Source organism: Aneurinibacillus aneurinilyticus ATCC 12856 (genome assembly GCF_000466385.1).
Taxonomy (GTDB): domain Bacteria; phylum Bacillota; class Bacilli; order Aneurinibacillales; family Aneurinibacillaceae; genus Aneurinibacillus; species Aneurinibacillus aneurinilyticus.
On the sequence record NZ_KE952749.1, the window covers coordinates 1 to 41,337 of the forward strand.

Annotated in this window: 43 protein-coding genes, 1 tRNA gene and 1 riboswitch; of the genes, 27 read left to right on the plus strand and 17 right to left on the minus strand. The window is 43.0% G+C overall.

Going from position 1 to position 41,337, the window contains the following annotated elements; translation table 11 throughout:
* Nucleotides 1-88: 88 nt before the first annotated feature.
* The 4 genes from HMPREF0083_RS08235 to HMPREF0083_RS08245 are packed head-to-tail and all read right to left on the minus strand — an operon-like array spanning nucleotide 89 to nucleotide 1,011.
* Nucleotides 89-403, minus strand: a complete 315-nt coding sequence (locus tag HMPREF0083_RS08235; RefSeq protein WP_040302051.1) for a hypothetical protein — start codon at nucleotides 401-403, stop codon at nucleotides 89-91.
* Complete coding sequence (locus HMPREF0083_RS08240; RefSeq protein ID WP_021620751.1) at nucleotides 363-587, minus strand: hypothetical protein; 225 nt, start codon at nucleotides 585-587, stop codon at nucleotides 363-365. The genes HMPREF0083_RS08235 and HMPREF0083_RS08240 overlap by 41 nt, the downstream gene beginning before the upstream one ends.
* A complete protein-coding gene (locus HMPREF0083_RS27945) occupies nucleotides 584-736 on the minus strand; it encodes a hypothetical protein (protein WP_155847228.1) in 153 nt (50 codons plus the stop codon). Before HMPREF0083_RS27945 ends, HMPREF0083_RS08240 begins: the two co-directional genes overlap by 4 nt.
* 56 nt (nucleotides 737-792) lie before the next feature.
* Nucleotides 793-1,011, minus strand: coding sequence for a helix-turn-helix transcriptional regulator (locus tag HMPREF0083_RS08245; RefSeq protein ID WP_040302053.1), 219 nt, complete (start codon nucleotides 1,009-1,011; stop codon nucleotides 793-795).
* 163 nt (nucleotides 1,012-1,174) lie between these two features.
* Here HMPREF0083_RS08245 and HMPREF0083_RS08250 point away from each other — a divergent pair, with 163 nt between their 5' ends.
* From HMPREF0083_RS08250 to HMPREF0083_RS08280, 8 genes are all read left to right on the plus strand, one after another.
* Nucleotides 1,175-1,591 carry a helix-turn-helix domain-containing protein gene (locus tag HMPREF0083_RS08250; protein ID WP_021620754.1) on the plus strand — a complete coding sequence of 139 codons (417 nt, stop codon included), beginning with the start codon at nucleotides 1,175-1,177 and terminating at the stop codon, nucleotides 1,589-1,591.
* Nucleotides 1,581-1,832 (plus strand): hypothetical protein, encoded by a 252-nt coding sequence (locus tag HMPREF0083_RS08255; protein WP_021620755.1) that lies wholly within the window; start codon nucleotides 1,581-1,583, stop codon nucleotides 1,830-1,832. Before HMPREF0083_RS08250 ends, HMPREF0083_RS08255 begins: the two co-directional genes overlap by 11 nt.
* Nucleotides 1,833-1,929: 97 nt before the next feature.
* Nucleotides 1,930-2,505, plus strand: a complete 576-nt coding sequence (locus tag HMPREF0083_RS08260) for a DUF4352 domain-containing protein (protein WP_051354585.1) — start codon at nucleotides 1,930-1,932, stop codon at nucleotides 2,503-2,505.
* Between the two features lie 70 nt (nucleotides 2,506-2,575).
* Nucleotides 2,576-3,079, plus strand: a complete 504-nt coding sequence (locus HMPREF0083_RS08265; protein WP_040302054.1) for an ImmA/IrrE family metallo-endopeptidase — start codon at nucleotides 2,576-2,578, stop codon at nucleotides 3,077-3,079.
* An 87-nt stretch (nucleotides 3,080-3,166) separates the two neighbouring features.
* Nucleotides 3,167-4,600, plus strand: a complete 1,434-nt coding sequence (locus HMPREF0083_RS08270) for a recombinase family protein (RefSeq protein WP_021620758.1) — start codon at nucleotides 3,167-3,169, stop codon at nucleotides 4,598-4,600.
* Between the two features lie 331 nt (nucleotides 4,601-4,931).
* Nucleotides 4,932-5,004: transfer RNA gene (locus tag HMPREF0083_RS08275), tRNA-Lys, on the plus strand.
* A 139-nt stretch (nucleotides 5,005-5,143) separates the two neighbouring features.
* Nucleotides 5,144-5,305 carry a Fur-regulated basic protein FbpA gene (fbpA, locus tag HMPREF0083_RS27075; RefSeq protein ID WP_021620760.1) on the plus strand — a complete coding sequence of 54 codons (162 nt, stop codon included), beginning with the start codon at nucleotides 5,144-5,146 and terminating at the stop codon, nucleotides 5,303-5,305.
* A gap of 271 nt (nucleotides 5,306-5,576) precedes the next feature.
* The gene (locus tag HMPREF0083_RS08280) at nucleotides 5,577-5,822 is read left to right on the plus strand and encodes a DUF2164 domain-containing protein (protein WP_021620761.1); all 246 of its coding nucleotides are present in this window, start codon (nucleotides 5,577-5,579) and stop codon (nucleotides 5,820-5,822) included.
* A 294-nt stretch (nucleotides 5,823-6,116) separates the two neighbouring features.
* Here HMPREF0083_RS08280 and HMPREF0083_RS08285 read toward each other — a convergent pair whose 3' ends face one another.
* Nucleotides 6,117-6,383, minus strand: coding sequence for a WGxxGxxG family protein (locus HMPREF0083_RS08285; protein WP_021620762.1), 267 nt, complete (start codon nucleotides 6,381-6,383; stop codon nucleotides 6,117-6,119).
* Nucleotides 6,384-6,688: 305 nt separating this feature from the next.
* On the opposite strand from HMPREF0083_RS08285, the gene HMPREF0083_RS08290 reads away from it, so the two are divergent.
* Together HMPREF0083_RS08290 and HMPREF0083_RS08295 are read left to right on the plus strand one after the other, a co-directional pair.
* Nucleotides 6,689-7,189, plus strand: a complete 501-nt coding sequence (locus HMPREF0083_RS08290; RefSeq protein WP_021620764.1) for a GNAT family N-acetyltransferase — start codon at nucleotides 6,689-6,691, stop codon at nucleotides 7,187-7,189.
* Nucleotides 7,183-8,391, plus strand: coding sequence for a DUF418 domain-containing protein (locus tag HMPREF0083_RS08295; protein ID WP_021620765.1), 1,209 nt, complete (start codon nucleotides 7,183-7,185; stop codon nucleotides 8,389-8,391). The genes HMPREF0083_RS08290 and HMPREF0083_RS08295 overlap by 7 nt, the downstream gene beginning before the upstream one ends.
* 64 nt (nucleotides 8,392-8,455) lie before the next feature.
* Here the strand turns inward: HMPREF0083_RS08295 and HMPREF0083_RS08300 are convergent, their stop codons facing one another.
* The 5 genes from HMPREF0083_RS08300 to HMPREF0083_RS08320 form a co-directional block, all read right to left on the minus strand.
* A complete protein-coding gene (locus HMPREF0083_RS08300; protein WP_021620766.1) occupies nucleotides 8,456-9,061 on the minus strand; it encodes an SAM-dependent methyltransferase in 606 nt (201 codons plus the stop codon).
* 70 nt (nucleotides 9,062-9,131) lie between these two features.
* Nucleotides 9,132-10,196, minus strand: coding sequence for a MerR family transcriptional regulator (locus HMPREF0083_RS08305; RefSeq protein WP_021620767.1), 1,065 nt, complete (start codon nucleotides 10,194-10,196; stop codon nucleotides 9,132-9,134).
* Between the two features lie 117 nt (nucleotides 10,197-10,313).
* The gene (locus HMPREF0083_RS08310) at nucleotides 10,314-13,001 is read right to left on the minus strand and encodes a YhgE/Pip domain-containing protein (RefSeq protein WP_021620768.1); all 2,688 of its coding nucleotides are present in this window, start codon (nucleotides 12,999-13,001) and stop codon (nucleotides 10,314-10,316) included.
* 515 nt (nucleotides 13,002-13,516) lie between these two features.
* Nucleotides 13,517-14,158 (minus strand): TVP38/TMEM64 family protein, encoded by a 642-nt coding sequence (locus HMPREF0083_RS08315; protein WP_021620769.1) that lies wholly within the window; start codon nucleotides 14,156-14,158, stop codon nucleotides 13,517-13,519.
* Nucleotides 14,159-14,379: 221 nt separating this feature from the next.
* Nucleotides 14,380-15,270: a hypothetical protein gene (locus HMPREF0083_RS08320; protein ID WP_040302056.1), complete on the minus strand. Its 891-nt coding sequence runs from the start codon at nucleotides 15,268-15,270 to the stop codon at nucleotides 14,380-14,382.
* Nucleotides 15,271-15,468: 198 nt separating this feature from the next.
* On the opposite strand from HMPREF0083_RS08320, the gene HMPREF0083_RS08325 reads away from it, so the two are divergent.
* Entirely contained in the window at nucleotides 15,469-16,749 is a 1,281-nt protein-coding gene (locus HMPREF0083_RS08325; protein ID WP_021620772.1) for an ArsB/NhaD family transporter, read from the plus strand.
* A 15-nt stretch (nucleotides 16,750-16,764) separates the two neighbouring features.
* On the plus strand, nucleotides 16,765-17,046 hold the full coding sequence (locus HMPREF0083_RS08330) for a hypothetical protein (protein ID WP_021620773.1): 282 nt from the start codon (nucleotides 16,765-16,767) through the stop codon (nucleotides 17,044-17,046).
* 56 nt (nucleotides 17,047-17,102) lie between these two features.
* Here the strand turns inward: HMPREF0083_RS08330 and HMPREF0083_RS08335 are convergent, their stop codons facing one another.
* Nucleotides 17,103-17,411, minus strand: a complete 309-nt coding sequence (locus HMPREF0083_RS08335) for a hypothetical protein (protein WP_021620774.1) — start codon at nucleotides 17,409-17,411, stop codon at nucleotides 17,103-17,105.
* Nucleotides 17,412-17,597: 186 nt separating this feature from the next.
* Between HMPREF0083_RS08335 and HMPREF0083_RS08340 the strand changes: the two genes are divergently transcribed.
* The 9 genes from HMPREF0083_RS08340 to HMPREF0083_RS08380 all read left to right on the plus strand — a co-directional run bounded on the left by HMPREF0083_RS08340 (nucleotide 17,598) and on the right by HMPREF0083_RS08380 (nucleotide 30,090).
* Entirely contained in the window at nucleotides 17,598-17,813 is a 216-nt protein-coding gene (locus tag HMPREF0083_RS08340; protein WP_021620775.1) for a hypothetical protein, read from the plus strand.
* Between the two features lie 65 nt (nucleotides 17,814-17,878).
* Complete coding sequence (pssA, locus tag HMPREF0083_RS08345) at nucleotides 17,879-18,367, plus strand: CDP-diacylglycerol--serine O-phosphatidyltransferase (protein WP_040302058.1); 489 nt, start codon at nucleotides 17,879-17,881, stop codon at nucleotides 18,365-18,367.
* Between the two features lie 213 nt (nucleotides 18,368-18,580).
* Entirely contained in the window at nucleotides 18,581-19,957 is a 1,377-nt protein-coding gene (locus tag HMPREF0083_RS08350) for an amino acid permease (protein WP_021620778.1), read from the plus strand.
* 264 nt (nucleotides 19,958-20,221) lie between these two features.
* The gene (locus HMPREF0083_RS08355; RefSeq protein WP_021620779.1) at nucleotides 20,222-21,793 is read left to right on the plus strand and encodes a purine-cytosine permease family protein; all 1,572 of its coding nucleotides are present in this window, start codon (nucleotides 20,222-20,224) and stop codon (nucleotides 21,791-21,793) included.
* 246 nt (nucleotides 21,794-22,039) lie between these two features.
* Nucleotides 22,040-24,085, plus strand: a complete 2,046-nt coding sequence (locus HMPREF0083_RS08360) for a hydantoinase/oxoprolinase family protein (RefSeq protein WP_021620780.1) — start codon at nucleotides 22,040-22,042, stop codon at nucleotides 24,083-24,085.
* Nucleotides 24,085-26,061, plus strand: coding sequence for a hydantoinase B/oxoprolinase family protein (locus tag HMPREF0083_RS08365; RefSeq protein ID WP_021620781.1), 1,977 nt, complete (start codon nucleotides 24,085-24,087; stop codon nucleotides 26,059-26,061). The genes HMPREF0083_RS08360 and HMPREF0083_RS08365 overlap by 1 nt, the downstream gene beginning before the upstream one ends.
* Before the next feature lie 123 nt (nucleotides 26,062-26,184).
* Nucleotides 26,185-28,209, plus strand: a complete 2,025-nt coding sequence (locus HMPREF0083_RS08370; RefSeq protein WP_021620782.1) for a sigma 54-interacting transcriptional regulator — start codon at nucleotides 26,185-26,187, stop codon at nucleotides 28,207-28,209.
* A gap of 18 nt (nucleotides 28,210-28,227) precedes the next feature.
* The gene (locus tag HMPREF0083_RS08375; protein WP_021620783.1) at nucleotides 28,228-29,112 is read left to right on the plus strand and encodes a 5-oxoprolinase subunit B family protein; all 885 of its coding nucleotides are present in this window, start codon (nucleotides 28,228-28,230) and stop codon (nucleotides 29,110-29,112) included.
* A gap of 3 nt (nucleotides 29,113-29,115) precedes the next feature.
* Nucleotides 29,116-30,090, plus strand: coding sequence for a 5-oxoprolinase subunit C family protein (locus HMPREF0083_RS08380; protein WP_021620784.1), 975 nt, complete (start codon nucleotides 29,116-29,118; stop codon nucleotides 30,088-30,090).
* Nucleotides 30,091-30,144: 54 nt separating this feature from the next.
* Here the strand turns inward: HMPREF0083_RS08380 and HMPREF0083_RS08385 are convergent, their stop codons facing one another.
* Together HMPREF0083_RS08385 and HMPREF0083_RS08390 are read right to left on the minus strand one after the other, a co-directional pair.
* Nucleotides 30,145-31,353, minus strand: a complete 1,209-nt coding sequence (locus tag HMPREF0083_RS08385; RefSeq protein WP_040302083.1) for an acyl-CoA dehydrogenase family protein — start codon at nucleotides 31,351-31,353, stop codon at nucleotides 30,145-30,147.
* 21 nt (nucleotides 31,354-31,374) lie between these two features.
* Nucleotides 31,375-32,616: a CaiB/BaiF CoA transferase family protein gene (locus tag HMPREF0083_RS08390; protein ID WP_051354586.1), complete on the minus strand. Its 1,242-nt coding sequence runs from the start codon at nucleotides 32,614-32,616 to the stop codon at nucleotides 31,375-31,377.
* Between the two features lie 541 nt (nucleotides 32,617-33,157).
* Here HMPREF0083_RS08390 and HMPREF0083_RS26290 point away from each other — a divergent pair.
* From HMPREF0083_RS26290 to HMPREF0083_RS08410, 4 genes are read left to right on the plus strand one after another with little or no spacing between them, the layout of a single operon-like run.
* On the plus strand, nucleotides 33,158-33,709 hold the full coding sequence (locus tag HMPREF0083_RS26290) for a helix-turn-helix transcriptional regulator (RefSeq protein WP_021620788.1): 552 nt from the start codon (nucleotides 33,158-33,160) through the stop codon (nucleotides 33,707-33,709).
* A gap of 10 nt (nucleotides 33,710-33,719) precedes the next feature.
* Complete coding sequence (locus tag HMPREF0083_RS08400; RefSeq protein ID WP_021620789.1) at nucleotides 33,720-35,423, plus strand: COG1361 family protein; 1,704 nt, start codon at nucleotides 33,720-33,722, stop codon at nucleotides 35,421-35,423.
* Nucleotides 35,416-36,342, plus strand: a complete 927-nt coding sequence (locus tag HMPREF0083_RS08405) for an ABC transporter ATP-binding protein (RefSeq protein ID WP_021620790.1) — start codon at nucleotides 35,416-35,418, stop codon at nucleotides 36,340-36,342. Before HMPREF0083_RS08400 ends, HMPREF0083_RS08405 begins: the two co-directional genes overlap by 8 nt.
* Nucleotides 36,339-37,220 (plus strand): ABC transporter permease, encoded by an 882-nt coding sequence (locus HMPREF0083_RS08410; RefSeq protein ID WP_021620791.1) that lies wholly within the window; start codon nucleotides 36,339-36,341, stop codon nucleotides 37,218-37,220. The genes HMPREF0083_RS08405 and HMPREF0083_RS08410 overlap by 4 nt, the downstream gene beginning before the upstream one ends.
* Nucleotides 37,221-37,323: 103 nt before the next feature.
* Here HMPREF0083_RS08410 and HMPREF0083_RS08415 read toward each other — a convergent pair whose 3' ends face one another.
* Complete coding sequence (locus tag HMPREF0083_RS08415) at nucleotides 37,324-37,560, minus strand: hypothetical protein (protein ID WP_021620792.1); 237 nt, start codon at nucleotides 37,558-37,560, stop codon at nucleotides 37,324-37,326.
* Nucleotides 37,561-37,751: 191 nt separating this feature from the next.
* On the opposite strand from HMPREF0083_RS08415, the gene HMPREF0083_RS08420 reads away from it, so the two are divergent.
* Both HMPREF0083_RS08420 and HMPREF0083_RS08425 read left to right on the plus strand, forming a co-directional pair.
* Nucleotides 37,752-37,937 carry a hypothetical protein gene (locus tag HMPREF0083_RS08420; RefSeq protein ID WP_021620794.1) on the plus strand — a complete coding sequence of 62 codons (186 nt, stop codon included), beginning with the start codon at nucleotides 37,752-37,754 and terminating at the stop codon, nucleotides 37,935-37,937.
* Nucleotides 37,938-38,120: 183 nt separating this feature from the next.
* A complete protein-coding gene (locus HMPREF0083_RS08425; RefSeq protein ID WP_021620795.1) occupies nucleotides 38,121-38,363 on the plus strand; it encodes a hypothetical protein in 243 nt (80 codons plus the stop codon).
* A gap of 497 nt (nucleotides 38,364-38,860) precedes the next feature.
* Here the strand turns inward: HMPREF0083_RS08425 and HMPREF0083_RS08430 are convergent, their stop codons facing one another.
* The 3 genes from HMPREF0083_RS08430 to HMPREF0083_RS08440 all read right to left on the minus strand — a co-directional run bounded on the left by HMPREF0083_RS08430 (nucleotide 38,861) and on the right by HMPREF0083_RS08440 (nucleotide 41,236).
* On the minus strand, nucleotides 38,861-39,046 hold the full coding sequence (locus HMPREF0083_RS08430; protein WP_021620797.1) for a transposase: 186 nt from the start codon (nucleotides 39,044-39,046) through the stop codon (nucleotides 38,861-38,863).
* Between the two features lie 11 nt (nucleotides 39,047-39,057).
* A riboswitch (cyclic di-GMP riboswitch) is annotated at nucleotides 39,058-39,144 on the minus strand.
* Nucleotides 39,145-39,504: 360 nt separating this feature from the next.
* Nucleotides 39,505-39,990: an Lrp/AsnC family transcriptional regulator gene (locus HMPREF0083_RS08435; RefSeq protein ID WP_040302095.1), complete on the minus strand. Its 486-nt coding sequence runs from the start codon at nucleotides 39,988-39,990 to the stop codon at nucleotides 39,505-39,507.
* 349 nt (nucleotides 39,991-40,339) lie between these two features.
* On the minus strand, nucleotides 40,340-41,236 hold the full coding sequence (locus tag HMPREF0083_RS08440; protein WP_021620800.1) for a DNA adenine methylase: 897 nt from the start codon (nucleotides 41,234-41,236) through the stop codon (nucleotides 40,340-40,342).
* Between the last annotated feature and the right edge of the window lie 101 nt (nucleotides 41,237-41,337).

Here is a 41,337-nt window from a genome sequence, read left to right on the forward strand (position 1 = left end):
AAATCCTCCTTTTTGTTCCTACTCAGAACAGACAACATTTTTAAAACGATATATGATGAATATAGGAAGTACTGAAAGCGAACCTTATTCAGTTTTCATAACGCATCGCAATCGCTTCAATCGCAAGTCGTGTGTTGTGGTCGTCCAGATAGTCCATTCCGCTCAAATCAACTTTATTAGAAGAGTTGAACAAGTGTAGAGCCAGCTTTAACATGAACTTTTCACTTTCCGACCACGTTGATGATTGGCGCTTCAACGCAGAAATTTTTATTGTTTCTGTTCTAAAGTCGAAGTATTTTGTTGTGAAGCATTGATTCAGCTTGTAATGTTTGCTGAACAGATGCAGCACCGGACGCCAGTACTTATCGCGGTACAAGTGTGCAGGGACAGTTTTCTCGGGCATTCTCTCTTCCTCCCTTCTCACGTTCTATTCGGGCTACAATACTAAGAGCGAACGTTTCGAGGTTATCCAGTTCTTGCAACTTCTCAGGCAATGGTAATTGGGCTACCCGGTCGATTTCAGTACTGTGGAAACGCATCGCATCAATGACAGTCGGGAAGTCGTCGGCTGTGGTGATGTGGTTCATGCTGTCTCCTCCTTTTCGCTTTGTTCTTTGCGCCGTTTTAACTCGGCAGGGTCAAGCTTGAGTACTTCTGGGATAATCCATTTGTTCATAGCATCGATAAATCTTTCTTTGTTTGTATCAAGCCAAATCGGCTCGTCGTTTTTACTCAAGGTGGTCATCTCCTTTCCAACTGAGGTTGGTTTTGGTAATCAAGGTGTGTAAAAAATTAGGCTGTGTTTTGTTTCTTTAAGGAACTTTCTTCTTTAAAAAAACGCGTCCATTTGAATTTGAGAGCTTTAGCAATCTTTTTTGCAACATTTACACTCGGAGTTTTAGTTCCATTTTCAATATGAGTGTAGTAGCTACGAGAAATACCTGACAACTCTGCAACTTCATCATGGCTCAACTCTTTAAAATCACGGATTTCCTTGAGCCATACTCGCATGTTCATCCCTCCTATATGTTCCTTTGGGTAACTTTTGTTGTTTTTAGTATATGTTACCCATAGGAACAAGTCAACAACTTTTATTTCTTTTAGGAACTTTCATTTTAAGTTTCTAAAAGTAACATTATACTTATATTAAATTGTTAGTAGAAAAGGGCGATACATGGTGAAAGAATTCTCGAAACGTTTGAAGTATTTACGTGAAAAGAAAAAAGACAAGGAACCAAAATGGACTCAGGGATACGTAGCTGATTTAATTGGGGTTGCTCGACCTACTTACACAGCATATGAGAACGAGAACAATCCAAAACAACCGCCCTTGGAAACAGTAGATAAGCTTGCCGATTTATTCGATGTATCAGCAGATTGGCTAATGGGTCGTACAAACGATCCATCACCAAAAAAATCAGAGAAAGAAATGAGCCTCTTCTTCTATGATGGTCTGGAAGGATATGACGATCTTTCTCCTGAGGAAAAAGAAGCTTTTCGGGAGCATATGTATGACGAGGCAAGGCAAGCCATCGAACTTGTTAAGAAACTAAAGAAACAAGGCAAGCGAGGTGGTATGTATGAACGATAAGTTAGATTTAATCTTGGAAGGTATTAAGGAGTTGCAGCAAATCACACGTGCTATACATGATCGGCAAGAGGAGACAGATGCAAAACTTGAAGCACTGGCTATGGAAGTCCATAAACTACATGGTGAAGTGGCATCTGTAAAAGAAGACACCAAACGTATTCACAAACGCTTGGATTATCAAATTTTACGTATTGCTCGCACTGAAGAAGAAATACATCTATTGAAACCCGAAAAACAATAACCCTGCCTGACCTGAATGGACAAGCAGGGCATTATTTTACGATTTGGAGAAAATATTTCTATAAATGTAAGAGTGTATGAAAAGGGGAAATAACTTTATGAAAGAAAGCCTAAAGATATGGGGGATATTATTTGCTGTTCTATTAGTGATAGGTATATTTTTTAACTTTAGAGGAGAGTCAGAACCAACAGAAGCAGAAACCGCAACACAACTAGATCCGCAATCTACACCAGCAGATATACCTTCCCAACCAAGTACACAGACCATATTCAAGATGAACGAGCCAGTTCAAGTTGGGAAATTAACTTATATAATCCACTCTATCGATGATAAAAAAGAAATCGGCAATGCGTATCTGAAAAAAACAACGGATAATATGTTTCTTATAGTAAACGCATCTATAAAGAACAATGATAAAGAAAGTCGCATCATTGACAGAAACCTATTTTCGATTATTGATTCAGAAGGAAGAAAGTATGATGCAATGCCTAGTGTTGATTCATATGTAAATGATAATGTTTCCTTCTTTTTGGAAAGTGTAAATCCAGGGCTTACACGTAAAGGAAATATCGTATTTGAAGTTCCACCAGACATTAAAGGTTTAAAATTAGAGGTTACATCTGGTTATGCACTAGCTGGGGATGAAACAAAATTAGTCGATTTACAAAGATAATTTGGCCCTTCTTGGGCTCTTCTTTTTACACAAAAATACAAACATACGTTTCCAACAGGGAGAGGACACCATGTTAGAATACTACAATCAAGGACTAACTGAAACATGGATTGAACAACTATATAAGCAAAATGGTATTTTAACACCTCATGATTTAAACATCCAGAATCTAACCAAAGTCTTTTCTATTTTCTTATTCCCTACATATGGGCCAACACACGGTTCTGAACAGGATGGGATTCGCATTATTCTCATGACAAAAAGGCTTGATAAATCTCAGTTCAAGCACCGGTTCTTTCATGAGCTTTGCCACATTTTACGACATGAAGGTAATGAATTTATGATGCCGAAAACATGGCGTGAGTTTCTTGAAATGGACGCCAAACGATTTACTAACCTTGCTATGATGCCGTTTTTTATGCTTAGAGAATTGGAGGTTCATGAATGGCATCCTGTTCGCTTAGCCACCATATTTGATGTGTCTTACGAATATGCTTGCGACCGACTCAATTACATTCAAAATCGAATCCAAGCAAACTATCTTGAGGAATTAGAGAGGGTAAAATTTTTTTAGTATTAAATCGGAACAAACATTCTCACTTTATAGTTATCCACGTTTTTATACATAAAATATCCACAACATTAGCAGGAGGAAGAAATTATGAGAGCCGCTATCTATGCCCGTGTGTCCACTACTGAGCAAGCAAAAGAAGGTTACAGTATTGATGCACAAAGAAGCAGACTTATTGACTTTGTGAACTCGCAAGGATGGGAGATTGCAGACATTTATATCGATGATGGTTTTTCAGCAAAAGATTTAAACCGCCCTAAAATGCAACGCATGATGCATGACATGACTAAGAAGCACTTCGATGTTGTACTTGTCTATAAGCTTGATCGTTTGGTACGTTCAGTCACTGACTTGCATAATCTGCTACAGCTTTTCGATAAGTACGACGTAAAATTCAAATCAGCTACTGAATCCTTTGAAACTACGTCAGCAATGGGACGTTTCTTTATTACCTTGGTTGGTGCTATGGCTCAATGGGAACGAGAAAACCTTGCTGAACGTGTAAAGATGGGTATGGAACAAAAGGTGTTGAAGGGCGAGCGTAATGGCTCCTATGCCCCATTCGGCTATCAGCTCACTGACGGTCAATTGTTCATCGATCCGAAAGAAGCACCGATTGTCCGCCGGATATTCGAACTATACAAAACAAAAGGATTAAATCATACTGCTCGTATCTTGAACAAAGAAGGCTTATTAGGAAGACGACGCAAGCAATGGGCGACCTTTACCATACAATATGTGATCGATAACCCGGTCTACTGTGGAAAGCTTCGCTGGAACAAGGATTCACGTAGCGAAGAAATCATTACGGAAGGATCACATGAAAAAATTATTAGCGAGAAGGAATTTGAAGAGATACAACGGATCCGTAAAAGCCGAAGTTCATACGGTAAACGAGTAACTTCTGCTTATCCTTTTAGCACTGTACTTCGTTGTGCTCGCTGTGGCTCAACATTCCTCGGCACACATCGTCGAAGAAAGTCTGGGGCATTATATAAGTATTATCGTTGTAGTGGTCGTTTTTATCACCGTAACTGTGATATGCCAATTGTTGCAGAATGGAAAGTAACTGAAGCATTTTTAGAACGAGCAAAATGGAAAATTGATGAACAGACTAAAAAAGAGCTTCAAGTTGAAAAGGAAGAACCGGTATATAGTGACCGTGATGCATTGGAAGAAGAGTTAAAAGTTATCGCAAAGCGAAAAAGGAAATGGCAGGAAGCCTTTGCAAACGACGCTATCGATGTAGAGCAGCTACGTGCAAATATGGCACAAGAAAAAGAAAAGGAACAACGTATCATGGAGCTGCTTACCGAGCAACCACAAGAAACAGTTGAATGGAATGAAGATGAACTTTTACAACACCTACAGGACATAAAATCTGTTTGGTCAGACATTGATGATTATTCCAGAAAACAATTTGTTAATGAGATATTCGAAAGCATCTCCATTGACACAAAATCAAAAGGCTTGCTTGGTCCTCGTGACATTGGTGTAGATATCGTTAATTTTACCTTGCGATAAATAATACCGACAAAAAAAAGCCCGAGACGGTTGTCCGGGCATATGCTATATAAAAAACGTTACTTTTGGTTATGTGAGGACTTGAAAACATAACGCCCATCCATAATGGCTCCTTTCCCTCTCGTTATCCATCTATTTGTCCTTTCTTATTATACCCGATTTTTCTTATCACTCAGAGTGTTTTTCATTGCCAACCCAAAATCGGCTATTCAACGTTTAAATGGATAATTTCTATTTGGGTAATTTGGTGCCAATTTCTATAGATTTATCAATATTAATATGATATTATTTAACAAGATACTTTTATAAAGTAAGTATATTGTTAACGAAAGGGGTATTAGCTTAGCTGGTAGAGCAGCCGACTCTTAATCGGCAGGTCGCAGGTTCGATCCCTGCATACCCCACTATATTTTACACGGTTATTAAATATATTTAATTTATCTGTCATAATGCTGTAATATATATGCTGTATAATCAAAATTGTGGTTGGGTTGGTATAGGCGTGTAAAGTAAACTGCTCTACTTTCTAAAGAGGTGTTTATTATGAAAGAAGAAAAAATTCAAACCTATATTGACAGGCTATTAGAAATGGGAATTTTCAAGATAGGCGATCGCCAGCTGTATGAGTGCTCAGAAAAGGAAATCAAACGAGAGCTATTCCATGCCCTATTACAGAAGAAAAAAGAAAAAGTATATTGCACATAAAAGAATCATCATGAATAAAGAAGACCCGGATACTCGCCGGGTCTTCTTTACTTTATGCTTTTTTATTTTTAAGCTATTTCTCCTCAAATACAGTGATTCCAAGCATTGTTCCATCACCCTTATAGATGTTTTATGCACAATACGATATACTTTCATTCAAGTTCCCATTTCGCTTTACTTTACTGATTGAATGTTTTAGAATTCATTGTTATGCTAATTCGCCGGGATATTACTGAATAATGAATATCCTTAATACAAAAGGAGGCTTATTATGTTATATACAAAGCTGCCAAGAGAACAAAAACTGCAAATCGCAAGCAATGTCCAACAATACTTCAAAACTGAACTTTCTGAAGAAATCGGTCAGTTAGCCGCAGAACATCTAATTGACTTCATGCTAAAAGAACTATCTCCCTATATATATAATAAAGCAATACAAGACGCCCGCAGTATTGTCGAGCAGCAGATGGTTTCCATTGAAGAAGAATTGTACGCGCTTGAAAAGCCGATAAAGTAAAAGCGCCACCCGATCCGTCTTTCTATTCAGGAACACTACTATATAATGCAAAAATAACTTCTTTATGCTGTTTTACATACAAATATATGCGGGGATGCCTATTCTTCTGCCTATTTTATTTGGCACGCTATTTGCTTATATTTTAAAGTACTGACAAGTACTCTCTTCATTTGTCACCTTCTAACCACGGAAGCGAGATATCCACCTCTTCTCTCGCTTCCACTTTTTTGTGATTATCCATTCATTTTCTCCTTCTACACAATAAAAAAGCCACTCCGAAGAGCGGCATCATCGTTATTTACGGTCAGGTTCCGGATCCTTATTTCTTCCCCGCAGCCCTGCCAAGCCTGCTAATCCCAATAACCCGATCCAACCCCAGTTATTCCCTCGATATGCACCATCTGTTGCAGTAGTCCGATAAGTGTTCGTATGGGTCCCCTGATAAGTATTTGTATTCGTGCGGGGATGCCCGTCAACGCCTGCAGTCTCAGCGAAAGCCTGTGTTCCTAATACGGTTGTCAGCATAAAAGCCATAAGTACAATTCGTAATTTTTTCAGCATAATTGGTAAGCTTCTTTGTTGGATTCTGCTTTCAAGTTCTATCCTCTGCACTTTGCTGTCCTTTTATACATTTTTCCGGGAAATTGTTTATTTAACAAGTGAAGAGGAAATACTTGTAACAAGTAGAGTTTTCTACTCCCTTTCTCTCTCCTTATCCCTCCTGCTTTATCGCAGGAGGGCTTTTTATTTTCAATTCAAATTTTTATCCCGCTCCAATAGGCAGAAAGCTGATGGAAGCTTTGCTTTATCGTATAATGAAATAGCAGAAGGAAAGGAAAACAAATACATTTCAGGAGTGTGAAATAGTGACTGTTCCACCTATTATCCAATTATCCGCAGCAAAACATGAAGAACGCCACACATATTTGGACTTGCTCTTAATAGCAGATGAATGCGCAGAAATCGTGAGCAAATACCTATATGATGGGGAACTGTACTCCGTCTATAACGAAGAACATGAAACAATCGGGGTCATCCTGATGATAAAAAAGGCAAGGGATATCGCAGAAATTAAAAACATAGCCGTCAAGCCGATACATCAGGGAAAGGGATACGGTAAGGCAATTCTTCAAATAATATGTAACATGTACAAAGAAAAAGGATACCGAAGCATACAAGTAGGCACTGCAAATTCAAGTATTGAAAATCTAATTTTTTATCAAAAAGCCGGATTTCGAATCATTAATGTAAAGCGGGATTTTTTCGCAGCATATCCTGAGCCCATTTTCGAAAATGGCATTCGTGCTCTTGATATGGTTATGCTGGAAAAAACGTTGCACACCGAAGCAGGGATGGGTTCATGTTAACACCAATTACAGGGCAGGAGCGTATTGCTTCGCTCGATATTATTCGCGGTTTTGCGTTGTTTGGCATCTTTCTTGTTAATTTCCCTTCCTTCCACCCTGCTGACTACCCTGCCCTAATGTTCTCGCTCGATCCAGGATATACCGGCCTGGATCGAGGCATTCGTTTATTTTATGATATGTTCGTTCAGACAAAATTTTATACTATTTTCTCATTTCTGTTTGGCTTAGGCTTCTACATCTTCATGGAACGAGCTGAGAAAAGAGGGCTGTCGGTATACAGTTTATTCACACGCCGATTGTTGGCATTGCTTGTGTTCGGCTTGCTGCACCTTATTTTTTTCTGGTACGGTGACATCCTGCATACGTATGCGCTAGCCGGTTTTATGCTGCTCCTCTTCTATCGAAGAAGAAACGGGATTATTCTTGCATGGGCGTTCGGTCTCCTCATCTTCATACTTAGTCTTACAACATTACCGCTGTTTTTTTCCGATGAGCTATATGGAAGCTTACAGCAGGAACAACAGGCCCTTGGACAACAGGAAATAAAGAAAACAATGGAGATATATGAACATGCCAGCTATCTTGAATGGGTAGCCTACCGTTTCTCTGCCGAAGTAAGCGACATACTTTCCAATGCACCATTGACTGTCGCTTCCATTCTTCCTTTGTTCCTGTTTGGCCTATATGCAGGACGAAAGGAAGTTTTCCATGAGCCAGCTCATCACACACGTTTTATTTGGGTCACATGGCTAGGCACGCTCATGATAAGCATTCCATTGGTCAGCATGGTATTCGCTGTTGAATATGATATTGTATCCTTCGGGATAGCAAAACTGGATGCTAAACGTCTTTTTATCCAGTTAAGCGGCCTAACATTATGTTTCTTCTATATGAGTTCACTTCTTCTGCTGATGCGAAATAAGCTAGCCCGTACATTTCTCGCTCCCCTTGGCTATACAGGACGTATGGCGCTAACGAATTATCTAGGGCAGACGATAATTGCACTCATATTAATGAGAGGCTTCGGATTATTCGAGACCTTCACACTGAGCATAGGTCTTATCATCTGCATTGCTGTGTATGCACTGCAAATTTTATTTAGCTTTTACTGGCTTCGTTTTTTCCGCTTTGGGCCGCTGGAATGGATATGGCGCTCAATTACTTATGGTGCTCTGCAACCAATAAAAATTGTAGATAAATAAGGATACATACTTTCCTATCCATTGAACAAACGAGATGCATCTTCTGCATCCCGTTTGCTGTATCTCAGACTTTCTTCACAATCAAGATTCTTGCAGCATGATGATGGGGAATGTTGCTTGAATTACAGCAAAAGATAATTTCTTCGGTATACAATTGCTTCCAATCTACATAATAAGCTTGCAGCTCTTCTCTGGTATAAAGATACTCGTTCCTTCCCCAATCAGGTGCCATTTCAATATCAGGATGGTCGATAAAAGCAAACAAAGCATGAATCCCGCCCTCTTGTGTATTCTCCTTAAAATGCCTGAATTGTCGTTGTCTATTTTCCGGTTTGATGTACTGAAGTGCGCCAATTGAATACAGTACATCAACTTTGCAAGGGAAGATAAAATCATTTACATCTGCCTGAATAGTTTGAAGTGATGTCCCCATTTCTTCAGCAAGCTTGCTTGCTTTTCCTAAGCCCGCTGATGTGATGTCCATACTTATAACGTCATAACCTTGTTTAGCTAGAAAAACACTGTCTCTGCCTTCCCCTGCTCCTAAATCAATGATTGTTTTGGTGGGGCCATTCATATAAGCCAGCAATTTTCTCGCTAGCTCACTCGGTTCCTTTCCCCAATAATATTCCTGCTCTTCGTACAATCGCTCCAGTTGTTCCTTATCCATCTTGCATCCTCCTTCGTTCAAGATAAGGCAAGCATAAAGTATGACGCAAGGGAAAGCTCAACCGTTTTTCTTACCGAATGGGAACTGCGTATACGATATACAAAAGATTATCTATTCTTTTATGTTTTGTAATATAATCATTTTCTTCAAACCAATAAAGTACATCAGGAAGAAAGGCATAATGCTTATTTTCCATTAGGTGAATTGCTTCCTCCTGCCCTTGCTGTTTTAGCCGTTTGATATATCTTTCCTTGTCTTCTATACTCTCGTACATCAGGTCTGTGATGCAAATACGTCCAGAAGGCTTCAAAACCCGCTTCATCTCCTCTAAAGCCAATGGCTGCTGCTCATTCGTTATGTGGTGAAAAGCAAGGCTTGTTACAACAAAATCAAATTGACTATCTACATAAGGAAGCGCAAGAAAGTTGCCCAGCTTTGTCTCCATTTTTGGGTACTTACTACGACACTGCGCAAGCATTTCCCTTGATTGATCCACACCTGCGATGCTTATTCCTTTATCTGAAAATCTGCCTGCCAGATTTCCAGTCCCTGTACCGATATCCAGTCCCTTTTCCCCTATTCGGGGATTTACCCATTTTACCGTCAGATCAAGTACCTGTTTGTAATGATTGCGAACGTCAAATCCAGCATGATGATGGTGCAGCTCACTATCATATGACATAGCACGGCGGTCGAAGTTCCAACGATCATACCAGCTTTCTCTGCACTCACGCAGTCTTTTCGAACCTTCCGATAGGCGATACATTTCTTCGATGTCCGGAGCACTTTTTTCTTTACATATAGCAATCATTTGATCAATGGTTGTGATCATTTGCTTTAATTCGACCCATTTAGCAAATATAGCTGCCCTTTGCAATTCAAGATAATACGATATGTTTTTTCTTTCTCCTTCATTCATCTCGTCCAGAATTTTTTTTATCTCTTTTACGGACATTCCTACTTCTCGTAATGCAATAATAGTCTGCAATCTCCAGGCATCTTCCTCAGTAAATAGCCGATACCGGTTTTCTTCCTGTTTTCTTGGGGAAATCAGCCCTTTTTGTTCATAGAACCGAATAGCACGTGCCGAAATATTAAGTTTCCCCGCGATATCTTTAATTCTCATCTCTTCCATATACTGATTCCCCCTCTGTTACATCAGAACATTAGCGTAACGTTAATGTAAAAGCAGTTACCATCTAGCAAGACAGCAACTGCTTTTACATATTTATATTCCTATATCATGTTCTCTCTAATGAATGATCTTGCTTTCTTTTGCTTTTTCAGTAACCCGTTGTGTCGACTTACTTAATGGTTCCTTTAATACAACTCCCAGAAGGAGTGCCGCCCCCAGGAATAACAATAGAAACACAATATCTTTAATCACAATATCGTACAGCATTCCGCCCACCGCTTCACGCATTAAGCCAATGGCGTACGTAAAAGGCAAAAACGGATGGATAGCCTGGAAGAATGGCGGCGTGACCTGGATCGGGAACGTTCCGCCAGACCCTGACAGCTGCAGAACAAGCATAATAATCGCAAGTGCTTTCCCCATGTTTCCAAACACCGATACAAAGGTGTACACAATCGTCATAAACACAATGCTGGTGAATACACCGAATGCTACAAACCAAAGCTTATCCGCAACATACGCGCCTAATACCACCATGTCTCCTATTGTGACAATAAGCGCCTGAAATACGCCGATTGTTAAAAAAGTTAACAGCCTTCCAAAGTAGATGTCATTGCTTTTATATATCCCTTTCGGATCTTCTACATCAAGACGGAGCAAGGAAACGAGCAGGATCGCTCCAACCCATAAACAAAGCGTCGTATAAAATGGCGACATAGCTGATCCGTAATTCGGAATCGGAAACTTCTTGTTCTCCTTCAACAACACTGGATGTGCCAAAAAGTCACTTTCTTTGCGAATATCATTTTTCAATAGTTCAATAATGTCACCAAGATTTTTCGTCTTTTCAAACTCGCGAATTTTATCCGCTGCATTTCTTACCGAATCCTCTAATGCCGGCAAATCCTGACGAACAAGATTGGCTACTTTATGCACGGCTGCTTCAACTTCCGGCAGCTTTGTTTGGATGAGGTTAGACACTTTATGAACTTCTTGTTCGGCCCGCGGCAAATCCTGACGAACAAAGTTAGCTGCCTGATGAATTTTCGGTTCCAGTTTAGGCAGGTCATTTTGGACAAAGCTGGCCGCCGCATTAATACCTTCTGTCAAGCGTCCCATCTTCTCTTGAATGCTTTGTGCCACTTCATGCACGTGCGCCCTTATTTCCGGCAGATTTCCCTGCAAGCGTATCAGCTCTTGCTGTCCGAAATCAATTCCAAACGCTGCATCATTCAGAATGGCTTTAATATCCGGTAATTGGTTCTGTGCTGTTTGCAAAACATCGCTTGCATTTTGCGCCGATCTCTTAAGCTGATCAAGAGCTTTGTTTATATTCGGCACAATCTCCGAGTCATAGCGCGACAGGATGCCTCCAAGTGCATCACTTGCATCTTTTGATAATGCGTTTAAGTTATCGACAATTGTTTTTGCCGGTTGTTCTCCACGCTCAATCGTGTTTTTAATGGCTTGAATTGTACTGATTTGCTTCTCAAAATTTGTTTTTACAGCGTGTAAACGTGTAATCGTATGATCAAGCGGATGATTAGGTATATACTTGTTCAGCTTTGTCAACAAATTAGTCGTTCTATCGATGACCTTCACGCCCGTTGATAACCGATCTTGCAGGAAGGATAATGCCTCCAATGTCGGCTTCGGATCGATGTTCGCTTGTTTGAGCGTTTCCGTTATTTGTGTAACAGCATCCGCCGTCTGCTGAAGCAGAAGTAAATTTTGTTTAATAATAGGAGCAAGCGATTCAAAAGCTCCATCGTTTTTCTGCAAAAATTCATTTAGACCGTTTGCAAAATCGCTCCCGTCCTTTGCGATTTGTTCAAGTTTCGGTAACGCTTGCTGTGCGCTGCTAATAATTCCTGCTGCCTTTTTCGCATCTTCTATCGCCTTGTTCAGCGTACTTTCTACCTTATAAAAGTTTTGATCGATTTCTACGATACGGTCTGCCGCTTTTTGAATTTCGGGCAGCTTTTGCTGAATGACCAGGATTTCGTCGCCAACTTCTTTAAGCTTCGGCAGCTTCTCCTCAAGTATAAGAATATGATTAGCTGCTTTTTTTATTTCTGGAAGCTTTTTTTCCAGTTCGATGACTTTCTCACTTTGCTTGCGTATTTCCGGCAGCTTTTTCTCGAATGCTAATGCCTTATTCCCGGCTTGCTCGATATCAGGCAAACGCTTTTCAAGTTCAAAAATACGGTTTTCGATGTTACGAATGGTCGGTAACTCCTGTTCCAGCTTGATGCCGACCTCATTAAAAATCGTAAAAATCGCTTCGCTTGCCGTCTTTACAAAATTTTCGCTTACTTGTGCAACGACCCCTGAAGCACCTGTTGTTGTTATTTTAGGTGCAATCGCATTAATTTTCTCATTGACACTATAATCTATCTCGGGCTTTTGGGGATTTTCCTCCAGGATTGTAGCGATCTTAGCTGAGAAGTCCTTTGGAATGAGCAAACTTGCATAATAATCCCCATGATTAACTCCCCGTTCCGCTTCTTCTTTACTGACAAATACCCAGCCTAGCTTTTTATTCTTCTTAAGACTGTCTACAATTTCATTACCGACATTAATCCTTTTATCGATATCTCCTTTCTGAATATGCGTGCCCTCGTCCTCGTTCGTAACTGCAATGGCAATTCCTGATGTATCTCCGTACGGGTCCCATGACGCTTTTAAGTTAAACCATGCATAAAGAGAGGGAAGAGCCATTAATCCAACAATTAAAAAGAGAGCAATCGGCACTTTAAATATATTTATCCAATCTGTTTTATAAATTTGCAAAATTCTTTTCATCCACTGCTCACCTAACGCTTTCCATTATTAACTGCCTTTTGAGCAAAACTATAACTTTCTCTGGAGCATGTGTCATCCGTTATAAAAGAAAATGAAAAATTACGCTATTACTATGTATAACATAAACTAAAACTTCTATCAGCAGGGTTTTTTTTCTTCCTCGCCGCTGGTTCGTTACGTGTATCGCCGTTCCACAAGTGAAAACGCGGAAAACAACTATCTTGCTGAATTCCGCGTTTTAATACTGATTATTATCGGACATCCAATGTTTTATTCTATATACATCTGACTTGATTAATCGACAAATAAATCATGGTGCTTACCGAATGATAAACTGATAAAAGCATGCTGTATGTTAGACCCTGCTTTTCTTTACCCGTCTATGAACATAATCATCTATTGAGGCGACACTTAATCTTATGCCAAAGAAATCGGTTAGATGTAGGAGAGCTAGAGAAAGAAAAATCCTCATCATCTGACAAGGATTTTTCTTTACGTTTTCTATAGTACTTCTTTTATTCATCTGCCCCTTGCACTTGTGCCCGCGACAGTTTTCTGTAAGTCATAATATACGTAATAATAAAGATGATGAGCATATAAGCCCCATATATCCCAAACGAAAACCACTTGCTCTTTTCAAAATTTGCTCCGGCAAAGTTAACCAACAAATTATTCGGTATTTTTCCTAGCAACGAAGCCAGGAAAAATGTAGACCACCTTACATTACTAAGACCGCAAATCGCATTCACTGCAAGAGAAGGAACTACCGGAATAGCTCGGCTCAGAAATATCGCTACGAATGAATTTTTTTCAAAAGACTGCTTGTACTCATTCACTTTTGGATGCTTATTTACATAACCTTCCGCCCAATCACGGAAACCATAACGCACCAAAAAAAATAAAATCATTGTTCCTAACATCGCGCCTGTTAGCGTAATGCTTGTCCCTTGCCAAACACCAAAAAAACTCCCGATCATTCCAGCCAGGATAGGAAACGGAATAACAGGAAAGAACACGTCGATAGCAACAAGCGATATGCTAATTATAATCGCAAGCATGCCACCTTCTTTCATCCATTCCACCCATATGTCTTTTTGTGTGTAACCCAAAACAACAATCAGAACGAAAAGAAGAATACTAATAACTTTTTTATTCATAACCTGCTCCCTATATTGGCATTATCCTTACATTCCTATATAGTATCACACTTGTCGATGATCCATATGATGAAAGAAAAAAGGCTCCATTACGCTTTAAACAAACGCAAGGAACCTATGTTCATCACTTATATTTAACTTTCACGATCTTTATATGCAAATGCATATAACCTTATCCCAATTTAACCGGCAGCAATCCTCCCGCTGAGTAAAGCCTCATTTTATAATTGAATAACTTCCGAATAGCTACCAAGCTGCACAACAACAGGAAAACGGCTCATACCAACCGTCATTCTTCCTTCATCCATAGCCGTTAGGTTTGTCATATGAACAAAGCTTGGCACTTGGTCATCTGGATAGATAGCTACATTCTCCTTAACAAGCTGGATTCGATCCCAATCGGTAAGTTCCCGGATAGAATGAGCAGGAGCAAGCTCAATCATCTCAGTAGCTTCTTTGACCAGCGGCGTCTGGCTTGCATCCTTTAGATTCTGGTATGGATTGGCGAAAATCGTCGTTTTGAACAGGCCTGCTTCACGAAATCTCTCTAATGTTCTCCTGACTGCCTTCTCGGCCCCATTCCCAAAATTGCCCGGAACAATACAGTAGTCTGCTTTTAATTCTTCCTTTCTTTCTACACCCGCCATGAGACAATACACATCAGAGCAAATTACAAAAAACACACTGGATTTTACACCATCGATTTCAATAGTGACCTTATTTAAATAGTCATAGTCCCCTACATTCATTTTTGGGAAACGAGGTTCGTACTGAACTCTCTCAAATGATTGAGGTGTGATTTTCGCCTGTGGAGTATGCACCTTTCCTTCCTTCGTTACGATGGTGAGTACATTGTAATTAACACCTTTTGTAGCATGTGGTAGGTTGGGTGGTACAAGGTTTAATGTCGTAATTACACTTATGCTTTTTGACCGGCATATATCGACGAGTGCCGTAAGAGTTTGTCTGGAATTCTCTTCTGTATAGGCTACGTACTCCGGCAACACAACAATGGAACCTTGCTCGACTTCCATCAGTTTGCTTTTGACATGCTCGAATACTTTTTGTTCACTTGACATCGGATAGCTGAAAATTTTCCATCGGTTTGTCATGCTTGTTTCTCCTTATCCTTTTTTGACTGAGCGTTCGCTCTCTTATGTATATATTCGTTCTTCTTATACGTATCCCTTTATAAAAACTGCCTTTTCTATTTATTTTTACAATTTTTTTGAAACTTTCTCATCACTATTGCGTATGTGAATAAGTTGTGGAGCATATTCTTTGAGTATAGGAGGTTTTAGATTACAACAATGGAACAACAAGCAATTATAGCCATCGGAGTTTTCTTAGTTACATATGCCTTGATTATCTCCGAAAAAATCCATCGGACAATCGTAGCCATGCTGGGGGGCGCCCTCATGGTTATTCTCGGAATCGTGGATCAGGAGACTGCGATTCACCATATCGATTTTAATACACTCGGACTGCTGACCGGGATGATGATTATTGTGGCAATTACGGCGCAAACCGGACTTTTTAAATTTATTGCCATTTGGTCGGCTAAAAAAGTAAATGGGGAACCCGTTAAAATCCTTATCGCGCTCAGCATGATTACTGCAATCGGTTCCGCATTTCTCGATAATGTGACAACGGTTCTACTAATGGTGCCAGTAACGTTCAGTATCACGCGCCAGTTACGCATTTCCGCGCTTCCGTTCCTTATCTCAGAAATCCTCACTGCCAATATCGGAGGAACAGCCACAATGATTGGAGACCCGCCAAACATTATGATTGGCAGCGCGGTTAAGGAATTGACATTCGTAGCATTTATTAACAATCTAACACTTATTTCAATCGTAATTCTCATTATTACTGTTGCGATTCTCGCACTTCTGTATCGCAAACAAATACAAACAACAGAAGAATTGAAAGCAGGGCTCATGGATTTGAATGAAAAAGATGAGATTACCGATACGACCCTGCTAAAAAAATGTTTAATCATTCTTGTCTTAACGATTGGCGGCTTCTTCATTCATCAAATTGTTCATGTTGAATCTGCCACCGTCGCCCTGCTTGGCGCATTCGTTCTTCTGCTGTTGACAGGTGAGCACTATCTTGAAGATGCACTACCGAAAGTGGAATGGACAACCATCTTCTTTTTTGTCGGTTTATTTATTCTTGTATCCGGCCTCGTAGAAACCGGCGTTATCGCACAACTGGCAACAAAGGCTATTGAATTGACAGAGGGAAATCTTGTGGCTACCTCATTGCTCATCCTGTGGATGAGTGCTATCGCATCCGCCTTTGTCGATAATATCCCTTTCGTCGCTACGATGATCCCGATGATTCAAGAGATGGGAAAAATAGGAATTTCTGATCTAGAACCTTTATGGTGGTCCCTTGCTCTCGGGGCATGTCTTGGAGGAAATGGAACATTAATTGGCGCAAGTGCTAACCTAATTGTCGCAGGCATGGCCGCCAAAGAAGGGTACAATATTTCCTTCTTAAAATTTCTGTGGATCGGCTTCCCGCTAATGATTTTGTCCATTATCATTTCTACAGTGTATATATATCTGCGTTATCTTATATAAGAAAGGGGATACTGTATGGTTGTCTACCGATACAATACAGGTCTTTTACACATTGAGGAGAAGGACAATGATCAGGATAAGGAGTTCATCTTCAAAGTTAAAGATGTCGATGCTGTCCTACCGGCTTTACGTAAGATACGTGCATTTTTCGATAGTGACAAAGTATATACCGATGTTATTTTCTATTCGCATCCCGACTATGAATATCAAGTAATTGTTCGTCAGGATCACTACATTGACTTCTTACTTGCTTTGTTCAAATACAAAATCATCACATACGTTGAATGGAAACAATGACCATCTATCGGGTCAAAGATAACCTTTGGCCCGATTTTTCACTTTCGTTCACCTTGTTATCTTTTTTTAATCGCTTCGGCCTTTTGCTGGACAACAGCAGCCAAACACTCATTATCGAATGCCAGCAATACATTCATCAACATTTCCAGCGCAATGTCTCCCGCTTCCTCTTTTGGTACAGTTAACGCCAGCATACTTTTTAGCTCAACAGGAATTGTCTGCTCAGGATACGCTTCTTCATAGACGGAAACAGGATCCAAACCATGATTGATACACCACTGGGCGAAGACAAGCACCATCGCATTCGTATCCTGTTTATATATCTCTGTTACTTTCTGTTCCAACACTTTCTTTTTTTCCTTCATTTTCCTCTTCCTTTCCTGTATCAAAACACGACTATTCCGCTTATTATATAAAGGAAAAGGTATCCTGTCATCTGTGCTACCTCATACTTTAGTTCTAAATGTAAAAAAGTAACATATTTTTATGTGTAAATATTCTAACAAATATGCTATAATGTTATTGTATCTTTTTATGAAGGAGGACAAAGCATGAGGATGTATGTATGTTTATCCTGCCTGCAGGTCAAACAGGGCGACTCGCACCGTGTAGACATGAACATTTGTGAAACTTGCTCCTCAGATTTTGTGCCGGTTAACAAGGACCCCCAGCTTTTCGTCAGTCCCCCTTCCCTTTATGTTATGGATGAAGCGTTGTCAAAAGATGATCGATGCGATAAAAACGAAAACCCGTCAGCGTTTTGCTGACGGGTTATTTTTATTTGCACCCCTGTATGGTACAATGCAAAATAAAGAATGTGCTGAGGTGAAGAATGAACTCGATTCGAAAGTCGATTCCAAATAGTTTTACACTCGGAAATCTTGTATGCGGAATTTTTTCACTTACGTTTGCCATGAATGGCTATTACAAAATGGCCGCTTTTCTGATTCTGCTTGCGGCGCTGTGCGATGTGTTCGACGGCAAGCTGGCACGCATGCTACATGTGGACAGCCCTATGGGTGTCGAGTTGGATTCACTGGCAGATATTGTTAGTTTCGGCGTGGCACCAGCCATCCTGGTTCACACAATGCATACGCCCTCCCCGTTGCTGACACTTGCATTCATTGCATTTCCAATTGCAGGGGCCTGGCGTCTTGGTCGTTTCAACATTAAACCGACCGTAGGATACTATATGGGAGTGCCGATTACGCTGGCGGGACTTACTCTGGCTGTACTGGCTCTTTTCTCCTTTTCAAGTCCGCTATTGATGCTGCTATTGGCTATTTTAATGGTCAGTCCCATACGTATTCCAAAATTATAATGTTTCATCACTTCTCCGCTCCTGTAGAACAGGAGCTTTTTTGTATTATAAAACTAATTATTCTGTTACTTATATTTGTAAATAATTTGAATTTATTTACTTTATTCGAAAAGCTGTTAAATCAAAAAAACGTGCTTTATAATCTTTATATAAAAATATGAAAGCGCTTGCTTTTGCAGGAATATTTCATCTATAAAGTTTTTGGGAGGTTCTATGAAGAAGAAGCATACGGAAGAACTTCATCGAGGCTTGGAAGAACGTCATATTACATTAATGTCATTAGGTGCAGCCATCGGGGTCGGGCTATTCCTGGGCTCTACCTCTGCCATTAAGATGGCTGGTCCGGCCATTCTCATCGCCTATGTACTTGCCGGAGCCGGCATGTTTATTATTATGCGGGCACTGGGGGAGATGGCGATTCAAAACCCGGTCGCAGGTTCCTTCAGCCGCTATGCACGCGATTACCTTGGTCCGATGGCAGGCTATCTAACAGGTTGGAATTATTGGTTCCTCTGGATTATTACCTGCATGGCAGAAATTACAGCAGTTGGTGTTTACATGCAGTTCTGGTTTCCGGATACGCAACAATGGCTATGGGCACTTGCCGCGCTCATTATGATGGGTGCGGTGAATCTCATTGCCGTTAAAGCATATGGAGAGCTGGAATTCTGGTTTGCTCTCATTAAGATTATCACGATTGTTCTTATGATTGTCGTAGGGCTTGGCATGATCATTTTCGGTCTGGGCAATGGAGGCGTTCCCGTAGGCATCAGCAATCTCTGGTCTCACGGCGGCTTCTTGCCGAATGGCATTACCGGCATTTTGATGTCCATGCAGATGGTTCTGTTTGCCTTTCTCGGCATCGAAATGATCGGAGTTACAGCAGGAGAAGTCAAAAACCCTGAAAAATCACTTGCCAAAGCGATCGATACAGTATTCTGGCGCATTCTCATCTTCTACGTAGGGGCGCTATTCGTTATTCTTTCCATTTATCCGTGGAATGGACTTGAGGGCAAAGGCAGCCCGTTCGTCTTAACCTTCGACAGACTGGGTATCCCATACGCGGCAGGAATTATCAACTTTGTCGTGCTAACCGCCGCCCTTTCCTCCTGTAACAGCGGTATTTTTAGTACCGGTCGGATGCTGTTCAACCTAGCACAGCAAAAAGAAGCGCCACAACCGTTCAAAAAAATTAGCAAAACAGGTGTACCAAATATTGCTATCCTTGCATCCGTAGGAGCGTTGCTTATCGGAGTTACCCTGAACTATATCGTACCGGATAAAGTATTCCAGTGGGTGACTAGTATCGGTACCTTCGGCGCTATCTGGACATGGGCTATCATTCTGCTCTCACAGATTCGTTATCGCAAAAAGCTGAATGCTGACCAAGTTCGCAGCCTGAAATATAAAATGCCCCTGTTTCCGTTTAGCTCATACGTAACGCTTGCTTTTCTCATGGGAGTTGTCGGACTGATGGCGTACTTTCCTGAAACCCGCATCGCGCTTATCGTCGGTCCTGTCTGGTATCTCATTCTCATCATTTTTTATTTTGTTAAAGGCTTGCACAAACGGCCACATGGTGGTAGCTAAGAAAAACTTATAAAGCAAAACATCGGACTACCATATTAACAGCAAATCACATTCCTCCCCCTTCTCCTGACTGGAAGGGGGAATTTTTCATGAGCATATAGCAAAATACATGCAGCTTCAGGGTATTCAGCCTGATAGATTTCCATTACATCTTATATACATTACAAATCGGAAAACATTACCTCCTTCAATTATCTTTATTTTTAGAATATTGGTACAAATATTGCTTTAAAAAAAGGCAATCTGGGAAAAGGAGTGATACACATGGCAGAAATGATTAAAGTCAAGCAAGATCAAAAAAGTGAACAAAAGGAGGACTATGCACTACAGCGCGTACCAAAACATTGGCGCATGTCATGGCCAAGCATCACCAACGTGGCAATTGGCGTTGCCACTGCCATGGTCTTTATGCAAATGGGCAGTCTGATGGCTATTCAATTCGGTAGTCTCAACGCACTTATCGCAGAAATCTACGCTACTGTCGTCGCCGGATTTCTAGGCATTACAATCGCCTACTTTGCAGCCAAGAACGGACTGAACGTTAACTTGATGTCACGCGGAGCAGGCTTTGGTTTCATCGGCGCTTCCATTACTTCTTTCATATATGCGATTAATTTCATCATGTATTCCGCCATCGAAGGCTCCATCATGGCACTGGCTGTGTATGAATACGTTAAAGTCGTTCCAGTATGGGCACTCATGGTATTCTTTGGTCTTGCCGTTGTGCCGCTCAACTGGTACGGTGTCAAACAGTTGGATACATTCCAGAAATACTCATTACCCGTCTATCTTGTTCTTCTCGGTACCGGGATTTATCTTACCGCCACTCGTAATTTCGACAATGCCTACCAATGGATGACCTTCCTTCCACAAGGGCAAGAAGTGGGCGGCATCGGTCTTGTTACATGTATTGGTATTATTAACGGTCTTGTAGGAATCATGGCGCTTCTAATTTCCGACTACGCGCGTTTCATCAAACCGGAACAATTCAAAATCGGTGTATTCGCCGTCGGCTTTATTCCTCAACTTATTTGTTTTTTCCTTTCCGGCCTTCTTGGTATCTGGTTTGGCGTGCGGTATATGACTGATAATCCAGGTGTGTATTTCGTCACGGCAATGGGGGCATGGGGAGCACTATTCGCTATTCTGACACAGCTTCGCATTAATGTTACGAATTTATACAGCGGGTCTATGTCATTGGCTAACTTCTTCGCCCGCATATTTCACTTTACACCGGGTCGCGTCTTCTGGGTTGTAGCTACAGCGGTGATCGCCATCGTATGCATGCTCGCCGGCGCACTTGATTATATCGGACCTTTATTGACCTTTCAGGGTGTATTTTTATTCGCCTGGGCATCAATTCTCGTCACTGATCTGATTATCATTAAAAAGTGGCTCAAGCTTGGTCAACTTCACATCGAACATCGTCGGGGATTTTTGCCGGAGTGGAATCCGGTCGGTGTCATCTCTATCATTATTGCAAGCATTGTCGGCACAATGCTCGCATCCGGTACATTCGGTCCGATGCTAGCCGGTCTGGCAGCACTTATTGCTGGACTACTCGCAAGCATTATCAGCATTGTTATCGCAATCACTACGAAAGGAAAAACATACCTTACCTTCCGACGACAGCACAACATCGACGCGTCAGGACATGTTAATATGTACAACGAAAATGTCCATTCTTGCGGGAATTGCGGAGGCGAATTCATCAACGAGGATATGCTTCACTGTCCGTTCAGCCAGAAGGATATCTGCTCGCAATGCTGTGCCGCCGAATCCGAATGCCATGCTGTGTGTAAAAAAGAAGAAAGCTCAACAGAAATTACTGCTTAGATTAGGGAGCCATGCAGATTATACTGTATGGCTCTTTTATTTTTTCAAAGGAATGTTATTTCACGTTTTCTTTCACTTTTGCAAGTTAACTTGTATATTTGCAAGTTTTTCTTCTTAAAAATCTATTTTAGGCAGCATTTTTAAACTTTTTAGCATTTTCTGATATTGGCACAAGCCTTGCTTTATTAAAAAGCGAGCACATCGTGTTTGAATAACAAAATCCATAATAACAGGAGGGATGGCAGCATGGGAAAATACCGTGTAGCTGTAGACGTAGGCGGAACATTCACCGATGTATTCGTATTTGATGAAGAACAAGGAGAAATCACGGTTACCAAGGTTTCTTCCACACCTGATAATCCTGCCCGTGGCATTCTGGAGGGCGTAAAAAATTCCGCCGTTCCATTACAGGATATTACTCTTTTCTCTCACGGAACAACGGTTGGAACGAATGCACTTATCACAAGACGCCTTCCAAAGACCGCTTTCATCGCGTCAAAAGGATTCCGGGACGTACCTGAAATTCGGCGCGGCACGAAGCTGGAACTGTGGGATGCATATGAAGACGTAGCACCCCCTTATATTCGTCGGCGTGATCGCTTTGAAGTTCTGGAGCGGGTTGATTATAACGGAAAACTACTGACTCCCCTTGATGAAGAAGAAGCCCGTGACCTTGTCCGCATTCTTAAACGACGTGGCGTAGAGTCCGTAGCTATCTGCTTCATGAATGCGTATGTCAACGGCCAGAATGAACAGCGAATGAAAGAAATTATTCAGGAGGAAATGCCGGATGTATATGTTTGCACATCCAGCGATACATTACCGGAAATTTTCGAACATGAAAGATTCAGTACAACGATTGCCAATGCCGTCCTTGGACCTATCGTAAGCAAATACATTCAAGAGCTGTCAGCCTCTTTACATGCGGACGGTTATAATGGCGATGTACTCGTATTGCACTCCGGCGGCGGAGTCATGACTTCCGAGACAGTCCCACGTTATGCGGCACGTCTGGCCAGCTCCGGTATCGCAGCAGGCGCTATTGCCAGCGCTCATATCGCAAAACTATGCGGGTTCCAGAATGCGATTGGACTGGACATGGGAGGTACAAGCACAGACATCTCTCTTATGTACAACGGAGAGCTTCGTGTTACGAAAGATTGGTACATTGAATACGGATACCCAATTGGATTCCCTAGCATTGAAATTCTGACCATCGGCGCAGGCGGTGGAAGCCTCGCCTGGATCGATGAAGGCGGTTCCCTGCGCAACGGTCCGCAGAGCGCGGGTGCTACCCCGGGTCCGGCCTGCTACGAACGAGGAGGAACAGAGCCCACGAATAGCGATGCCAACCTTGTGCTTGGCCGCCTCGGTACAGAGCTGCTCGACGGTCAAATGACACTCAACATCGAAAAAGCCCACGAAGTCGTCCGTCATATCGCTGAACCTTTCGGCTATACAGAAGAAGAAGCGGCCAATGCAATTATTAAGGTAGCTAATGCAAACATGTGCGACGCGCTCCGGCTTATCTCCGTTCGTCGAGGATACGATCCACGTGATTTTGCTCTTGTTGTATTCGGAGGCGCAGGCGCCCTGCACGGTGCACATTTGGCTAAAGAAATGGAGATCCCTACTGTCATCGTACCTCCACATCCGGGTATCACTTCTGCCATGGGATGCCTGCTGGTCGATGTACGCCACGACATCTCTAAAACTTATCTTGTAAATGTGAAAGAGGCATCATTAGACGAACTGGAAAAAGAGTACATCAATATGGAAGTAGAAGCCGCCGAACTACTCGCAGAAGAAGGCGTAGCTGATGATCATATTGAACTAACACGCTATATTGACATGCGCTATATGGGACAATGGCGTTCCTTGTCCATTCCGATTTCACGCCCGATCCAGTCACTCGAAGAAGCGCTGGAGCAATTCCATAAGGAGCATGAGCGTGAATTCGCCTTCTCGAATCCGGAACAAGGCGTTGAGATTTACGGCATGCGTGTTACTGCTACCGGCGTTGTACCGAAGCCTGATCTGCCTACCTCAGAGCCGGAAGGCCGTCTGGAAGATGCAATAAAAGGCACACGCAACGTTTATTTTGAAGAGAGTGGCGGATTTACCGAATCAACCGTGTATAATCGTTCACTTCTGCCTGTCGGCTCCCTATTCACGGGTCCGGCAATCGTCGAACAGCTCGACTCTACGGTCGTTGTACCTCCGGGATTCATAGCTGAAGTAGATGCTTATAAAAACCTGATTCTCACCTACAAAGATAAGGAGGAGAAATAATGAGCCAGCATACTCAATCTCAATCCATCGCTACCCGTCTGGATCCTGTCACGTTCGAAGTATTAAAGAACGCTTTTGTCAATCTTGTGGATCAAATGTCGGAGCAAATTCTCCGTACATGCTACTCGTTCGTTATTTACAGCCGTGACTTCAGTTCCGCTATATGCGATGCGCAGGGGAACACCATTATGCAAGGAACGCAGGATATTTCCGTACACGTAGGCACGCTTCACTTAACAGCAAAAGCGGTTCTCGAAGATTTCGGTGATGATATCCATCCGGGCGATGTATTCCTTGTTAACGATCCATATCGAGGCGGTACACACTTCTGTGATGTACGTATTATTCGTCCGGTATTTTATAACGATCAACTCATTGCATTCATGCAATCGAATGGACACTGGGCTGACGTAGGCGGCACTGTTCCCGGATCGTTTAACGTACAGTCAAAAGATCATTACGGCGAAGGAATGCGCATCCCTCCCGTCCGGCTGTGGAGTCAGGGACGGTATCTATCTGATGTAGCCAATCTAATGGTATCCAACATGCGTGTTCCAGAAGAACGGCTTGGGGATTTGCGTGCACAATCTGAAGCAACAAAAGTAGGTGAAGCCCAGCTTGTTCGTCTGATTGAAAAATACGGACTGAAAACGGTTCTTACTGCCTTTGAAGAAGTGCAAAATTATGTAGAACGGCTTGGACGCTCACGCATTGCCGAACTGCCGAACGGCACATGGGAGACGACTGATTATATTGACATGGACCCGGAAATCGGTGATCAGCTCATTCCGATTAACGTTCGTATGACGATTCAGGATGATGAAATATATTACGACTTGAACGGCTCGCATCCTTATATTAGTTGCTTTTTAAATTCCGGTTTCGGCGCTTCCTTCTCAGCCGTTATATCCGGAACAAAAACATTTTTCCCGGACATCCCGCTTAATTCGGGCTTCTATCGATTCGTACACGTTGAACTGCCCGAAAATTCGGTCGTCAATGCCCCATGGCCGGTAGCGGTGACGGGATTCTGCTCGGGTGCCTACGAAAAAATTATGAATGCTATCTTCGAATTATGGTCGGAGATTATGCCGGAACGGGCGCTTGCCTGCTCCTTCAACCTCGAATACCTACTAATCGGTGGATGGGACCGCCGACCAGGTTACGACAATTATTTCATGTGGTATGACTGGATGGCAGGTGGTCACGGCGGTCGAGCCCACAAAGACGGGGCCAACGCCCTCTCCCCTGTGTTTGGTGTAGGACTTAGCATTCAACCATGTGAGGGACAAGAGCGTCTTTCACCAGTCATCACGACGCATCATGAGATTGTTACCGATTCGGCTGGACCAGGTAAATTCCGCGGCGGTGCCGGTGTACGCAAAGGCGGTATTCTCACAGAATGCGAGAATACGGTAATGTCCTACTGCTGCGACCGCTCCCGCTCCGTAACGTGGGGAATTCAGGGGGGGCTTCCTTCTCTGCCCCATGGAGCAAAGCTGCACCCGGATACGGAAGACGAACGCTTCCTGGGAACCATATTCTCCAATGTACCATTGAAGCCGGGCACATCTTTTGACCGCCCTTCTGCAGGCGGCGGTGGATTAGGTGACCCGCTGGAGCGCGATCCTCGCCTCGTACTTGAAGACGTTATTGATGGATATGTATCCATCGAACGAGCGCAAAAAGATTATGGTGTCATCATCAAGGAGATCGATCGGGAAATCGACTTATTCGAAATCGATAAAGAAGCTACACAACAGGAACGCGAATATATTCGCACCCATCGCAGGGGCTGGCTGGAAGAAGATATTGAATCAGTAGAAGCCAGATACAACAGCGGTGAAATCGATGCGCTTGATGTCATTCGCCGTCATGGTGTCATCATCGATTATGCAACTGGTAAAGCTCTTCCTGTTTCTACGGAACAATACCGGACAACGCTTCATAAACGTACGCTCGCGTACTGGTCATAATTTCCTGCATACGAAAAGGGCCGAAAAACGATTCGGCCCTTTTTATTTTTCATAATTCTAATTATTATATTATTATAGAAGGTTTATTACATCTTCTCACTTCATTATGTAGGAGGGCGGTGTATGATTACATGGCATAACCTTCTCTATCCTATTCCCATATCCGTCACTACAGATATGACAATTCGAGAGGCCGCCCATTTTATTCAACAATCCGGGGGAGATATCCTGCTCGTCGAAGATAAAGGTGAGATTCTAGGATATGTTGATTCGCACTCATTATTAAACCAGCTTATTCATTCCCCGGAACAGCCGATGCGTTATAAGACCGATGTGCTTGTCGTAGAAGAATCTGCACCAGTTGAATTCTATCATAATGTGTCTATTGTTCTCGGTAAAAACCACACTGGTAAATTTAGCGGATACAGCACGATGGAAGCAGCTCGTCATGCGATTAAGACGTCGCAGCTCACTCAAATGCAGAAGATTTTCGCCAGTGCAGGCATCGGTATCGTAACGACAGATGACCAATTTCAAATCATGTTTCTTAATGAAAAAGCAGAAGAAATTTTTGGTGTGTCGCGCAATGTTCTTCTGTACCGCAATTATAAAACACTGTTATTCACCCAGGAAAACCTGGACAGTGTACTAAAAGGCAAGCAGCTCGTCAGCGTGGCAAGCTCTTTTAATTCCAAGCCCATTATCGGGAACTTCTCCCCTCTTTATGAAAACGAGCAAGTTTCCGGTATCGTCCATCTGTTTTATCCGAGAAGACAATTGGAGGAATCGGTGCAAGAACTTGAATTTGTCAGAAATCTAAATGAAGATTTGCAAGTGCTGTATGCTTCCTCCAACGAGCAATTGGTCGTCGTCGATAAAACAGGGACCATTATCCGGCTTTCCGGAGCATTCTCATCCGATATCTGGCAGACACCCAACCCAGAGGATATCCTTGGCTCCTCTGTCTACAGCTTGGAGCGGGAAGGTATTTTTCCAGCCGACATCGTAGACAGATGTCGCGAGCAGAAACAAAAAATCATGCATGTACAAGAAACAAAGCGCGGACGCAAGCTATGGGCAGTCGCTGTTCCTGTCTTTCAAGCCAAAAAAATCGAGAAAATCGTCATTGTTCTACGCGATATTACAGAGTTAAGCGATTATCAGCTCGAAACACAGCTCGACAGCAAGGATGAAGATAAGATAGACAAGCCGCTTATTTATCGTTCAAAAAGCATGGAAGATATCGTCGAACAAGCTAAACGTATTGCCGAAGTAGATTCAACCGTACTACTATACGGAGAGTCCGGTGTCGGCAAGGAAGTATTCGCGCAGACCATCCATGCCCACAGTCCGCGCCATAATAAGCCTTTCGTGCGTGTTAACTGCGGTGCTATCCCCGAAACTCTTATGGAAAGTGAGTTCTTCGGGTATGAATCGGGAGCATTTACAGGAGCAGATCGAAAAGGAAAACCCGGTTTGTTCGAGATGGCGCACACCGGAACCATTTTCCTTGACGAAGTCGGAGAATTGCCCGCCAACCTTCAGGTCAAATTACTGCGTGTTCTGCAAGAAAGAGAAATACGTCGCATAGGTGGTACGCACACCATTCCGATCGACGTTCGAATTGTCGCCGCTACCAACAAGGATTTGCGGCATATGGTTCACCAAAAAACGTTTCGCGAGGATTTGTATTACCGATTGAATGTTATCCCGATTACGATTCCCGCACTGCGGCAGCGGCAAGTCGACATCGTTCCGCTCTCGCTTCATTTTCTTGAGGTTTATAATAAAAGATACAGCAAAGACAAGCAACTTTCACGCGAAGCGGTAGAGGTTCTGGAAAATTATGATTGGCCCGGCAACATACGCGAACTGCAAAACGTCATCGAACGGCTTGTCGTTATTACACGCGATAATTTTATCGAGGGCCAGGATACTCTTTCTGCCTTGTATGGCGATGTATCGGAAAAAAGTTCAGGACGGGTGGCAGTTCGTGAACTTATGCCGCTCAAAGATGCACTGGAGCAGGTAGAAACAAATCTGCTATCGCTCGCATTACAGAAATATCGAACGGCCGCTGAGGCGGCGCAAGTGCTGGGCATCAGTGAATCAACCATCAGCCGTAAAATTAAACGAAGATTCGGATAGAAAGGCAGGTGCTGCACATTGCTTGCATTGGCAGAAACAAGGTTTTCTTTTGTAGGTGATGAATATATTTATGCCGAAATCTCACGCGAGATGAGTGTAAGCACTTCCTTCAAAGCGCTTGCTGTCACCCGTGAACTGCACGCCCGTACCATTCCAGGCATTATCGATATTTGTCCTGCGAACGCATCGTATTTAATCCGATATAACCCAGATATTGTATCACCATATGATTTACTCGATTACCTAAAGGAAATCGATCTTACAAAGAGTCGTCCTGAGGCGCTTAATTTGACTTCCCGGATCGTCGAAATTCCTACATGGTATAATGATCCGACGACGCGCGAGTATGCCCAACGCTTCAAAAATCGGAATGAAAGTCCCCACTTCTCCGATTTTGAGCTTGTTATGAAGAGCAGAGGATTTATGGATGAACAAGCGTTTATCGACGACCATGCAAGCACGCCGTATTTATTAACAATGATGGGGTTTATTCTTGGCACTGCCTGGGAATTCCCCTTGCTCTTGCCCTCGGACGGGGTTTTCGATATACCGAAATACAAAAGTCCACGCACCGAAACTCCGCGTCAGGCTATCGGAATGGGAGGCGCTTTCACAGTTGTATATCCGGTAGCAAGCTCAGGAAGCTATCAGTTGATAGGTATTACTCCCGTGCCTGTCTATCATCCTGAGCAAAGGCTCGCTGAATTTAAGGATTCCATGTTTTTGGCACGTCCTGGTGATATTTGGGTGCACCGTCCGATAGGAGAAACTGAATACTACTCGATTTTTACACAAGTCGAGAACGGAATCTACCGCTATCGCACCAAAAATTTCGACTTCTCTCCGGAACAATATGCTCAGGAAGGAAAAGCGTATATCGATTCCATGATGAAAGGATTCTAATCTATGCTGGATGTGATAAAGCCAGGACTTCATACTACTATACAGGATTTGGGCAGGGACGGCTTTTATCATTTGGGCGTCCCTCCCGGCGGAGCGGCAGATAAATATTCATTTCAAATCGGCAATTTTCTGGTGGGTAATCCTGCCCACTACGCCGGATTAGAGATTCGCATGCTTGGTCCAACTTTGTTGTTTACCAAGCGTACGCTTATCGCTATCACCGGGGCGCCGACACCCTGCTTCATAAACGACGAACCTGTTCCTATGTGGCAGTGTCTGGAAATCAAAGCCGGAGACGTGCTTTCATTCCGTTTTGCCCAGCAAGGGATTTGTACGTACGTATGCATATCAGGCGGCATTCATAGCCCGGAATTCCTAGGTAGCCAGTCTACGTATATCGTTCATCAAAAGCCGGAATGCGGATATAAACTGGAGATAGGTGGCAAGCTTTCGCTTAATGAACCTTTGCCAGGTGCATTTAAACACGCAGGAAGGTTCCTGCCGGAATCATTCCGTCCCTCATTCTCTAAAACCGTAGAACTGCATGCAACACTAGGACTGGCTATTCATCGAATTAGCGATCAAGGTGTACGTGTATTCCTTGACAACGAATGGACAGTTAGCACGGAGTCGGATCGAATCGCCTATCGACTAAGCGGAGGACCCTTGTCTTTTGAGCAGACTGTCCAAACAACCAGGGCAGGCGACTATTCCGCTAACGTCGTAGACCTTCCCTATCCTGTAGGCGTAATTACCGTACCAAATCCAGAAGAGCTCATCATTCTTGTAAGCGATGCAACAGCAGGTGGCGGATTTGTCACGATCGGTGCCGTTATCAGCGCTGACCTCGACACATTAAGTCAATGCCGGCCCCAAACGACCGTACACTTCTCAGCGGTGACGATGGAACAGGCGCTTCATCTGCGCATGGAAAAAAAACAACGTCTCGCCAGTGCCGCCGAGTATCTTATGCCATAAAAAAATGAAAGGGCCATCCATATGGATAGCCCTTTCTTCATACTTGAGTTCCTCTTACACTTCCACGGTTTCTTCCGTAAACGGCCATGCTGGCAGCATGCGGCGCAACTGTTTATCCTGACGATAACCAAGCGCATATTCTGCTTGCATAACCGTATGGATTTCACGTGTACCTTCATAAATAACCGGCGCTTTCGCATTGCGCATAAAGCGCTCTACCGGGTATTCATTAGAATAACCATATGCCCCATGAATTTGTACCGCATCGCACGCTGCATCGAATGCTGCATCGCATGCGTGCCACTTGGCAAGGGATGTCTCACGGGTATTGCGTTTTCCTTCATTTTTCAACCAGCCTGCACGGTATACCAGTAAGCGAGATGTTTCCAATCCATCTACCATTTTGGCGATCATTTGCTGCACGAGCTGGTGCTTACCGATTTCCTTGCCAAATGTACTACGCTCCTGGCAATATTTCAGACTTTCTTCCAGGCACGCCTGAATCAGGCCGCATGCACCTGCTGCTACAGTAAATCGTCCGTTATCGAGCGCAGCCATCGCAATTTTGAAACCTTCGCCTTCTTCACCAACCAGATTAGCCGCTGGCACCCGCATATTATCGAAGAAAATCTCTCCTGTGTTGCCCGCACGAATACCTAATTTTCCTTTAATCGCCTTTGAAGAAAAGCCTTCGAAGGTACGTTCAACGATAAAGCAGCTAATGCCTTTATGCTTTTTGGACTTATCTGTATAAGCGAACACAAGAAAATGGTCAGCAACATCGCAAAGCGATATCCATGTTTTCTGCCCGTTCAATACATACTCATCGCCATCACGCACCGCCGTCGTCTGCATCGCTGCCACATCAGAGCCTGCATTCGGTTCAGTCAGACCGAACGCACCAATTTTTTCACCTTTTGCCTGTGGTATCAAATACTTTTGCTTTTGTTCTTCATTGCCCCATTGCAGAAGTGTCATGCTATTCAGGCCGGTATGCACGGAGACGGCAGTACGGAATGCAGTATCGCCTCGCTCCAGCTCTTCGCAAACGATCGCCAACGTGTTATAATCCATGCCGCTTCCGCCGTACTCCTCCGGAATGCATACTCCCATCAAATCCAAATCCGCGAGCCGGGTCATCACGCTCCGCTCAAAGTGTCCGTTTGCGTCCCACTCCTGAATATAAGGCATAATCTCTTTATCTACAAAACTGCGCACCATTTTCCTTACTGCTTCTTGCTCTTCCGTCAAACCGAAATTCATCATGGTCACTCGCTCCTTTATTTAAATAGTATGATCGTTCAACCATTCATCAATCTGCTCTTCTGCAAATCCGTGCTCCATCAGAATTTCTTTTGTATGCTCGCCCGCAAGAGGCGGGTGACGCCGCATCGTTACAGGCGTTCGTGATAGCTTAAGCGGACTGCCAACCATCGGTACCTCACCCGCAGTCGGATGCCAGGCATCCACTTTCATCCCACGAGCTTCCACCTGTGGGTCGCGAAACAATTGCTCCATATCATAGATAGGTGCGCTCGGAATCCCCGCGTCCGTCAATTCAGCCAGCCATTCTGCAGCCGACCGTTTCTTGAATTCTTCCGCCAGCAAATCACAAATCTCCTCACGGTTAGCAAGCCGCATCGAATTGGTAGAAAAGCGTGTACTCTGGCTCCATTCCTCACGATTTAACAGCGTGCATAGTTTACGAAACTGCTGGTCATTACCTACCGCGACTACCATCTCCATATCAGCCGCCATAAATGTCTGATACGGAACAATATTAGGATGCTGGTTGCCGTATCGTTTCGGTACTTTACCTGAGACAAGATAATTGCTCGCTACATTCACCAGCAATGAAATCTGTGAATCGAACAAAGAAAGGTCTATCATCTGGCCCAGCCCTGACTGCTCCCGTTCACGCAGCGCTGCTAGAATTCCGATAGCCGCATACAATCCGGTTGCCACGTCTGCGATGGCGACGCCGACTTTCATCGGGCCTGTCTCTTCACTGCCGGTAATACTCATCATTCCACCCATCGCTTGTACAATGTAATCATAACCTGGAATGTCTTTGTACGGACCTGTTTGTCCGAAGCCGCTAATTGATGCGTAAATCAGACGCGGATTTATCTCGGAGAGCACCGCGTATTCCAATCCCCACTTCTCCATTGTTCCAGTCTTAAAGTTGTTAATCACTACGTCTGCGTCTTTCACCAACTCCCGGAGAATGCCGCGTGCCTTTTCATCTTTCAAGTTAAGTGTCATCGCTCTCTTGTTGCGGTTAGCGCATAGATAGTAAGCGCTTTCACCTCCGATATCCGGTGGTCCCCATCCCCTCGTCTCATCACTTCCACCAGGCGCTTCCACCTTAATAATGTCAGCTCCGAGATCTCCGAGAATCATTGTGCAGTAAGGCCCCGCCAATACACGGGTCAAATCAATTACCTTAATACCTTCCAACGCACCTTGACTGTACGGCTCCCGTTGTCCCGCTACATCCTCCTGATTCGACGGCGAAGTAAGCATGCACTCCCTCCTTTGTTCTGCGTAATCATACATCGGAAAACTTAGCTGGTGCCAAGCTATTGCGCAGGCAATTGCCTTCGTTGTACCTATACAGTTCTGCTGCGAAATGAAACGCTTGGCAACGCCTTGCAAGTGTTTCTTTGCTTACAAAAGGAAGGAAAGTATATCATCTTACAACAGTAAGGCAATGTATACTTTCCTAACCATTAAAAAAGCCAGTACGAACCCTGCAAATTTAAAGAATGCTCCATCGGATAGAGCATTTCTGTATACAGGGTACGACTGGCTTCTTGCCTGTGAACTCATTTCTGGTGGGAAAGAGGACAGACATAAACAGTCAGGTTTGCAATTGGTTTGAGGTTTGCTACATATACAATTATACTATATTTTTCATATATTCAGTCAACAGTTAAATGTAAAATTTTATTTTTTTTCATATAAATTCCGATGATTATACAGAAAAATTATTGACTTTTTTCTTAAAAAGTGTAAATTTACACTATATGAGCTATTTAGAAATCCGAAATGAAAGGAGAATGTCATGAATGAATCTCTTCGTACAACGTTTACGAAAGAAATATTCGAGCGGATGGTTTCCGAAAAGTTGCGACTGATCCGTACGGAGGCTCGCCTGACGCAAGAACAGATGGCCGATGCTATCGGCTTATCAAAAAAAACGCTCGTTCAGGTAGAAAAGGAGCGGAAAACGCTTGGCTTCACCGCAGCTGCTCTTGTCGGAGTGCTGTTTCGCAATAGTGAGATTGTGCAGGCTATGTTTGGCGATTCCACTCTTGAAATTGTCGAATTGCTAGCATTTACAGAAGTAAATCCGCAGGCAGGCGAGCTTTCCGGGATGGAATGGATTGCACAGGCACAGGCAAAAGCCCGCTATCAGAGTACAGGCCGACGCATCTGGTGGAAAGACGAGAAAATCGGACAACAGTATATGAAACAGTCCCATATATTGACCGGTCACTTCCGCATTGTAGATAAAAGCGAAACCCTCCATTACTACGGAACAGATTCCGCAGAGGCAGATGCAAGGCTTGTGCAGCTTGAACATTCGAGGCATAGCCAGGAGAAAGGAGAATAGAGAGAAACATATGAGAACACAAATACAAACCAAAATAATCGGCCTGCTTTTAGGTGCGCTACTGTGCTGGTGGCTAGGGGTCGCCTATCTTTCCCCTGTTCAAGCTGCTCCAGAGGAAGCAACTGTCGAGCTAAAAGCAAATGTAGGCATTAATGGGGAATACAAATGGGGCCAGGTTGTTCCCGTACATATTACAATAACGAACCGTGGGGAAAACACGGTGAAAGGCAAGGTTGAGTTATCCATGCCTTCGTCATCCATGTCCACGACTAATACGCTGTATGTCGCTACAGCATCGCTTGCCAAAGGAGAAGCTAAAACCGTTTTTTTCCGTGTTCCAGGTTCCTTTACGGATTCTCCAAAGGAAGCCTCTGTCCGTTGGATACAGGACGGCAAAGTAATAAATGAGCAAAAAATCACGCCAATCGGTCGTAGTAACCAAGCAATATGGACCGGAATTCTAGCAAGTGACAATATAGCTGCCATCCTTCTGCAAACGATGGAGAAGGAAAAAAAGGATGCTCCTGTACAACCGATCCAGCTAACCTCTGATAATCTAACGCAGGATACTCTTCTGGATAGCGGATTAAACGTTATACTGATCGAACAAGGCAAATTCGACAGCCTACAGAACACGCAAAAGCAAGCCATACAATCCTGGGCTGATAGAGGTGGCTTGCTGCTCACCGTTGATCCGGCACAACCGGCAGCCGTCTGGCCTCAGGTAGCACAAAAAGCTTCTGTACAAAAAGAAGCATTCATGGATAATGCATCCGAATTAGGTCGAATCGCTACTCACTCTTTCGCAGCTTCTCTACCAAGCTTGCCGCTGCTGATTTTGTTACTCGTAATCTACATCATTATTATTGGGCCAGTCGCTTATTTTATTATGCGCAAGCTCGGCGTAAGAGAATGGAACTGGGTATTCATCCCGCTTGCTTCCATCGCGATGCTGGCGCTTGTATACGGATACGGGACATGGCATCACGGTACAAATACACGTGTGCAAAATGTCAATTTAATCGAGGTAGGAACTAACGGCAATACCCGCATAATGAGCAGCAGTGCGATTTTTGCTCCATATGCCGGGGAATACCGTATTCAGCTACCTAAAAACGTCGATGTATTTCCATCAGAAGAAAAACGAGCGCTGGAGACGAAAGAATTTCCTATAGTGACAAAGAATTCGGGTGGAGATACGGAAACGATATTTCCTTATATTAATAAGTGGTCTCTTGGAAAGGTGTATGCACAACAAAACCTGTTTAATAACGGAGCATTCGAGGCCACTCTTAACCAAAAGAAAGATCGCCTGATTGGCACAGTACGCAACAGTACTCCCTATTCGCTGCATGATGCTCGCATTGTATTTGGTGATAGCATTCAATCTATCCCGACGCTTGCACCAGGCGCTATTGTTCAAGTAGACTTGCCTATGCCTGCGCCAAAAAGCGAACCTCGTTACTACGACGACACGGAATTCGCTGCACATATGCTTTCACAAAACGGTGAAGAAAAGCTTAAGCAAACTCGCCTACGGTTAATGCGGATGATGTACGATTCTAGCCATTCAACAACCGTCACCCTGCTCGGATGGACGGACCAGCATCCTCTACAAAACAAGGTGGCTGACCGCTCGTATAAAGTCTCCAACGTTACACTGGTGACAGCCAAGCTGGCACAGATCGGGAAACAGGAGGACTCAAATGATTGAGATCAAAGAATTATATAAAACATTCGGCCGTACTGTCGCCCTGCGTGGTATTACATTAAACATCCCAAAAGGACAGGTGTACGGATTTGTCGGACCGAATGGGGCCGGAAAAACAACGACGATGTCCATCATGGCCACATTAATGTCGCCTACTGCAGGAGTGGTACGCGTAGGAGGATACGATTGTAAAACCCAGGCCAAGGAAGTACGCCGCCTGATTGGATATATGCCTGATTTTTTTGGCGTATACGATAACCTGACCGCTTACGAATATTTGGATTTTCACGGAGCGAGCTACGGTTTGCAACCACAGGAGCGGGAACGCGTCATTTTGCAAATGCTGGAGCTTGTTCAGCTTACAGGCAAAACGAACGAATATGTAGATCAGCTTTCACGCGGCATGAAGCAACGGCTTGGGCTTGCACGGGCACTTGTTCATAATCCGCAGGTTCTCATTCTCGATGAACCCGCTTCCGGTCTTGATCCACGGGCCCGGATCGAGATGCGTGAAATTATTAAAACATTGCGCGACGCAGGCAAGACGATTATTATTAGCTCACATATTTTGCCTGAATTAGCGGAGATGTGCGATACGATTGGAATTATCGAAGGAGGCGAGCTAGTCGCAGAAGGAAAGGTACAGGAAATATATGAAAAAATGCGTACGCATCGCTTGCTCCGAATCCGTTTGCTGGATAAGCATGAAGCCCTGCTTTCCCGCTTGCACGATACTTCCGGCATCATAAATGCTGTACGGGACGGTGCAGACATCATGGCAAGCTTCAGCGGATCGGATGCTGAACAGGCAACGCTGCTGGCCTCTCTGCTTGCGGAAGGCTACCCGCTTGTCTCATTCGGGGAAATGAAAGGAAACCTGGAAGACGTATTTCTTGAAGTAACGAAAGGAGGCGGCTCATGAATTTTCGTCAACATCTCACAAACCCTGTCCTGAATAAAGAATTCCGTGTCAGAATGCGTTCAAATAAGACGCCCTGGATTATTACCTTCTATCTGTTTACGCTGGGGTTTGTCCTTTTCTTTATGCTATATACGGAATTATCCAACCAGTATACATACTGGCCATCCAACATCTATAACCTCTTCGTTATGATGTCATTATTACAGTATGGATTGATTATTTTTGCTACTCCAGGATTAACAGCAGGTGCCATCTGCGGCGAACGGGAACGGCAGACGTTGCCAATTTTACTGACAACGAATTTATCGTCCTTGCAAATCGTTCTGGGTAAGTGGATTTCCACGCTCAGCTTTATGCTGTTGCTCGTATTCGCTTCACTTCCAATATACGGCACTATTGTACTATTTGGCGGTGTGGCCCTCACGCAGATTATAGAAATCTTTGGTGTATATCTCGTTACGATGCTCTCCATCGGAGCCGTTGGCATCTGCGTATCGACACTGACAAAGCGCACCGGAGTAGCGGCTGTCATTACGTATTCGCTCGTTTTTGCCTATACCGCTCTATTGAATATAGCTGAACTTTTTCTGTTGCGTTCAATGGAGAACGATATGATACGCAAAGCAGGCTTTGGTAATCCGCCTGAGAATCTCTCCAATCACCCGCTCATCGGGTTCCTTGAGGCGTTAGATACGATTAACCCTGCCAGCACGATTGCTCGCGTTTTTACTAAGGAGAATTGGTTGGTTAACTTCAGAACAGAAGGACTTTTTGTAAACTATCAACCGTATGGCGGCTTCATCTTGTGGTACCTGCTTCTTGCTATTCTTATGCTCGGATTGGCAGCATTCTTCCTGCGCCGCCGATACATGAAATAATATATAGAAAAGGCGGATCGCGCGATGCATCCGCCTCTTCCTTATCTGATTGGTTCGTCGCAGTTTGGGGGATAGCTTCTGAACTTGCTGCTGCTCCTGATTATCAGTTGCATTTCCTTAACGCTTTTTCAACTTTTTTCACAACTTTTTTCGTTGACTTCGCCGTCACGATTTCATTCTTGCCGATGATCACAAATTCCTTTCTCTTACCAATCTTACACATCGACTGACAGCCCACACATATTTTTGCGGTCGGTTCTAGTTTGCCCAGCTTTTTCCTCAGCTTCTTCACATTATCCGTACACTTATGGCAAATCCGCAGTGTAAGGGCCATCTTCATCCCGTCCTTCTGTATAACAATCCAATTATTATACTTATTGTATCACACACAAAAGAAAACGATAATCATTATCATATGATCTTCACACATGAAAATACTGGAAAGCCTTATAACTACCTAACGATTTTTCTTCGCTGTTCACATACTCTTCTATAAGGATGTAACCTGTTTGGCAGCAGAAGCAGCGGTCAATGATGGGATCAGGGCTTGTTCGCACAGCTAAGAAGAAGGGCATCAACGTGTATCCGGCCTCTCCATATGCACTAAAACCGGAGTTTGTTGTACCTTCTACCGTACTTCTTGGCTTCGGCGGTCTATCCACTGAAGAGATTCAGGCAGGAATCGTACAGCTCAAACAAGCGTGGAGTAGTAGTTGAGTATATACGGACATAAAATAGCAGCAGCCCACGAAATATATTTTTATATCACATCTGTTGATTATCCATAAGGTGGAAGAAAGAAGGTGCACGCGTCGGCGTGTTCCCTCGTCTTTCTCACGAGGAAGAGACACGGCCGCTTTGTGGCGCCAGGGCCGGGATAAAAGTAAGGGGAGCTATCACATGCAGATATATGGAAGTCGGAGATGCACGTATTGTAACGAAAAATACAACTGGACTGGAGCATTGAAGAATCGGGCAAGTGAGAAGATGCAGAAAGAAATTTTAAAGGATCGGGATTTGCATTTCGCCAAATTTTTCAAATCCAGTGATGACGTTAAAGTATATGAAGTCGAAGTAGTGTGTCCAAACTGTAAGGAAACGAATATCTTCGAATATACAAGCATGAATTTTTCTTCCGAATAAATACATCAAGGTGCGTAGCTTATCAAAATAGATTTTTACTATTTCGCAACCTTTTTTCTTTAGTGGAGTGATACAGTAAGGGTAGTCTAGTTTTAAGTAAACTTTTTCTTAATAGCCTCTTTCTTTGCCTTTCCCTTTCATGGAAGGGTATTTTTTTTGCAACCTTTATCTGCATGTTCCGTATATGGAAGATAGTACACTCCCTTTACCCCGTCCCCTGCCATTCTTAATTGGTAGGGGGCACTTTTTTGTTTTGTTTACCTTCAACAGGGAAAAGTATATGTTAGAAGAAAACAGCCTAGAGTTCTCCCCTATGCAGTCCTCTTCCTCATAAACGGAGGAGGGCTATTTCTTTGTAATACAAAAAAAGTCCGGCTATATGCCCGACCTTTTATCCAGCCTTAACGGGCAGGTAAACTGCCCATTAAGGTCCGATAGGTTCAACTAACACACAGTGGAGGGTAAAAAACACCGTGTGAAGTTTCACTTTATCCTTATTACAAGGTATTCTGTTTGCTATTAACAGCCACATTGTATTTTCCCTGTTTATATTCGCTTATCCAGCGATAGATAATGAGACTGTTTAATTGATGACGTCTAGCTACACTGCCAAGACTTTGCTCTTCCAGAGCTTGCTTAACTACTTCACACTTAAACTCAAATGAATATTTTTTTCTCTTCATCCTATTCTCCTTTCGGCGGCCCGGCTGTCATAGTTATAAAAACCCTTAGACCCGTGGCTTTGCGTCCTCAGCTTTCGATGAGTTTGCCTTTTCGATGTACCCTAGGATACAAGAAAAAATATATCACAAAAAAGCATATTAACCAAGACCGCTTGGTTTAAAAAATCGACAAAATTATGCAAAAACACCCTAATTGTCTCACACATGCGGAATAGCGACAGGTATATTATCTTGAACATCAGATTAATTATCAACACTCTTACATTGATCGCCTGCTGCCTCAACTATTGAACATGAAACAGAGCTAATACAAGCTCGCTTCAGTCTCGAAATCAAAAAGAATTTTTTGTAACTTTTTGGCTATAGCATTCGTATAGAGGATTGTAACCTCCTAAACTTGCCCTTTACCGTTGACAGCCGGTAGGGGGTGCTTTTGTTTTGTTTCTCGTTATATCTTTTTACGCATTTGAAACGAACCTACTTTCTTCTTTTTGAAAATTAGCATAGCTAAAACAGTCCTTATACTGCTTCAATTCAATGGATACACTAACGGAAGAAATCCCCTCAATATTTCCTAACCTTTGATTGATAAATTCTACAAGCTTATCATTAGAAGCAAAATATGCCTGAATAATCAAATCATATAAACCAGAAAATGCTCCCACAAACCTTACTTCAGGTTGCTTATTAAGCTCTTTTGCCACACTCTCTTGATATCCAAGTTCTGTACATATCGATATGATAGCTGATACCTCCAATCCGACCTTTTCCGGATTGCTATGTATGACAAACTCAAACACCTCTTCTTCCAGCATCCTATTAACTCTAATCCGGACGGTTCCTTCGCTAACATCTAATCTTTGAGCGATAGAGGTGTAAGAGTGGCGGGCATCTTCTTGTAATATCATAATAATTTCCTTATCCAGCTGATCCAGTTCCTTCATTGTTGTTCCCCACTTTTTCCGATTTATATTTGTAATAGTATATCGGATAAAGAGCGGATAAGTTGCAAAATTTATATGTTTTGTATCCACAGTACTAAAGTTGTACCCTCCTATGTACATCGGGAAGGCCGATACTTGCTATAGCTGCTGCAATTAAAAGTACAATAGAAGAAAAGAACGCGATATTATTTGTAGATAAACTTACGCCTTACGGACGCGTTAATACGTCAATCGTTCTCTCGTCACCGATACGATATCGTTGTATTTTGCCTGATAATAATAAGCCAAAAACGTAAAAAGAGCAGCGCTTCTGCTGCTCTAATGATATTTTCATAGTATATACATGATTTTACAAAGCCTGTTTCATCGATTCAGCAATCTTACTATCCGCCTCATTGAAGTTTACTACCAGCACCTCGCTAATTCTCCCCCGTTTCGTTCCTTGGGAATTAATAGCTCGGCTAGCCTGTACTTTTTTGATGCGAATTTCAGGATATGATGCATGTAGCTCCTGATAGATCTCATTTATAAACGGAGTATCGCTATTGCTTAATACTACATGGCATCCTCTTTTATGAAGTTCCAAATACAAGTCCCGTAATCGAATTTGATCATCCTTTGTGAATCCCTCGTTTGAATAGCTAGTAAATGAAGAAGTTTCTGAAACCGGGTCATACGGGGGATCGAAATATACTAAATCTCCTTCTCCCGCACTTCGAACAGCTTCCACGAAATCTTCATTCAAGATGGTTACATGATTATTATTCAAATAGTCGCTTACAACTCGCAGCACAGCCTCATTCACAATAGAAGGGTTTTTATATTTTCCAAAGGGAACGTTGAATTGTCCCTTTCTGTTTACCCTGAATAAGCCGTTGTAGCACGTTTTATTAAGGTAAATTAACCGGGACGCTCTTTGTAACGGTGGGAGAGCATGATACGCTTCAGTTCTATCTAGCGCCCTTATTTCATAAAAGTACTCGGGCTTATTTTGATGTTTTTGCAAATCATAAATCAGGCCATCAACATCTGTTTGAATCATGTTATACACATTGATTAGTTCAGCGTTTACATCATTTATCGTTGCACTATGAGGCTTCAAATCGAATAAAACCGCCCCTGCCCCCACAAACGGTTCATAATAGTGGGCAAAATGCTTTGGGATGTATTTTCTTATTTCGGGGAGAAGCTGCCTCTTGCCTCCTGCCCACTTTAAAAAAGGTTGTACCGTAGTCTTTTCAACCATTATGTATTCTCCTTGCCTCGTATGCTTTCTTCACGAATACCATAAGCCATTTTATCTTGAACTCCCCTATCAAGGGTGTTGATTATCCAGGATGATCCAGA

Bases quoted from the DNA above. Each gene is read 5' to 3' on its own strand.
- HMPREF0083_RS08240 (WP_021620751.1), bottom strand. From the start codon at position 587: ATGAACCACATCACCACAGCCGACGACTTCCCGACTGTCATTGATGCG.
- HMPREF0083_RS08420 (WP_021620794.1), top strand. From the start codon at position 37,752: ATGATGGGATCAGGGCTTGTTCGCACAGCTAAGAAGAAGGGCATCAAC.
- HMPREF0083_RS08385 (WP_040302083.1), bottom strand. From the start codon at position 31,353: ATGAATTTCGGTTTGACGGAAGAGCAAGAAGCAGTAAGGAAAATGGTG.
- HMPREF0083_RS08285 (WP_021620762.1), bottom strand. From the start codon at position 6,383: ATGCTGAAAAAATTACGAATTGTACTTATGGCTTTTATGCTGACAACC.
- HMPREF0083_RS08425 (WP_021620795.1), top strand. From the start codon at position 38,121: ATGCAGATATATGGAAGTCGGAGATGCACGTATTGTAACGAAAAATAC.
- HMPREF0083_RS08295 (WP_021620765.1), top strand. From the start codon at position 7,183: ATGTTAACACCAATTACAGGGCAGGAGCGTATTGCTTCGCTCGATATT.
- HMPREF0083_RS08335 (WP_021620774.1), bottom strand. From the start codon at position 17,411: ATGAAGGAAAAAAAGAAAGTGTTGGAACAGAAAGTAACAGAGATATAT.
- HMPREF0083_RS08235 (WP_040302051.1), bottom strand. From the start codon at position 403: ATGCCCGAGAAAACTGTCCCTGCACACTTGTACCGCGATAAGTACTGG.
- HMPREF0083_RS08325 (WP_021620772.1), top strand. From the start codon at position 15,469: ATGGAACAACAAGCAATTATAGCCATCGGAGTTTTCTTAGTTACATAT.
- HMPREF0083_RS08400 (WP_021620789.1), top strand. From the start codon at position 33,720: ATGAGAACACAAATACAAACCAAAATAATCGGCCTGCTTTTAGGTGCG.
- HMPREF0083_RS08245 (WP_040302053.1), bottom strand. From the start codon at position 1,011: ATGCGAGTATGGCTCAAGGAAATCCGTGATTTTAAAGAGTTGAGCCAT.
- HMPREF0083_RS08355 (WP_021620779.1), top strand. From the start codon at position 20,222: ATGGCAGAAATGATTAAAGTCAAGCAAGATCAAAAAAGTGAACAAAAG.
- HMPREF0083_RS08300 (WP_021620766.1), bottom strand. From the start codon at position 9,061: ATGGATAAGGAACAACTGGAGCGATTGTACGAAGAGCAGGAATATTAT.
- HMPREF0083_RS08270 (WP_021620758.1), top strand. From the start codon at position 3,167: ATGAGAGCCGCTATCTATGCCCGTGTGTCCACTACTGAGCAAGCAAAA.
- HMPREF0083_RS08350 (WP_021620778.1), top strand. From the start codon at position 18,581: ATGAAGAAGAAGCATACGGAAGAACTTCATCGAGGCTTGGAAGAACGT.
- HMPREF0083_RS26290 (WP_021620788.1), top strand. From the start codon at position 33,158: ATGAATGAATCTCTTCGTACAACGTTTACGAAAGAAATATTCGAGCGG.
- HMPREF0083_RS08370 (WP_021620782.1), top strand. From the start codon at position 26,185: ATGATTACATGGCATAACCTTCTCTATCCTATTCCCATATCCGTCACT.
- HMPREF0083_RS08415 (WP_021620792.1), bottom strand. From the start codon at position 37,560: ATGAAGATGGCCCTTACACTGCGGATTTGCCATAAGTGTACGGATAAT.
- HMPREF0083_RS08255 (WP_021620755.1), top strand. From the start codon at position 1,581: ATGAACGATAAGTTAGATTTAATCTTGGAAGGTATTAAGGAGTTGCAG.
- HMPREF0083_RS08440 (WP_021620800.1), bottom strand. From the start codon at position 41,236: ATGGTTGAAAAGACTACGGTACAACCTTTTTTAAAGTGGGCAGGAGGC.
- HMPREF0083_RS08340 (WP_021620775.1), top strand. From the start codon at position 17,598: ATGAGGATGTATGTATGTTTATCCTGCCTGCAGGTCAAACAGGGCGAC.
- HMPREF0083_RS08250 (WP_021620754.1), top strand. From the start codon at position 1,175: ATGGTGAAAGAATTCTCGAAACGTTTGAAGTATTTACGTGAAAAGAAA.
- HMPREF0083_RS08365 (WP_021620781.1), top strand. From the start codon at position 24,085: ATGAGCCAGCATACTCAATCTCAATCCATCGCTACCCGTCTGGATCCT.
- HMPREF0083_RS08405 (WP_021620790.1), top strand. From the start codon at position 35,416: ATGATTGAGATCAAAGAATTATATAAAACATTCGGCCGTACTGTCGCC.
- HMPREF0083_RS08390 (WP_051354586.1), bottom strand. From the start codon at position 32,616: ATGCTTACTTCGCCGTCGAATCAGGAGGATGTAGCGGGACAACGGGAG.
- fbpA (WP_021620760.1), top strand. From the start codon at position 5,144: ATGAAAGAAGAAAAAATTCAAACCTATATTGACAGGCTATTAGAAATG.
- HMPREF0083_RS08315 (WP_021620769.1), bottom strand. From the start codon at position 14,158: ATGAATAAAAAAGTTATTAGTATTCTTCTTTTCGTTCTGATTGTTGTT.
- HMPREF0083_RS08430 (WP_021620797.1), bottom strand. From the start codon at position 39,046: ATGAAGAGAAAAAAATATTCATTTGAGTTTAAGTGTGAAGTAGTTAAG.
- HMPREF0083_RS08360 (WP_021620780.1), top strand. From the start codon at position 22,040: ATGGGAAAATACCGTGTAGCTGTAGACGTAGGCGGAACATTCACCGAT.
- HMPREF0083_RS08260 (WP_051354585.1), top strand. From the start codon at position 1,930: ATGAAAGAAAGCCTAAAGATATGGGGGATATTATTTGCTGTTCTATTA.
- HMPREF0083_RS08410 (WP_021620791.1), top strand. From the start codon at position 36,339: ATGAATTTTCGTCAACATCTCACAAACCCTGTCCTGAATAAAGAATTC.
- HMPREF0083_RS08310 (WP_021620768.1), bottom strand. From the start codon at position 13,001: ATGAAAAGAATTTTGCAAATTTATAAAACAGATTGGATAAATATATTT.
- HMPREF0083_RS08435 (WP_040302095.1), bottom strand. From the start codon at position 39,990: ATGAAGGAACTGGATCAGCTGGATAAGGAAATTATTATGATATTACAA.
- HMPREF0083_RS08320 (WP_040302056.1), bottom strand. From the start codon at position 15,270: ATGACAAACCGATGGAAAATTTTCAGCTATCCGATGTCAAGTGAACAA.
- HMPREF0083_RS08280 (WP_021620761.1), top strand. From the start codon at position 5,577: ATGTTATATACAAAGCTGCCAAGAGAACAAAAACTGCAAATCGCAAGC.
- HMPREF0083_RS08380 (WP_021620784.1), top strand. From the start codon at position 29,116: ATGCTGGATGTGATAAAGCCAGGACTTCATACTACTATACAGGATTTG.
- HMPREF0083_RS08330 (WP_021620773.1), top strand. From the start codon at position 16,765: ATGGTTGTCTACCGATACAATACAGGTCTTTTACACATTGAGGAGAAG.
- HMPREF0083_RS08305 (WP_021620767.1), bottom strand. From the start codon at position 10,196: ATGGAAGAGATGAGAATTAAAGATATCGCGGGGAAACTTAATATTTCG.
- HMPREF0083_RS08265 (WP_040302054.1), top strand. From the start codon at position 2,576: ATGTTAGAATACTACAATCAAGGACTAACTGAAACATGGATTGAACAA.
- pssA (WP_040302058.1), top strand. From the start codon at position 17,879: ATGAACTCGATTCGAAAGTCGATTCCAAATAGTTTTACACTCGGAAAT.